The organism is Pedobacter gandavensis (assembly GCF_032677645.1).
GTDB classification, from domain to species: domain Bacteria; phylum Bacteroidota; class Bacteroidia; order Sphingobacteriales; family Sphingobacteriaceae; genus Pedobacter; species Pedobacter gandavensis_A.
Map to the genome: position 1 here is coordinate 1 of NZ_JAVTSB010000017.1, position 57,671 is coordinate 57,671.

Annotated in this window: 50 protein-coding genes and 1 tRNA gene (1 of these 51 running past the window's edge); 22 read left to right on the plus strand and 29 right to left on the minus strand. The window is 40.5% G+C overall.

The annotated features are described in order from the left end of the window. The 3 genes from R2Q66_RS23315 to R2Q66_RS23325 all read right to left on the minus strand — a co-directional run. Positions 1 to 612, minus strand: a 612-nt coding sequence (locus R2Q66_RS23315; RefSeq protein WP_316753764.1) for a phage integrase SAM-like domain and Arm DNA-binding domain-containing protein, incomplete at its 3' end; no start/stop codon positions are given. Between the two features lie 245 nt (positions 613 to 857). Continuing rightward, positions 858 to 947 (minus strand) — tRNA-Ser (locus R2Q66_RS23320). A 112-nt stretch (positions 948 to 1,059) separates the two neighbouring features. Then, the gene (locus R2Q66_RS23325; RefSeq protein ID WP_316753765.1) at positions 1,060 to 1,773 is read right to left on the minus strand and encodes an SOS response-associated peptidase; all 714 of its coding nucleotides are present in this window, start codon (positions 1,771 to 1,773) and stop codon (positions 1,060 to 1,062) included. A gap of 167 nt (positions 1,774 to 1,940) precedes the next feature. Between R2Q66_RS23325 and R2Q66_RS23330 the strand changes: the two genes are divergently transcribed. The 7 genes from R2Q66_RS23330 (at position 1,941) to R2Q66_RS23360 (ending at position 11,606) form a co-directional block, all read left to right on the plus strand. Beyond that, positions 1,941 to 2,507: an RNA polymerase sigma-70 factor gene (locus R2Q66_RS23330; protein WP_316753766.1), complete on the plus strand. Its 567-nt coding sequence runs from the start codon at positions 1,941 to 1,943 to the stop codon at positions 2,505 to 2,507. A 55-nt stretch (positions 2,508 to 2,562) separates the two neighbouring features. Then, entirely contained in the window at positions 2,563 to 3,696 is a 1,134-nt protein-coding gene (locus R2Q66_RS23335; RefSeq protein ID WP_316753767.1) for a FecR family protein, read from the plus strand. Between the two features lie 235 nt (positions 3,697 to 3,931). After that, on the plus strand, positions 3,932 to 7,351 hold the full coding sequence (locus R2Q66_RS23340) for a SusC/RagA family TonB-linked outer membrane protein (RefSeq protein WP_316753769.1): 3,420 nt from the start codon (positions 3,932 to 3,934) through the stop codon (positions 7,349 to 7,351). A gap of 22 nt (positions 7,352 to 7,373) precedes the next feature. Further along, positions 7,374 to 8,909 (plus strand): RagB/SusD family nutrient uptake outer membrane protein, encoded by a 1,536-nt coding sequence (locus tag R2Q66_RS23345; RefSeq protein ID WP_316753771.1) that lies wholly within the window; start codon positions 7,374 to 7,376, stop codon positions 8,907 to 8,909. Further along, positions 8,896 to 9,573, plus strand: coding sequence for a fasciclin domain-containing protein (locus tag R2Q66_RS23350; RefSeq protein WP_316753773.1), 678 nt, complete (start codon positions 8,896 to 8,898; stop codon positions 9,571 to 9,573). The genes R2Q66_RS23345 and R2Q66_RS23350 overlap by 14 nt, the downstream gene beginning before the upstream one ends. Before the next feature lie 18 nt (positions 9,574 to 9,591). Continuing rightward, entirely contained in the window at positions 9,592 to 10,569 is a 978-nt protein-coding gene (locus tag R2Q66_RS23355; RefSeq protein ID WP_316753776.1) for a DUF5007 domain-containing protein, read from the plus strand. 101 nt (positions 10,570 to 10,670) lie between these two features. After that, the gene (locus R2Q66_RS23360) at positions 10,671 to 11,606 is read left to right on the plus strand and encodes a hypothetical protein (RefSeq protein ID WP_316753777.1); all 936 of its coding nucleotides are present in this window, start codon (positions 10,671 to 10,673) and stop codon (positions 11,604 to 11,606) included. On the opposite strand, the gene R2Q66_RS23365 is transcribed toward R2Q66_RS23360, so the two are convergent. The 7 genes from R2Q66_RS23365 to R2Q66_RS23395 all read right to left on the minus strand — a co-directional run bounded on the left by R2Q66_RS23365 (position 11,603) and on the right by R2Q66_RS23395 (position 18,221). Further along, positions 11,603 to 12,676, minus strand: a complete 1,074-nt coding sequence (locus R2Q66_RS23365; RefSeq protein ID WP_316753779.1) for a glycosidase — start codon at positions 12,674 to 12,676, stop codon at positions 11,603 to 11,605. The two genes, R2Q66_RS23360 and R2Q66_RS23365, sit on opposite strands and share 4 nt — an antisense overlap. Further along, positions 12,663 to 13,439, minus strand: coding sequence for an HAD-IIB family hydrolase (locus tag R2Q66_RS23370; protein ID WP_316753781.1), 777 nt, complete (start codon positions 13,437 to 13,439; stop codon positions 12,663 to 12,665). The genes R2Q66_RS23365 and R2Q66_RS23370 overlap by 14 nt, the downstream gene beginning before the upstream one ends. Continuing rightward, a complete protein-coding gene (locus tag R2Q66_RS23375; protein WP_316753784.1) occupies positions 13,436 to 14,452 on the minus strand; it encodes a class I fructose-bisphosphate aldolase in 1,017 nt (338 codons plus the stop codon). The genes R2Q66_RS23370 and R2Q66_RS23375 overlap by 4 nt, the downstream gene beginning before the upstream one ends. 11 nt (positions 14,453 to 14,463) lie before the next feature. Beyond that, entirely contained in the window at positions 14,464 to 15,084 is a 621-nt protein-coding gene (locus tag R2Q66_RS23380; RefSeq protein ID WP_316753786.1) for an HAD-IA family hydrolase, read from the minus strand. A gap of 121 nt (positions 15,085 to 15,205) precedes the next feature. Next, positions 15,206 to 15,553: a hypothetical protein gene (locus R2Q66_RS23385; RefSeq protein ID WP_316753788.1), complete on the minus strand. Its 348-nt coding sequence runs from the start codon at positions 15,551 to 15,553 to the stop codon at positions 15,206 to 15,208. A gap of 91 nt (positions 15,554 to 15,644) precedes the next feature. Further along, positions 15,645 to 17,177 (minus strand): TlpA disulfide reductase family protein, encoded by a 1,533-nt coding sequence (locus R2Q66_RS23390; RefSeq protein WP_316753790.1) that lies wholly within the window; start codon positions 17,175 to 17,177, stop codon positions 15,645 to 15,647. A gap of 108 nt (positions 17,178 to 17,285) precedes the next feature. Then, positions 17,286 to 18,221 carry an NADP-dependent oxidoreductase gene (locus tag R2Q66_RS23395; protein WP_316753792.1) on the minus strand — a complete coding sequence of 312 codons (936 nt, stop codon included), beginning with the start codon at positions 18,219 to 18,221 and terminating at the stop codon, positions 17,286 to 17,288. 85 nt (positions 18,222 to 18,306) lie between these two features. Here R2Q66_RS23395 and R2Q66_RS23400 point away from each other — a divergent pair, with 85 nt between their 5' ends. Further along, positions 18,307 to 19,179 carry an AraC family transcriptional regulator gene (locus tag R2Q66_RS23400; RefSeq protein ID WP_316753795.1) on the plus strand — a complete coding sequence of 291 codons (873 nt, stop codon included), beginning with the start codon at positions 18,307 to 18,309 and terminating at the stop codon, positions 19,177 to 19,179. Between the two features lie 5 nt (positions 19,180 to 19,184). Here R2Q66_RS23400 and R2Q66_RS23405 read toward each other — a convergent pair whose 3' ends face one another. Continuing rightward, the gene (locus R2Q66_RS23405; protein WP_316753796.1) at positions 19,185 to 20,024 is read right to left on the minus strand and encodes a formylglycine-generating enzyme family protein; all 840 of its coding nucleotides are present in this window, start codon (positions 20,022 to 20,024) and stop codon (positions 19,185 to 19,187) included. Further along, positions 20,008 to 20,778 carry a hypothetical protein gene (locus R2Q66_RS23410; protein WP_316753798.1) on the minus strand — a complete coding sequence of 257 codons (771 nt, stop codon included), beginning with the start codon at positions 20,776 to 20,778 and terminating at the stop codon, positions 20,008 to 20,010. Before R2Q66_RS23410 ends, R2Q66_RS23405 begins: the two co-directional genes overlap by 17 nt. Before the next feature lie 212 nt (positions 20,779 to 20,990). Between R2Q66_RS23410 and R2Q66_RS23415 the strand changes: the two genes are divergently transcribed. Next, entirely contained in the window at positions 20,991 to 21,593 is a 603-nt protein-coding gene (locus R2Q66_RS23415) for a DUF5025 domain-containing protein (protein WP_316753800.1), read from the plus strand. 72 nt (positions 21,594 to 21,665) lie between these two features. On the opposite strand, the gene R2Q66_RS23420 is transcribed toward R2Q66_RS23415, so the two are convergent. The 6 genes from R2Q66_RS23420 to R2Q66_RS23445 form a co-directional block, all read right to left on the minus strand. Next, entirely contained in the window at positions 21,666 to 23,213 is a 1,548-nt protein-coding gene (locus R2Q66_RS23420) for a serine/threonine-protein kinase (RefSeq protein WP_316753802.1), read from the minus strand. Further along, positions 23,213 to 24,016 carry an FHA domain-containing protein gene (locus R2Q66_RS23425; protein ID WP_316753804.1) on the minus strand — a complete coding sequence of 268 codons (804 nt, stop codon included), beginning with the start codon at positions 24,014 to 24,016 and terminating at the stop codon, positions 23,213 to 23,215. Before R2Q66_RS23425 ends, R2Q66_RS23420 begins: the two co-directional genes overlap by 1 nt. A 12-nt stretch (positions 24,017 to 24,028) precedes the next feature. Further along, positions 24,029 to 28,006 (minus strand): FtsW/RodA/SpoVE family cell cycle protein, encoded by a 3,978-nt coding sequence (locus R2Q66_RS23430; protein WP_316753806.1) that lies wholly within the window; start codon positions 28,004 to 28,006, stop codon positions 24,029 to 24,031. Between the two features lie 34 nt (positions 28,007 to 28,040). Continuing rightward, on the minus strand, positions 28,041 to 29,444 hold the full coding sequence (locus R2Q66_RS23435) for a PP2C family protein-serine/threonine phosphatase (protein ID WP_316753809.1): 1,404 nt from the start codon (positions 29,442 to 29,444) through the stop codon (positions 28,041 to 28,043). 94 nt (positions 29,445 to 29,538) lie between these two features. Next, positions 29,539 to 30,489, minus strand: coding sequence for a hypothetical protein (locus R2Q66_RS23440; protein ID WP_316753810.1), 951 nt, complete (start codon positions 30,487 to 30,489; stop codon positions 29,539 to 29,541). 108 nt (positions 30,490 to 30,597) lie between these two features. After that, the gene (locus R2Q66_RS23445; RefSeq protein WP_316753814.1) at positions 30,598 to 32,793 is read right to left on the minus strand and encodes an SEL1-like repeat protein; all 2,196 of its coding nucleotides are present in this window, start codon (positions 32,791 to 32,793) and stop codon (positions 30,598 to 30,600) included. Positions 32,794 to 32,970: 177 nt separating this feature from the next. Here R2Q66_RS23445 and R2Q66_RS23450 point away from each other — a divergent pair, with 177 nt between their 5' ends. Together R2Q66_RS23450 and R2Q66_RS23455 are read left to right on the plus strand one after the other, a co-directional pair. Next, the gene (locus tag R2Q66_RS23450) at positions 32,971 to 33,432 is read left to right on the plus strand and encodes a DinB family protein (RefSeq protein ID WP_316753816.1); all 462 of its coding nucleotides are present in this window, start codon (positions 32,971 to 32,973) and stop codon (positions 33,430 to 33,432) included. Positions 33,433 to 33,464: 32 nt separating this feature from the next. Beyond that, positions 33,465 to 34,259 (plus strand): hypothetical protein, encoded by a 795-nt coding sequence (locus R2Q66_RS23455; RefSeq protein WP_316753818.1) that lies wholly within the window; start codon positions 33,465 to 33,467, stop codon positions 34,257 to 34,259. Between the two features lie 86 nt (positions 34,260 to 34,345). On the opposite strand, the gene R2Q66_RS23460 is transcribed toward R2Q66_RS23455, so the two are convergent. The 4 genes from R2Q66_RS23460 to R2Q66_RS23475 form a co-directional block, all read right to left on the minus strand. Then, positions 34,346 to 36,883: a WG repeat-containing protein gene (locus tag R2Q66_RS23460; RefSeq protein ID WP_316753819.1), complete on the minus strand. Its 2,538-nt coding sequence runs from the start codon at positions 36,881 to 36,883 to the stop codon at positions 34,346 to 34,348. 251 nt (positions 36,884 to 37,134) lie between these two features. Then, positions 37,135 to 37,725, minus strand: coding sequence for a bifunctional nicotinamidase/pyrazinamidase (pncA, locus tag R2Q66_RS23465; protein ID WP_316753820.1), 591 nt, complete (start codon positions 37,723 to 37,725; stop codon positions 37,135 to 37,137). A gap of 19 nt (positions 37,726 to 37,744) precedes the next feature. Continuing rightward, positions 37,745 to 38,524, minus strand: a complete 780-nt coding sequence (locus R2Q66_RS23470) for a hypothetical protein (RefSeq protein ID WP_316753821.1) — start codon at positions 38,522 to 38,524, stop codon at positions 37,745 to 37,747. A gap of 473 nt (positions 38,525 to 38,997) precedes the next feature. Continuing rightward, a complete protein-coding gene (locus R2Q66_RS23475; protein ID WP_316753895.1) occupies positions 38,998 to 39,804 on the minus strand; it encodes a Fic family protein in 807 nt (268 codons plus the stop codon). A gap of 137 nt (positions 39,805 to 39,941) precedes the next feature. On the opposite strand from R2Q66_RS23475, the gene R2Q66_RS23480 reads away from it, so the two are divergent. The 4 genes from R2Q66_RS23480 (at position 39,942) to R2Q66_RS23495 (ending at position 45,823) form a co-directional block, all read left to right on the plus strand. Next, a complete protein-coding gene (locus R2Q66_RS23480; RefSeq protein ID WP_316753824.1) occupies positions 39,942 to 41,192 on the plus strand; it encodes a condensation domain-containing protein in 1,251 nt (416 codons plus the stop codon). A gap of 164 nt (positions 41,193 to 41,356) precedes the next feature. After that, positions 41,357 to 41,947 carry a TlpA family protein disulfide reductase gene (locus R2Q66_RS23485; protein WP_316753826.1) on the plus strand — a complete coding sequence of 197 codons (591 nt, stop codon included), beginning with the start codon at positions 41,357 to 41,359 and terminating at the stop codon, positions 41,945 to 41,947. 27 nt (positions 41,948 to 41,974) lie between these two features. Continuing rightward, on the plus strand, positions 41,975 to 44,221 hold the full coding sequence (locus R2Q66_RS23490; protein WP_316753828.1) for a response regulator: 2,247 nt from the start codon (positions 41,975 to 41,977) through the stop codon (positions 44,219 to 44,221). A gap of 78 nt (positions 44,222 to 44,299) precedes the next feature. Next, positions 44,300 to 45,823, plus strand: coding sequence for an arylsulfatase (locus R2Q66_RS23495; RefSeq protein WP_316753830.1), 1,524 nt, complete (start codon positions 44,300 to 44,302; stop codon positions 45,821 to 45,823). A 66-nt stretch (positions 45,824 to 45,889) separates the two neighbouring features. On the opposite strand, the gene R2Q66_RS23500 is transcribed toward R2Q66_RS23495, so the two are convergent. Continuing rightward, entirely contained in the window at positions 45,890 to 46,105 is a 216-nt protein-coding gene (locus R2Q66_RS23500) for a hypothetical protein (RefSeq protein WP_316753832.1), read from the minus strand. A gap of 175 nt (positions 46,106 to 46,280) precedes the next feature. Here R2Q66_RS23500 and R2Q66_RS23505 point away from each other — a divergent pair, with 175 nt between their 5' ends. Then, positions 46,281 to 47,174 (plus strand): TraB/GumN family protein, encoded by an 894-nt coding sequence (locus tag R2Q66_RS23505; RefSeq protein ID WP_316753834.1) that lies wholly within the window; start codon positions 46,281 to 46,283, stop codon positions 47,172 to 47,174. Positions 47,175 to 47,227: 53 nt separating this feature from the next. On the opposite strand, the gene R2Q66_RS23510 is transcribed toward R2Q66_RS23505, so the two are convergent. Next, positions 47,228 to 47,404, minus strand: coding sequence for a DUF6496 domain-containing protein (locus tag R2Q66_RS23510; protein WP_316753837.1), 177 nt, complete (start codon positions 47,402 to 47,404; stop codon positions 47,228 to 47,230). 196 nt (positions 47,405 to 47,600) lie between these two features. On the opposite strand from R2Q66_RS23510, the gene R2Q66_RS23515 reads away from it, so the two are divergent. Continuing rightward, on the plus strand, positions 47,601 to 48,053 hold the full coding sequence (locus R2Q66_RS23515) for a hypothetical protein (protein ID WP_316753839.1): 453 nt from the start codon (positions 47,601 to 47,603) through the stop codon (positions 48,051 to 48,053). A 201-nt stretch (positions 48,054 to 48,254) separates the two neighbouring features. Here R2Q66_RS23515 and R2Q66_RS23520 read toward each other — a convergent pair whose 3' ends face one another. From R2Q66_RS23520 to R2Q66_RS23525, 3 genes are all read right to left on the minus strand, one after another. Beyond that, positions 48,255 to 49,085, minus strand: a complete 831-nt coding sequence (locus R2Q66_RS23520) for a sulfurtransferase (protein ID WP_316753841.1) — start codon at positions 49,083 to 49,085, stop codon at positions 48,255 to 48,257. 35 nt (positions 49,086 to 49,120) lie between these two features. Continuing rightward, entirely contained in the window at positions 49,121 to 49,198 is a 78-nt protein-coding gene (locus R2Q66_RS23940) for a hypothetical protein (RefSeq protein WP_410479448.1), read from the minus strand. A gap of 99 nt (positions 49,199 to 49,297) precedes the next feature. Further along, positions 49,298 to 50,347, minus strand: a complete 1,050-nt coding sequence (locus R2Q66_RS23525; protein ID WP_316753843.1) for a serine hydrolase domain-containing protein — start codon at positions 50,345 to 50,347, stop codon at positions 49,298 to 49,300. A 944-nt stretch (positions 50,348 to 51,291) separates the two neighbouring features. On the opposite strand from R2Q66_RS23525, the gene R2Q66_RS23530 reads away from it, so the two are divergent. The 3 genes from R2Q66_RS23530 to R2Q66_RS23540 all read left to right on the plus strand — a co-directional run bounded on the left by R2Q66_RS23530 (position 51,292) and on the right by R2Q66_RS23540 (position 53,831). Next, the gene (locus R2Q66_RS23530; protein ID WP_316753845.1) at positions 51,292 to 52,314 is read left to right on the plus strand and encodes a hypothetical protein; all 1,023 of its coding nucleotides are present in this window, start codon (positions 51,292 to 51,294) and stop codon (positions 52,312 to 52,314) included. A 133-nt stretch (positions 52,315 to 52,447) separates the two neighbouring features. Further along, on the plus strand, positions 52,448 to 53,230 hold the full coding sequence (locus R2Q66_RS23535; protein ID WP_316753848.1) for a helix-turn-helix domain-containing protein: 783 nt from the start codon (positions 52,448 to 52,450) through the stop codon (positions 53,228 to 53,230). Positions 53,231 to 53,294: 64 nt separating this feature from the next. After that, complete coding sequence (locus R2Q66_RS23540; RefSeq protein ID WP_316753849.1) at positions 53,295 to 53,831, plus strand: dihydrofolate reductase family protein; 537 nt, start codon at positions 53,295 to 53,297, stop codon at positions 53,829 to 53,831. A 346-nt stretch (positions 53,832 to 54,177) separates the two neighbouring features. Here R2Q66_RS23540 and R2Q66_RS23545 read toward each other — a convergent pair whose 3' ends face one another. Together R2Q66_RS23545 and R2Q66_RS23550 are read right to left on the minus strand one after the other, a co-directional pair. Next, positions 54,178 to 55,038: an NAD(P)-dependent oxidoreductase gene (locus R2Q66_RS23545; RefSeq protein WP_316753851.1), complete on the minus strand. Its 861-nt coding sequence runs from the start codon at positions 55,036 to 55,038 to the stop codon at positions 54,178 to 54,180. 85 nt (positions 55,039 to 55,123) lie between these two features. After that, positions 55,124 to 55,987, minus strand: coding sequence for a helix-turn-helix domain-containing protein (locus R2Q66_RS23550; protein ID WP_316753853.1), 864 nt, complete (start codon positions 55,985 to 55,987; stop codon positions 55,124 to 55,126). Between the two features lie 370 nt (positions 55,988 to 56,357). Here R2Q66_RS23550 and R2Q66_RS23555 point away from each other — a divergent pair, with 370 nt between their 5' ends. Both R2Q66_RS23555 and R2Q66_RS23560 read left to right on the plus strand, forming a co-directional pair. After that, positions 56,358 to 57,170: an oxidoreductase gene (locus tag R2Q66_RS23555; protein WP_316753855.1), complete on the plus strand. Its 813-nt coding sequence runs from the start codon at positions 56,358 to 56,360 to the stop codon at positions 57,168 to 57,170. A 94-nt stretch (positions 57,171 to 57,264) separates the two neighbouring features. Beyond that, positions 57,265 to 57,671, plus strand: partial view of an AraC family transcriptional regulator gene (locus R2Q66_RS23560; RefSeq protein WP_316753857.1) — the beginning only. 469 nt of this gene lie beyond the right edge of the window; only the first 407 of its 876 coding nucleotides appear in the window; the start codon lies at positions 57,265 to 57,267; the stop codon falls past the right edge of the window.

A 57,671-nucleotide genomic window follows, 5' to 3' on the forward strand; every position in this document is an offset into this window, starting at 1 on the left:
CAGCAACCCGTTGGTGAGGCAAATACGAATAATCTTGCCGAAGTTCTTCAAGTATTTTACCGCAGAATTATTGGCGCATTTTCGTACAGATCGTAAGTAAAAATCGTATTCAGTTAAAAAAGCATGGTTTACTTTTCTAATGTCTATATCACTGATGTTGTATTTCCATTGTAAAAACTCCACGGTATGCTTTAAAGAGGTTCTGTAACGCTCCGAAGTGCCTTTAGAGAACTCAGAGCCCACCAATGTTTCCATTTTGTAGTTATGGTCTTTAAATACGCCAATTAAGGTGCATTGCTTTTCTATCTTTCCCTGAAACTGATCTCGTAATCGCTCGGCAGTGATGGGATCATCTTTTTCTGTTAATTGCCGATGTGCCTCGAATACCTTGTTTTGCAAGTCATCCAGATAAGCGTTAAAGGATTTTACTTCTTCTTTTTTGCCATTACTACGACCTGATATCGTATTCCATTGTGAAGGTTCACAACTACGACCAGTGGTAACTTCCGCACGGTTGCCATTCACGGTAATGCGAAGATAGATAGGGGCGACGCCATTTTGATAGTTTTTTGGTTTCTTCATGTAGAAGAGCAAGCTGAAATTGGTTTTCATAATGTTTAACATTAATGGTGAACAAATTTAGCTTTGCAGTAATTAGAAATCAAGATATGTAAATTTTCAACCTGTTTAATGTCAGGGTTTTACACGCTATTCGGTGAGTCTTTTCTATTTTTTATTTTACTCACCGAATCACTCACCTATAGGATCGGAATTCGTGCGAAAATTGTAACCCTTTAAAATGCAAAAAGCCTGCTATCGTATGATTTGCAGGCTTTTTGTTGGTTTTGATACCATTTTGGCGGAGAGTGGGGGATTCGAACCCGCGGACCCTTTAACAAGTCAACAGTTTTCAAGACTGCCGCAATCGACCACTCTGCCAACTCTCCGAGACAAAAGTACGAACTCAAGCCGGTTCTGCAAACTCTGATTATCATTATTTAATGAAATATTTATAACGGACTAAAAATGAGTAGTTTTATTTTTCATCCTTTCTCAATTTTAGTCGAAAAGAGTGGGTATTACCAACTCATTGTACGGTTTAATCAGTTCTATACCCTTATTCGGGTTCTTTTTTGTAGAGACTTTGTTCACTTTTTTGCTCACCTGAGTCCTGTTCATCATGTGATCGGGGTAAGGTTTGCACATTTCCAGCAATTGTTCTACGGTCAGCTTTTTATTTAGCCACCTTAACTCTTCATTTCGGTGTAGGATGACCGGCATTCTTTGTTTATCATGTATTTCGCCTACGGTTTGGTTGGCTACGGTGGTCATGATTCCAAAAGTCCGGTGTTTTTCGCCTGTTTCCGGGTTAATCCATTGGCTCCATAATCCTGCGAAGCAGAAAGTTTTCCGTTCATTGGTAAAGCGGTATGGTCTTTTATCAGTATCTGTAATCTTTTGCCATTCATAGAAGCTATCAGCAATAATCAAACAAGTTTTACGATGTTTCATTAAAGGGGCATAAGTTTTCTTTTCCATGACCTCCTCCGAACGAATATTCCAGGTATCAAAAGTAAGTACATTGCTACTGGCAGTATGGGGGACAATGCCGAACGACATTTGCTGTATGATATCGGGCTCATCAGAAGTAATCACCAGACCGCCATCAGTGATGGCAATATTAGCGTCCGGTTCATAAGCACCAATCAATTGATACGGGTTATTCTTTAAAATCTCTTTTTCTTCGGCTGTTAGGGTATATCTTGCGCACATAATTTAGGAAAGCAAAGCTATCTTATTTCTGTTTATTCTCAAAAATTGATAAAAAGAGCTGGTTGGTAATAAGAAAAGGCCAATATGAACGTTTTTTATCGTTTTTTGTTTGGATAAACAATAAATAGTATGAAAAATGTTACATTAGGGCAGGGGGATAGATTAACATGTTAGTGTATAGTAAGCATTCAGATTCTGAACTGGTCGCTTTATTGCGTTCGGGAAACAGGGCCGCCTATACGGAAATTTATAAAAGATATACAGCTATTTTATACAGCCATGCTTATGCAAAACTTCAGGACCGCGAGGAAGCCAGAGATGTGATTCAGGAGTTGTTTACGGTGCTATGGCAGAAAAGAGAAGAGATTGCCATTGAGACTAATTTGTCGGGGTATCTTTATTCTGCGATTAGAAACAGGGTTTTAAATGCCATTTCACATAGACGAGTGGAGTTCAGTTACTTTGCTCAACTCCAGGTTAGCCTTCATAACTGTGAATCAGTAACCGATCATCGTGTCCGGGAAAAGGAACTTACCCAACTCATAGAAAAGGAAATTGCAGGTTTGCCGGTAAAAATGCGGGAAGTATTTGAATTGAGTCGCAAAAATAACCTGTCCCGTAAAGAAATAGCTACCCAGCTTAATCTCTCTGAAAAAACAGTAAAGAATCAAATTAACAATGCCCTAAAAGTTCTAAGGGTAAAAATGAATGATTTTTTTTTCATTTTCATCTAGGCCCCCCTAGCCAGGTTAAATGTCTTGTTTCTAATTAAGCGATAATCCGATCTTTATGGAAAGTGGTAAACTAAAAGAATTATTAAACCGGTATCTCTCCAATGACTGTACTGAAGCCGAAAAAGCTTTTGTAGAAACCTGGTATAATAAACATATTCCACTGAACCCTGTGAAATTATCGGAGGCCGAGATGGAGGCTGATGTGGATGCAATTCAGCAAGTTTTGGATCGTGTAGGAGGGCAATCACACCGTTTAATTCTTTGGACCCGAATTTCCGCAGCAGCCTTAGTGGTATTGAGCCTGTCGGCCTACCTATATTTTAATTTCCCAGGAAAGCAAAGCCCCGATTATGCCAATAAAACGGCTATAACGCCTGGTGGAGATAAAGCGATGCTGACCCTTTCTGATGGTTCCAAAATTAGCTTAACAGATATTAAAAGCGGAGAGATCGCCATTCAATCCGGACTAAAGATTTCTAAATCTGAAAATGGGCAAATTAGCTATAGCTCCGTAACAAAATCAAAAACAGAACATGGTGGGCAACAGGCTCCGGAATACAATACGATAGAAACCCCTAGAGGTGGAAAGTTTCAGATTTTATTACCTGATGGCAGCCTCGTATGGTTAGACGCCGCATCTTCCTTAAAATATCCGGTCGTATTTGCCGGTAAGGAACGCAAAGTCGAATTAACCGGACAAGCGTATTTTGAAGTCGCAAAAAGTAAAGGGAAATCTTTTAAAGTACTTAGTGCAAATCAGGAAGTTGAGGTATTGGGTACACATTTTAATGTGAATGCTTATGCCAATCAGCCTTCCATCATCACCACACTATTAGAAGGAAGTGTGAATGTTAATTTAAAAAACACAAAAAGCGGACAACGTTTAAAACCTGGACAACAGGCTGCATTAACCGGGCAGCTGATTCGGGTGGAGGAAGTGGACGTGGAGCAGGCAATAGCCTGGAAGAATGGTTATTTTGCATTTGAGCGGGATGATTTACGCACGGTCTTCAATAAACTGGAACGCTGGTATGACGTAGAAATCACGACAGAAGGAACATTTGATCACTTCACAATAGGAGGAAATATCTCCCGTACCAAAAGTCTTGCAGAAGTACTCAGGGTACTTCAACTAACCAGGAAAATTAAATTTAAGACAGAAGGAAGGAGGATTATAGCTATGCCTTAATTCTACTATGAATGGTTCATAAAAGAACCAGGAGCGTTGACGCGCCCCCGGTATCTGATATATGGGCCGTTGTCTGTAAATACATTGTATTAAACAAAGTTATCAACCTAACACGATAAGGAGGGAACCTAGAAATTGTTCTCTTTATCATGAACCCAAACTTACCAAATGTATGAAATTGTACGACTTTAACTCGTATAGGGATTCCTATGTGAAAAATAAAATTCTTCTAACCATGAAGCTTTCTCTAGCCTTTGTGCTATTGTTCATGTTTCAGCTGAATGCTTCTACTCTGGCACAAAAAAAAGTAACCCTGTCGGAGAAAAATGTCACCTTAGAAAAGGTGCTGAAAGCAATCACCAAACAAACAGGCTATGACCTGGTGTTTATCGCAACCGATATATCTGCCGCAAAACCAGTGACCATCAATGTGCGCAATGCCGGCATGGAAGATGCCCTGAATTTGTGTTTTCTGAACCAGCCTTTTGAATATTCGCTGGATACGAAAACTTTAGTGGTGCAGGAAAAAGTTAAAACCAAACCACAAGCTAAAACGCAAATGTTCATCGCCGAGCCTATCTCCGGAAAGGTGCTTGATGAAACCGGACAACCCTTGCCTGGTGCTTCGATTAAGGAAATCGGGACCAGCAATTCAGTTCAAACCAATAATAAAGGGGAATTTAAAATCAATGTAGCTGGTCCGGAAGCTTCTATTTCGGTAACCTTTGTTGGCTATGTGAGCAAAACCTTAAAAGTAGGTACACAGAAAGTGTTCAGCATTAAACTGGAACCTAATCCAAATATGTTGAAAGATGCGGTCGTGATCGGTTACCAAACCGTTTCCCGCCGGACTTCCACTGCTGCTGTATCTACGGTTACCGCTAAAGACATCGAAAACCTGCCTTCGCCAAGTTTTGATCAGCTGTTACAAGGAAAAGTGGCGGGTGTAAATATCCAGAACTATTCAGGCGAGCCGGGTTCAAGACCTACGTTTACCGTCCGTGGAAATACCGCAATGAGCAGAAGCGTAAGTTCTGTGAATGCCTTGAGTAGTCCGCTTTTTATCATCGATGGTGTTCCCGTTTCTTATGATGACATCTCCAGCTTTTCTGATGTAACACAAACCAACTTTATCGCAGGGATCAATCCCAATGACATTGAAAGTATTGATGTATTAAAGGATGCAGCTTCTGCCTCTATCTATGGATCAAGAGGTGCAAATGGGGTAGTGGTAGTGAAAACGAAAAGAGGTAAAGTTGGAGAGAAACCGAAAATTAATGCGAATTTCTACACCGGTCTTTCTATGCGTGCGAATTCTGAAGTTTACTATGTAGGCGCAGAAGAACGCAGATATAAAATGAATTACCTGAATTCTCTGGGTAATTACGAGCAATTACAAACGCTTCCTTTATTGTTAACGGATAGTTTGAATCCGGCCTTCAATAACAAAACCGATTGGCAGGGGCTTTTCTTTCAAACGGCAAAGATTTACAATGCGGATGCTTCCGTGTACGGAGGAAGTGAAAATGTGAGTTACCGTTTAAGTGGTAACTATTACAATGAAGAGGGAATTGTGAAGTCGACAGGCTTTAAACGTTACAACATGGCCGCGAGTATGGGCTATAAAATGACGCCAAAATTGAATGTTGATCTTTCCTTTCGTATTTCAAGAACCGACAGGTCAAGGGGTAGAGGGGTAATTCCTAATCCGGATGCCGATTATACCAATCCCTTACCCATCAACAGTGGTGCCTTCCCATCTTCTTTATTCCAGTTGAGCCATGCCGATAGTCTAAATTTTATTGGTCAGTATGACCTGGCAAAAGATAAAAACATCAATGATGACATCGCTACCAGTATCGCATTAAACTATGAATTTACACCTGCTCTAAAGTTTGTGAGTCAGAGTTCGATCTTGCTTTCCAGCTCTACACGTGATCTTTTCAGACCAAGTGCGTTGGATGCAAATGATACTTTCTATAGCTACTCGATGAATTCTAAATTTCAGAATTTTAACATCGACAATACCTTAAATTATAACCTGAACGTAGCGGATAACCATCATTTCAACTTCCTTGTTGGTAATACCATCAATTACATCAATGTAGGTTATACTGGTGTAGGCGGATTCGGAATTGGAAACAATGCGATATCCACTGTGAATGCCATTAAACCTGGCGATTATGATAAGGATTATACGCGTTCCAGCAATAAACAAGCTGGTTTATTGTCATTCTTCGGACGTGTAAATTATGATTATAAATCCAGATATCTATTCTCTGCTTCCATGAGAACGGATGCTTCTTCGCGCTTTGGTAAAAACAACCGCTGGGCCTATTTCCCTGCAGTTTCTGCCGGCTGGATCATTTCTGATGAAGCCTTTATGTCGAAAACAAAATCATGGATCAGCATGCTGAAAATCAGAGGTAGTTTCGGTGTCAGCGGAAACTTACCAGATGATTTCTATGCACCTTATAATTCTTACCTGGTTGGAGAAGGAAAACTACAACCTGGCGGCAATACCTATACTTATAACAATACCACGATTATCAATCATAACCCTAAATCAGTTACTCAAGACAACCTGACCTGGGAAAGAGCGTTACAAGGCAACATTGGTATTGATGCCGATTTCTTCAATAACAGGATTAATGTAGTGGCTGATGTCTATAACAGAAACACAAAGGACATCTTTTTTAACCTTAAACTGCCAACTACAAGTGGTTACGAAGAGGTGTTTACCAACTCTGTTGGGGTAAGAAACGTTGGTCTGGAGTTTAATATTTCGGGTAAAGTGTTTTCTCCGGAAAAGAGTTTCCAATGGACGCCACGTTTGATCATGTCAATGAACAAGAATCAGATCACCAAACTTCCGGATGGCAACAGAGATATCGTGATCGATTATAATGGAACTACTTATATTTTATCTAAAGGTCGCCCGATTAATGAGTTTTACCAGGTGAAATCTAATGGAGTTTACGCTTCAGCAGGTGATGTTCCTTTTGATCCGAGAACGGGTAACCTGATTACTTATTGGGATGGTTCTGTTGTTGCCGGACCAGGTACTTACCGTTGGAAGGATCAGAATGGTGATTATGATGTCTGGGACAGAAATGACCTGGTTAGAACCGGAGATCCAAATCCGAAAATAACAGGTGGTTTTAGTAATACCATCAGCTATAAAAACTTCTCGCTGGAAGTATTTACTTCTTTTGCTTTGGGTAGAGATGTGTACAATACTTACGTAGCCTCTTTATTGACCAATTACAAGCAAATCGGGAATTTCTATGGTCAGGGATTAATTGACCTGAGCAAGCTTTCTATCTGGCGTAACCCGGGCGATAATGCCGCTTATGCAGACATCAATCCTTATAAAAGCTATTACTATCAGTTCAATACCTTCTCTTCTGCTTATATGGAAGACGGAAGTTATGCCCGCATCAAGTACATCAATCTTGGTTATAGATTTTCTCCTGAATTCCTGAAAAGAGCTAAAATCAGTGCTTTACAGCTATATGGAATCATTGATAATGTGTACACCTTTCAGAAATCAAATTTACCTGATGTAGAGGCTGTAGACGCCTTAGGGATTTATAACGGTAATGGATATCCTTTGCCCCGCAAATTCACTTTAGGATTTAGAGCCACATTTTAATCACCATTAGAATCAATCAAAGATGAATACTAAAAAATCATACGCAGCCATAGCCCTTGTGTTCCTGATGGCTTCTACACTGCTTTTTTCTTCCTGCAAAAAGCTATTGAATTTTGCGCCTGAAGATGCGCCTTATGAAGGTTCCTTCTGGAAAACACAGAGCGATGCGGTTTCAGCCTTAGCGGGTGTTTATTCCTTAAACAGACAGTCTATGGTTAGGGGAGCAGAAAGCGAGAGAATGTCGCACTTTACTTACGGTGATCTTTCTACCAATGAGTATAGTAAAACGAATGCCAGTTTTACATTAAGCTTTTTAGTAGATGGCGATAAGTTTTATGGTACAGGAATCAATATCGGTGATTTCATTGGCCCATACCTGGAAGACCTGGGTGAATGGCAGTCTTACTACACCACCATTAATATGGCCAATACCGTACTGGATAAAGTAGGTAAAATGCCAAATAATGTGTTTACCGGCGATAGGAAAAACAGAATCCTTGGCGAAGCTTATTTCCTAAGAGCCTATAACTATTTTTATATGGTGAGGATTTGGGGTGATGTACCATTGGTGCTAAAAAATAATCCTGATCCCGTAAATTCACAGAATTTGCCACGAGTTTCAGAGAAGATTGTATTGGATTCTGCCCTCGCAGATCTTGACAAAGCACAAAAGCTGCTTCAGTTTTCTATAGGCCCTAACCGTGCCATTGATGCGGATAAAGGAGCTGTGTTCGCTTTGAAAGCCAACATCCTTCGCTGGCAGTATTTCCTGGGTAAAAACACAGAAAACGGCTTGCTTACCAAAGCGGTAGCCGCCATAGATTCTATTACCAATTCAAATAACTACACCTTGGTTCCTGCAACAGACTATAAAGGTTTGTATAAAGGAAGATCTACAGAAGCTATTTTTGAAGTGGCTACCAGCTTGAGCCAGAGTGAGTATCAATTGGGAACAGGCTTCTTCTATACCACCACCATGATGCCGCATATTGCAGGTAAGGGAAGTATGCCGGTAGTGATCAATAATGACTTACTAAGCCAGATCTATTATGATGACAATGACGCCCGGTTGGCGTATAATTTTGATAGAACTACAGTAGATAACTGGATTCTTACCAAATACACCGGTCGTAATGCGGAGAACGTAAAATATAGAAATGCCGGAAACAATACCGACCCTATGGTGGATTGTAATACCCCGATTTTTAGATTGGGCGAGCAATTGTTACTTCGTGCAGAATGCAATGATCTTTTAGGGAATTATGGACCTGCAATTACCGATTTAAATGCAGTGAAACAGCGCGCCGGAATGGAGCCATATACTGGAACCAATGCGGATCTCAGAACAGAAATCTTTGAAGAAACCTACAGAGAAATCGCATTTGAAGGACAACTATGGTACGTCATGATCCGTAATAAACGATTGTCGGAATATACAGACGGACGTTTTCCTCAAGGTCGTTTCGATCTGGACGGATGGAAATGGCCAATCGCAAGAACTACCCTTCAAAAGAATCAGTTGTTGATTCAAAATAAATATTGGAATGGAAGAAATTAAGCACATCAAGATGAAAACTAAGCACTTACTCTTACTGGTTTTTGTGGTAGTCGCCATGGCCAGCGCCTGTAAAAAGGATAAGTATATCATTGGTGGGAGTATTCACGATGCACACGTGAACATGACCACTTATGATTACCTGAAAACGAACCGTTTGTTTGATACTTTACTGGTTTTAGTGGATAAGGCCGGAATGAAAGAAGAAATCAATGGGGATGTTACCTTCTTTGCACCAACAGATTATTCCATTAAAGCTTTACTGTTCAGAAGACAAGAGAAATTGCGTCTGGATAATAACGATGAAAGTTTAACCTATTCCCTGAACGACCTTCCGGTTCCTGAGCTTAGAGACTCTTTACGTTCTCATCTTTTTGCCGGTAAAATTACCAGAGAAAGCCTGAGCTTGTCGAACAAACTATTTACCAGTAAGTCTAATGAGGCTTTTTCGGTGAGGTTGTTAGAACAAGAAAGTCCAGGTCTGGTGAGTAGTAAACCTCAGATTTTATTCCTGATAAAATTAAGAAATGGCCTGGATCCTGAACCGCTTCCTCCTGGATTCCCGGTTTTAGATGTTGATCTGTATACGTTTGCACAAACATCAAATATTCAGACCACCACTGGCGTACTACATGTTTTGACGAATACACATAGGTTTTACTGGTAACTAATAGAAATAAATCTGATGAAAAAATATATAATGATTACGGGGGCTTTGTTGCTCTCAGTTGCCATCTGGACCGGTTGTAAAAAGATCACTGTTGGTTTTTTAAGTGATGATGTCTACTTTGTAGGTAGTCCCTTCCAGGTAGAGAAAGGTAAGAATGGCTTCCTGACTTCCGAGTTAAAAGGAGATGGTTCTACCGTGCCTTTGAAAATCAAGTTGTTGAAAATCAAACGCAAAGGAACAGACCAGAATGCGGATGAACTGTATAAGGAAGTACCGGTTTATATTTATAAAACGGCATTCGATCCGGAAGTACATACCACACTGGAGAAACTAAACGCAATCAGAGAACTGAAGTCGAAACCAATATTTGAGTTTCTACCAAGCGGTCAGTTTTTGTTCACTGCCGGAACAGCAGTGATTCCTACAGGTTCACAATATACTTTTGACCTGGAATTGAGCAATGAAAGCGGTACAAAAACCTATGTGAACATTGGTGAACTGGACTTTGTAGAAGCGCAGGCTTTTTCTATCAACAGGAATTCTGCAACTTACCTTCAAGATGGTGGCGCGACTTTCGAAACGCTGCCTCCGGTAGAAATTACCGTTACCAAAACAGCGCCTACGGGAACAAATGTAGTAGTAAAATACGTGGATGAAGATGGGGTTCCTTTCAATCCTAAAGCTGGTGAACTTATTGTTCGTGGCGACAGGCCTACCCTGGATTCTTATGCGAAGTTCAATCCGGTAATCAAAACCGATACTGAAATGAGCCTTAATTTTGAGATTATTCCATTCCCTTATAAAACGATTACAGGATATGGCTCCTTTGATATCTTTTACAGAATTCCAAGTGAGTTTGTGAAAGTAACCAATCCAAAGTCAACTTATCCGGCCAATACCAGGTTTAACATTAATCCTGCAATAGGTTTCCAACTGAAACAAGAAGGAAATTATTTGGTACAGGTGAAGATTGTAGGTGTAAAAAGGAAGTAGAAATATCTCCGCTTTAAATAGCCTGCATCATTTTTATGATGCAGGCTATTTTGTTTCTTACACTTTTATTGTGTAATTTTCAGGTTTAAATTAACGCTCCCATGGAATTAAAACGTAGATCCTTTTTAAGGAATGCCTCAATTATTGCAAGTACTGCCTTTATAGGTAAACCATTATCGGCAATTGCTGGTGTAAGTAAAACGGTAAATAGCCTGGCAAACGGAAATACAGTGACCGTTTTCCATTCCGGAAACCTCAATGGTCAGATCAATACCAATCCCCAACAGCTGGGTGGATTAGAAGAAATCAATCTCCTGATCAAACGACAAGAGACTGCCGGTTTAATCCTGGATGCAGGTAGCTTTTTGGGCGATTCTGACGAGAGAGGTATGGTTTCTATGATGAATAGCACCGGATACCATGCGGTCAATATCGGCGCTGCCGAATTAAAGAATGGAGAAGAAGCTTTAGCCGCTTTGTTGCCTTTTATGGCCTTCCCACTGGTTAATTGTAATTACAATTTCAGTAACGCCGCGCTCTCTTCAAAAGTGAAAGCTCATGTCATCATTAAATCGGGCAACTTAAAAGTAGGGATCACCGGACTAGGGAAAGAAATTGCAGGTATTCGTTTTCAGAACCCTTATCAGGCATTAAATAAAACTGCTGAATATTTAAAAGTTACAGCAGGCTGCGACCTTGTTATCTGCCTTTCTAATCTGGACGCCGAAGGTAAAAAGTATAACAATACCTTGCTGGCAGAAAAATCTGAATATGTGGATATGATCATTGGTAAAAATGGTCAGAAAGTGAAAACCGGAGTGCAGATCAGTCGAAATTCAAAACAAGCAGAAGTGGTCATCAGTCAGGTAGGCTATGATGGAATGATTATAGGTAAAACCAGTTTTTCATGGGATGCCCTTTCAAAAAAACGAAATGATTTCCAGCACCAGTTCCTGGTAGCGGGACTACCTATAAATAAGAATGCAAGTCAGGCTCATCAGATTTTATACAAGATGAGAACTGCGCAACTGGCTTAAACCAGGTCTTCCGGTAAATCCAGGCGGGCTACCCCAATACGGTCGTCCGCCATACCATAATAGATATCAAATCGGTTAGGCATTCCCAGGTCATCCCTGCGGTCAATACCAGTTGGGAAGACCACATTGGCAATCGTGCCAACTTGTTCTTCAGGAAGGTCAGGGGAGAGCACCGGTTCGGGAGACCGGTATAAAATCTGATGGGGCTGATCTTTATCCAATAGCATAATCCCTGCTGAATAACTCAATTGCTGCCGACCGGTAGTCGCTAAACCCGTTTCTTTTACGCCATGGTACAAAATCAACCAACCTTGTTTGGTTAGGATAGGAGGAGTGCCTGCGCCTATTTTTATGTTTTCCCAATCTGCCTGAGGAATAGCCAGTGGCTGATTGGATGCGAACTTTGGCAAGTGTCCGGATGGATGGTGTTCCTTCCGGATGTGACAATAAGAAATCCAGATACATTCATGATGTAACCTGATTTCATGGTCATGTGGACGCTTCATCAGGTCTTCCGGACTGGTTCCCGGGAAAAGCGGACGGTGAAGCATCGCAAAAGAAGGGTGGCCATGCGGACTAATAATTGGCGCTGGAAAAAGACAGGCATCCTTATTGTTGATGTCGTTAAATTCAATATGCTCGTAAGGTTCAAAAGTAGCGAGACCCAATCTTTCCCAATGCATCAGGTCTTTGGATCTTGCAATGGCTATCCGAGGGCCATTTGGCGAGAATGCGGTGTAGGTCATCACATAAATCTGTAAAGACTCGATAAAAGTTACCCTTGGATCTTCACATCCACCACCACCATCAGGACGTTTTTCATAATCAACTTCCGGTTCCAGTGCCACACCCAGTCGCTCTACACCAACAGGATCACCATCCTGATTAAAAAGGACCTTCGCAATCCCGATAATCGAATAATTGTTTTTACCCACTAAACGTGGAAACAAGTACAATTCCCCATCTGGTCCCCGTACTGCGGCAGGATTTAAAACCCCCTCAATTTCTAGCTCATTACCTTCCTGAGGCGCCATAATGACCCCCATTCTTTTTAATTTAATGGTTTTCATCGGACTTGCTTTTGTCTGGAATTGTTAAACAGGCAATAATGGTTTCTATCACTTTTTTAGTCTCCTGTGGATCTTTTACGGAGATACAAACTACACCGGTTTTTCGGGCAGGATGGTCATTTCCTCCTTCAAAAAGCGCATCACCAATAAAGATCATTTCAGTAATCGAAATTTTAAGGGTTTCTTCCAGCTTATGGATGCCGTAAGCCTTATCAATTCCAGGTTTGGTAATGTCGATAGAAGTGGCACCACCCATCTGAATGGAAAACTCTGGCAAGGAAAGGTCAAGTTTTGCTTTGATCACTTTTCGCTTACTAAAGTCGGGATCCCAACCTTTTTTTGCCTCCAGGGGAGCCTGTTGGCCCAATGCAGAAAAGGTGATCTGGCTGCCGCGATCTTCAATCTGCTCCCCCCATACCTTTGCAGGAGTAAACCCGGAAAGTACTACCGCCTGCTCCAAATTTAGCAGTATCTTTTGCTTTTCATCCGCAGTAAAATTTTCAGCATACAATAGCTTCCAATCGGGAGCGTATTGGTAATATTTAGTACCGCAGGTTGGTAAAATCGATAAATGGGATAGATTGGCTGTTGCCGGTAGGTTAGAAAGCACTTGTTTTTGAAACTGGGGCCAGTCGCCGCCAGAAATAATGGCAACTTTTGCAACCTGGAGTAAATCTCCTAAAAGTACTGCCATTTCGGGATCAATAGCAGCCTTACTTTCGGCTAAAGTGCCGTCGAGATCAAAGATGATGAGCTTTTTCATAAGGTAGGATTATATTCCGCCATGCGTGCTGCACGGTTACAAGCCGCACGGTAGGCCAATGCTTTTTGTGCAGCGGCAATGTTGTTATCCTCACCTTTCCAGATTTCCAATGCAGGCTGTTGGATTGCCCTCGAAAATGAAAAGGTCAATGGCCAGGGCATAATCGCCCCATACCTGAGGTGCATCATGTTTAAGCGCTCGGAAGCCAGGGTTGGAGATTGCCCTCCAGATAAAAAAGCGATGCCACCAATGGCTGCCGGAACAACTTTCAGAAAACAGGAAATGGTTTCATGAGCAACCACTTCAGCATTAACCTGGTCCAGGCAATGTAAGCCCGGTAAGACCATATTGGGTTTTAAAATCATCCCCTCCAGGTACACCTTTTGCTCATATAAAGCATTAAAAACCTCTTTTAAAACATCTTGAGTTACTACTGCGCACCTTTGCAGGGTATGCGTCCCATCCATTAATACTTCGGGCTCTACGATAGGTACTATTCCAGCCTCCTGACAAATAGCTGCGTACCGGGCAAGGGTAAAGGCATTGGCCGCAATACAAGTTTTTGTAGGGAGCACTGCATCAATATGGATCACCGCACGCCATTTGGCAAAACGTAATCCCATTTGATAATAGGTAGCCATGCGTTTACTTAAACCATCCAGTCCCTCAGTAATGGTCTCTTCCGGAAAAAAGGAGAGTGGAACCGTGCCCTGGTCTACTTTAATCCCCGGAATAATGTCCTTTTGTTGCAGGATATCAAGGAAAGACCGGCCATCATCTGTAAGCTGATGAAGGCTTTCTTCAAAAAGGATAGCACCGCTAATACTTTCTTCCAAATCAGGGGTTGTGACGATCAATTGACGGTATTTACGACGGTATTCTTCTGTCTGAGGGATGCCAAGCGCTCCGAATCGTTTGTCGCAGGTACCTGTACTTTCGTCCATGGCCAATAATCCTTTGTTATTGCTCATTAGCCTTTCGGCGAGGTGCTTAAGTTCTTGATAGTTTGTCATGTGAGGTTGTTTTAGCCGGTTTGAGCTTGATGTGCTTCCAGGATTTTTTTAGTGCTTAGAAAGTCCTGATGATGAAAGCTGTGGATACCGAGTTTTTGGGCGGCTTGCATCAGCATCAGCCGGTCATCAAAATACAGACATTCCTCCGGACTAACCTGTGCGATACCCATGGCCAGGTGAAAAATCCCCGGATCCGGTTTACGCATACCCACTTCACAGGAAGAAATAAAAGCATCAAAACAATCATGCAAACCAAACTTCTGAATGCGGTAATTGTTGATTTCCCGACCTTCATTATTAATCGAGATCACCCTGAATCCGCAGGTTCTTTTCCACTCTTTTAACCAGGGTAGGAAATCTGGTAATGCCACAGATTGGGCAAATAGGAAATCCTTGAAATCTTGTTTGGTAAATGATCTTGGATGATTGAATATGACCGTGTTCAGGTAGTCATCCAGCGTGATTTTACCAATCTCATACACATTGAAAATGAAATTGTGGAGCACATCCATTTCCTCGTAATTAAGATCAAAAAGTTTGGCAGCTTCCTGTCTGGATTGATGTCCCCAGCCATTATTCAGCAAGACACCTCCGATGTCAAAAAAGAGTACTTTAATTCTGGAATCTTTCATACCTAAATTTTGAGTATAACAAAATTCAGCGGTATTAGTTTGCAGTAGCCAAACACAAGGAGGGAATGCTTTTACTGGCAGAAGCCACCGGGTTTTATAGAGAATACAAGTTAGAACAGCACTAATTCTCTGGCTTTGGCGCTAAAAAGAGCATTAAAATAGCCGTGATTTTTAAGAAACCTGAAAACAGTTGCAGGGAGAAAGGAAGATTCAGGGCTTGATTTGGGACTAATACCAAAGGGACCGTACTAATCACAGTCACAAATAAAACAACCCATTTAACCCAGTGCTTCCCAATAAAGGCGAAGTATCCTAAGGTCATGAACATCAGCGAGGTTTCAATCCCGGTAGACATGTCAAAATCAGAATTTGTCCGACTTTGAAGCACGCCAACAACTAAATCAACGATGATAGCTGCGAAAATTAAGTATGATGCTAGTTTGAAACTCCCGTGAATCTTGTCTTCCATTGTTTTTAAAAAGCCGAAAGGTACAATTAAATCAGCGTAGCCCAAACCAATTCTCTTGCTTTCCCGTCTTCTAACTGCGATATGATAAGATTTAGGGCTGTTTTACAAGCGCCAAAATATCCTTTTTTAGCACAGGGTCGCTTGGTCTTGGCGCATCAGTATTCACCATTTGTCCCTCCTTGTCTATAATCACATAATGAGGGATCCCGGAAATACCAAGCCCTTTGGCAAGCGTAGATTTAAACGCCTGCTCCACCCGGAAGCTGTTTTCCTCAATTCCCAGCGCTTTCACAGATTTTAACCATGCCGCCGGAGATTCGTCTAGGGAAAGATACACCATCATCACATTTTCGTTTTTCAGGTCCTCATGTAACCGCTTAGAATAAGGAATCTCAGCTTTACAAGGGACACACCAGCTGGCCCAAAAATCAAGCACAATCACTTTACCTTTATTTGCCGCAACCAGCTTTTCAAAGGTTCTTTGCTTTCCATTGATATCCTGGATTACCGTTTCTTTAGCATTGCCAGATTTACCCGGACTAATATAGAAGGCCAGGTTTTTCTTGATCTGTGATTTGTAAGCTTCATTCCCGTTTTGCGAAACGAATTGTTGTAACATTTTCTGGTTTTCCGGACTGAGGGCCGGATTCACAGTTTTCAATGCGAGGAATAGGCAAAAATCTCTGGTTTCTCCTTTAAACTCCTGGTTGATGAAATCTACCTTAGCCTTTAGTGTAGGATACTTTTCTGTTGAAAAAGCATAAGTCAGGTAGTTTTTTAAAGCATACCGATAGGTCGGGATATTTAAGCAGCTGTCACAATTTAACGTGGTTAGCATCGAAGCCACAGCGTTTTTCAGCGAGTCATTCACAAGGATCTTCTTTGCCCTGGCATTGTTGATGATCTTCAGCAAATCTGCTGAAAACTCATATTTAAAGAAGTTATCCATCAGCTTTTTATAGTCTGATGTAACCGGTTTAGTTTTGGTATAACTTTCTAAAAAGTCTAATCTTTGCTGATATCTGGACTTAATGAATTGGTAAGAAACTACCGGATCTTTTAATTTTTTGTTCTTGATGAGGTCCATAAGCACCAACATTCTCGTAGCAGAAGGACCAGAACTATCACCATGTTTGGAAATCTTGGATAAGGTGTTTTTTAACTTAGCAGATTTCTCCGTTATTTCCTGCTGACCAAGGGCTTCAAAAAAACCGAGTTCATTTTTTCTGGTGTCGTCTTCAACAGAACTGCTAACAGCTAAGGCTTCTAGACCAGGCGTGATACTGATTTTCTCAGCAGGGTAAAAAACATAATAGGTCTGATTGGGTGTCCAGTCCATCACAAAAACAGGTGTTTTCCCCCAGATCTTAAAGGCCTGGCCCTGTTTGTTATCCGGCGTTATTTCAAAGGTTTGCCTGTCGTTGAGCTGATCCAGATAGGCGAGATATACCACCTGATCTTTTGCCTTCCCTGCATCAGGTTGGAAATTTACGCTCACTGTGATCTCAGTAGCAGGGATTTTTGCAAGGTTTGTGGCATTTTCTTTCGGCTTTTGCTGACAAGCAGAAATTAGAAATACAAAGATAAAAGATAGGAAAGCGGGTGTCTCGTAAGCTTTTGCCATGATTTTATGGTCTCCAATAGGGTTAGTTAAATGGATTATCAATATATGAAAATACGTTTTTTTGACGAAGAAATGCGCTTGTTTATTTCCATCAATTTGAGATCCTTTTTAAAAAACGATTACAATCTTACCTTGCGTTCTACCCGTTTCCAAAGATTTGTGTGCCTCTGCCATTTGATCAAAATTGAAAACCTGGGAAACATGAGATTTCAGGGCTCCGCTTTCCAGCAAATCAGCAATTTTCTTCATGTTCTGACCATCGGATTGCACCATCGTGAAATAGCCGGTAATCCCCATCGCTTTTGCCTTTTCTGTCACTTCTTCTCTTAGTCCGGAAGGAATACTGATGATGGTTCCTCCTTTTTTGATCACTTTTAAAGAGCGGTCTATATTGTCGCCACCAATAGTATCCAGTACAAAATCTATATCCTTCGTAAATTGTTCCAAGGGACCAGCTGTATAGTCTATAAATTCATCAGCACCCAGGCTCATGACAAAATCTTTCTTTGCTGCGGAAGAAGTTCCGATCACATAAGCGCCCAGTTGTTTAGCAATCTGAACCGCATAATGACCAACGCCACCCGCTGCTGCATGGATTAAAACACGTTCGCCAGCCTTGATTTTGGCATGATCTACGAGTACCTGCCATGCCGTTAAAGCGGCTAACGTAGCTGCTGCGGCATCGGTATGACTGATCTGTGCTGGTTTTAAAGCCAGCTGGTTTGCCGGAACCGCTACATATTCAGCATAGGCTTTTCCATGTCCGGGGAAGTTCACCATCCCAAAGACCTCATCGCCAATTTTAAAGGCTGAATCACTAGATTCCTTTACAATTCCAGAGATATCCCAACCAAGAATCATCGGTTGCTCTTCCTTGATTTTTCCGGCAACACCTTTTCCTTCACGGGTTTTAATATCCACAGGATTGATGCTGATTGCTTTTACGGCTACCAGTACTTCTTGTTCTTTGATGACAGGAATAGGTAGTTCTTCTATTTGTAACTGATCTGCGGTTCCAAAATCTTTTAATAGGATTGCTTTCATGATTGTCTTAATTTGTAATATAAAATTAGGGATGTTTTTATCAGATTCTCTGTACATCTATTCGTTAAATCAGTAAATTCGTACCATGCACAAGGAAAGTTTGTACGAGCCATTTGAGATAGTTTTTAAAGAATTGAACGAATGTCCTAAAAAGGCACACGAACATAATTTCTTTGAACTAGTGTACATCGTCTCCGGTACCGGACAACAATGTATCAATAAAAACAGGTTTGCTTACCGAAAAGGGCATATGTTTCTCATTACCCCGGACGACTGCCATTCTTTTGACATCGAGGAAACCACGCAGTTTTTATTTATCAGATTTAACAACATCTATATAAAGAACAGTGCCTTACAGCAAGAAAGTGTCCAGAAACTGGAGTTTATTTTACAACATGCCAATCACCAACCGGGTTGCATCTTAAAAAACCAGGTAGATAAAACACTGGTAGAACCGATGATCAATGCCATTATCCGGGAATATGTAAATCGCGATCTTTACAATAAGGAACTAATCCGCCAGCTGGTCAATACCCTGATTATTATAGTCGCCCGGAATATCGCCAAATCCCTGCCCGAGCAAATCAATGAACGATCAGAAGAAAAGGCGCTCGATATTCTGGAATATATCCATAGTAACATCTACACGCCTGAAAAACTAACCGCCGAACACCTCGGGGCAACTTTTGGAATTTCAGAATCTTATATGGGTCGTTATTTTAAGAAACACGCCAATGAAACCTTGCAGGACTACTTGATGCAATATAAAATCAAGCTGATTGAAAACAGGTTACTGCATAGCGAATTGCGAATCGGAGAAATTGCAAGGGAGTTTAGCTTTACCGACGAAAGTCACATGAACCGTATCTTTAAAAAGTATAAAGGAGATAGCCCCTCAGCTTATCGAAAAGCCAGAAAAGTAAATACAGTTTCCAACAAAGGCACCACCGTTTTATAATAATTTCAATTAGCCTGAATTTTCAGTACTCTAAAACCCTGGTTACTAAAAGAGGCGTGTGGATTGACTCTGCCAATATCCAGGGAGTTAAAAAAGGCACAGGCATAATTGCTGCACCACCACGAGCCACCTCTGGCATGTGCTACCTTCCTGTTTTTGGGGTCAGATGTTAAAGTCCCTTCACAAAACTCAAAAACATTGCCATACATATCATACAAACCAAGGCCATTGGGTTTAAAGCTGGCTACGGGTGCAGTATAGATATACCCATCAGTTAAATCGGCACTGAGGTGATCTCGTAAATGCCAGATGTTCGCATATTGGCCAACCTCCTTAAGATCCTCGCCCCAAAAGTAAGTAGTTTTAGCACCGGATCTGGAGGCAATTTCCCATTCATCCAAGGTTGGAAGCCTCACTTTTGCCCATTTGCAGTAGGCTTCCGCGTCCGCATAGCTGATGCTGGTGACCGGATGATTCATTTTATTTTCAATACCACCTCTACTGGTTCCGTTTGGAAACCTCCAGTAGGCTGTACTATCGTTCAGCCATTTGAACTCTGCAAGCCCCGGCTCAAAAACCATCGCGTTTTTCAAGCGTTCTGCGTCAGTCCGGTAATTGGTGGCCAAAACAAACTGCTCAAACAAGCGGTTGGTTAGCTCCGTTGCAGCCAGATCAAAACCAGCGGTACTGACTTTCCTCAAGCGGTTAAGCTGGTGTTCGCGACCACCCAGCCAGTATTCCCCTTTGGGGATGTGGATAAAACTGGTGTCCGACTGTGCAGCTACTTTCTGGCTTAAAATAGCCGCTAAACACAGCAAAAACAGGAACTTATTTTTTACGCCCATTGTAGAAAGCTTCAGCCCTGCTGATAATCAAATCTTCATTGGCTTTGTTAAAATTCAGGAAACTCCGGTAGGTACTATTGTTGCCATAAAGCTTTAGGTAAGTGGCAGAAGTCATGAATGGCTGATAATCATTTTTCTTCATGAGCTGAATCAAAACCGTAAGGATGTCATGGTCCTTATGGTCAAGGTTATACGTTTTGATCAGTACAGGGATTATTTCCCAGCCATTCACATATTCAATGGTTGTTTTATAATTTAGTCCTACTTTTTTGCTTCTGTTTACCGATTCGGAAATCAGGGAAAGCACAGAATCCCGGTTACTGACCAGAAAATTAAGCTGCCTTTCACTCCAGTTTTCTTCATCAAAGACATCCGGTAAATTGCCGAAAATCTTTAGATCCTCTTCTAAAATCGGTGTAGGGATATCGCAATTCTGACTGGATACTTCCGCATGAATCATATGATAGGTGAATTTTTCCGGGAGCGAAAGACTCTGGTAGCTTTTGGGACCTAATACGCGAAAATACACATCACCATCTCCACCAGTAGCATTTATACCGGCAATTAATGCCTTTACTTTAGTCAGCCCGTAGGGAGGGACGGTACTTTTTAAGCGGTTATTGTGATAGGCCTGACTGGCAGGACTAGCTTCTTTAAATTCCGGGTTATCTTCCTGCGCAAAAACAAGGGTCGAACTGAGTATCGCAACGGCTAAAAAGAGAAAACGTAGGTAATATTTTAATGAAATTATCATGGGGTTAAGCATAGGTTAATCAAAGCTAAGGATTAATTTCCTCAGAATTTAGCCTAAGGATTAAACAAGTACTCAGTCCGAAGTACGTAAAACAGCTTTTTTATAGAAATATTGATTTTTATTTTAGATTATTAATTTCCTTAACAGGGTGTTTGGTATCTTGCGGAAAGCATTTGGTCTTTTTTTAGGTCTGATGTTAAATAAAAATTAATATGAATAGCAATAAAAGAAACAGATGTTTAAGTGTGATCCTGTGTTTAACGATCGGATTCAGCCTTTCTTCCTGTACAAAGGAAGAGGTACAGCAGGAAGAAAAGAAAGCCTTTATTCAGTATTTTAAGGCCAACCTTGGTAGTCAGACGATGAATGTTAGTAATGCTTTGAAGGACGACGACAGATCTCAACTTCAGGCATCCTGGACGGGAGTGGACATCGCTATTGGAAAGCAGCTTGAGGTTTATGTGGTAAACGTTAAATTACCTAAAGCATTATTAAATACAACTAAGGAATCGCATTTGAAATTTCAGATTTATGATATTAAAAAGAAACAATACCAAATTAATGTTGATGATCCATACGAAACAGACTTCGGTACGTTTATTTATCTGGTGAAAAATCCAGGCATGGATAATGAAGTGGAGTACACAACCAGCAGTTTTAGGAAGCCATTCGTCCTGGAAATCACAAAGTATGAACGGCCAAATGGGGACATCGTTCCAGTTGTTGGCGGAAAATTGAATGGTGTTTTATACAATCCAAAAAACCTGATGGACTCTGTTGTTATTCAGAATGGAGATTTTGAACTATGGCGTTAATCGACAAGGGGTTAAATCGTATGAACCAAACATACGACTTAACCCTTTGCCTATCCGCTGCGATTTCCTATTTTATTCTTTAACTTCTTTTAGGTCATTTTTATTTAACCAGCCTTTGGTAACCTGCCCGTCTTTAGCCGTATGCGTTACATAAATAAAGCCTTTATCTTCCTCAATGACGTTAAACTTTGCATTGTTCCATAAACCCAGTACGCCATTTTTTTGCGACGTGGCACTTGCTGCTTCATAAAAATAAATCGTCCCTTTAGGCAGTTGGTATTTTTTACCCTCGCTCACAATCACAGGAACATTGTCTTTTGCCTTAGCTTCCGCTTCTGCGCGTTTTGCTGCGGCAGCCATCTGTGCTTCATATTCTTTTTTCAGGCTATCAATTTCAACCTGCTGTGCAGCCGTATCAATGGCCACCGGTTGAATTGTTACCGTGGTATCTGGCTCATCATGCATTACAGTACTAGTCGTGTCAACTGTCGCCACCTTTGTCGTGTCAATTGGAAGCTCTTGCTTCGCAGAACCATCATTCTTCATGAAAAGACCGTAGGTGGAAAGCATCGCTAACAACACGATAGATAAAATCATTAAAGTGTAAACAGACTTCGACAAGACGACCTGATCTGGTTTCGGTGTTACTTCTGGCACTGCGGTCTGATAGAAAGAAGCTGGTTTTTCCGGCGTTGCTGCAACAGGAACTACAGTATCACTGCCTCTATGCATAATGGCTTCTTGTAAAACAGCCCCATTGGCATACCTGTTTTCAGGACGTTTTTCTAAACATTTTCCAATGATCTGCAACAACCATTGCGGAACATTCGTTTCTTTTTTTCTTTTCTCCTCATCCCAACTTTCAGGTAACCGGTTTTTACGTAAAGTCAGCAGATCCGGAACCTCAGCCTCCATATGCGAAATCATAACCTGGTTGCGCGAACTTTCGTTCTTATTGATCAGTGGGAAAGGTACCGTTCCGGCAAGGAGTTCATAAAGGATAATGCCATAACTATATACATCCGTCTGAAAAAACATCTCGCCATCATGCTGTTCCGGAGCCATAAATTCAACCGCACCGGCATGGCGCAGACTCGTACGACGTTGCTCGTCAGACATAATTGCCAAACCAAAATCCAGCAATACATAATTACCGGTTTCCGTATTGAATTTTACGTTGTTACTCTTTACATCACCATGTTTAATGCCCACACGGTGGCAATGTGCCAAAGCATTGGCCAGTTGTTCGGCCAGTTTAATGACCTCATGGATGGTAAATATCGGAGGGTGGGGAGACATTAAAAGTTTCTCCAGGTCTGGCCCTTCAATGTATTCCATCTCTATAAAAGGGAAGGAGCCGCTTTCGGTAAGGCCAGATCCCAGTATTTTTACCACATTAGGATTTGGAATCTCATTGACCTTTTTGAGCTTTTCAACCTCATTTTTAAACCTGATGAAGTTCTTATCATCCTCACTTTCTGTATGTATGGGCGTAGGCATAATCTTCACTGCCGTGATGATCGTTCCCACTCGTTTACCCTTATATACAGAACCCTGGCCACCTGTACTTAAGGCACCCAGATTTTCTAATCCTTCTGTTATCGTAAAAACTTTACTCATTATACAATATTATCAATTACTGAATCAATATAGCTAAATTCTAAAACTGCAAGCTCCCCTAAAATTATCTGATCGCCTTCCTGTAGCGTATGGCCGAGCTCGGCAACATTTAATTTTACTGGTGTATGGTCGCCTACGGACCTCATTCTTACCTTATTCCGGGGAGGTATGCCGCCTTCATCGGCAAATAAAAGAAAAGACCCGGTATTGTTATCCCATTCTATATGTGCATGTTGCCTGCTGATAAATTTATTCGCCTCATTGCTGCTCACATCATGAAAAGCAATGTGGTTGATCCTGAAAAAACCATCACTGGCCTGAACTTTAGGCGCTCTGCCGATATTGATCTTTCCATCAGCTGCGCTGATCTTATATTGAACGTGCTCCGAATCCCCATTTAAGGTACGGATATAGGCGGTTTTGGATTTCTTAACCACCACATGTTCCGGCGTTCTGATGTAAAGCGCTGCATTGATGTTGTTTAGTTTTATGGCATCTGCCGGCAATTCTTCTACAAAATTAACCTGCAAAGTCCAGTCGCCGGGTAAATCTATGGCAAAATCGTCAACAATACGTTGGATCTCATTTTTAAACCGCGCTTCATCTTCCGCAAAAACAGCAGATTCGTACATATACCTTTCGGCTGGCAAGCAGGCTATCATTAGCGAAAGGCCTTTAATGTGTTTCCCTTCACCACCTTCAAGCTTTTGAAGTTCTTGCTTAATAGCCGTAAGAAAGGCCTCTCTGATGGCTTTTACGTCTTGCAATGGCTCTGGTTTTCGCTTGTTAAATAGATTAAACATACAATCTCTTTTTTAGTTAATTTCTTTACTCAGGTATCCTAATTTCAACAGGGCAGGTATCACATGCTGACCGGCAAGTCTCACAGCCCTGCTAGAGCCACGGGTAGATTCAATTCTGATACACACCACAATATTTCCCTTCCCGTTTGCTTTAGGTGCATAAAAAGTGTACCAGCCATCGTTTATTTTTCCATTTTTCCAAACCCTTTCCGGAGTACCTGTTTTACCGGCTACTTTTAAACCTAGTAAACTGGTTTTATTTGCACTTTGCTTGAGCATATAGCCGCCTATAGTATCTGCGTAGGCAGGGTCATTGGCAATTTTAACCGCAGGATTAACGGAAGTAGCCGAATCGCTTATTTTTAACACATAGCGGTTGGCTACCATCTTTCCATGATTGGATACACCGGAAATCATCCTGGCCATGGCCGCAGGCGTTGCAATCAGCTCACCTTGTCCCCAGGCCATTCCTGAAATACCTTTTGCTCTGGTCCGGCGTATGCGGGCAGGATCATACTTAGGTTTGGTATTAAATTCTGTTTTCTCCCAAAAGGTTCTCCATTTGCCTTCCTGTTTGGTGTTCAAAGTATCTCTGCCATAATAATATCCACCAACGCCATGTAAGAACATACCTGTTTTTAAATATAAGGTGGCCATTTCGTCCTGCAAATGTTCCTCATTGGCAATTTTAATGAAGTACACGTTGTTCGATTTTACTACCGCTTTTTCCATGTCAATCCGGCCTGTTTCATCCGGCTCAATACCTTTAGTCCGGATCCGTTCCGCCATGCTTACGGTATATGTTTTTTTAGCCGCCTCAGGTCCCAGTTTGTTGAAAGCCGCCATCGCAGTCAGCACTTTGGCCGTCGATCCTGGTGGGGTAGCCGTAGTGAAACCCAAATCTGTGGTGGTGTACCATCCGGCTAATTTATTCTGTTCTGTAGTCGTTGTATTCAGTAAATCCCAGTTTTTAAGAGGAGGGAGGGGGTAAACTGCTGAAGTCAGCACGTCGCCCGTAGCATCTTCCATAATGACAACCGACACCCTGCTGTTTCTGATCGCCGTATCCTGTGCCATGGTGTTTTGAATGGAAGTCTGTAAACCTGCATCTATCGTCAGTTTCACATTCCGGTTACGCTTTTTAAACGCTTCTACCTCGTTGCTGTTGATGCCTGATAACAAAAGCGGCGCTAAGGCAGCATAATCTCTTTTGCTCACCGTCATTTCCTTTACGCCCCTTGGCAGGAACCGGTTTTCCCGGTATTTATGCGCATTGGTATTAAAGGAAACCGTTGGTGTTTTAAATCCCCGTAGTTCTGCAGCATGTTCATATTCGGCAAAATAACCATTGGTGCTGCCATTAAATACATTGGTATTGTTATCGCCAACCCAGAAAAATAACTGCTCCTCAAAAGGGTAGTACCGGTCCATCCGCTTGTGTGCGGCCGAATCCAGGTTATAGCTGATCCCCGCATTGCGGAGTTCCTGCTGTTGTTTTTTAATATGCTCGGGATTACTGGTCGCCAGAATACGGCCATTCCTGTCGTACAGATCGCCTGCCGCCAGCTTGTTCATCAGAATGGCAATCCTCGGATTGTAACTGAACATCCTGGAGCCACTTCTATCGGCTACTAATGCCGGTTGAACCACCCATTTTTTATTGTGGATGATGTAGCTACCTACCGTAACGGTTAGTGAAATGATGGCCACACTTGCCGCAAGCAAGGCTGGAACCAGATTTTTATCCTGCTGTTTGCTGAGGTAGGTCATTTGTACGTTTGTACCTTTGACCAACGATGCGGAAAGTAAAAATCCTGCGGCCAGCATATTGGCTACCAAAGAGGAGCCACCATAACTGATAAAGGGGAGGGCTACGCCCGATAAAGGCAATGCACCAGTAGAACCGCCTGCGATGAGTAAAAATTGCACGAACAAACTGATCCCCACCCCCGCACATAAATAGAACAGGAAGGGCATGCCGGTTTGCCGGCCAATCAGGATCGCCCGGTGTAAAAATATCAGAAAGACAATGAATATACCTGCAATTCCCGCCAGGCCAAATTCTTCCCCGATAGCCGGTAAAATCATGTCGGTATGCGCCTCAGGGATCGTTTTGGCGAAACCCTGTCCAACGCCCTGACCGCTAAGACCACCACTGGAAATTGCCCAGATGCCATTAGCTACCTGATCACCGCCATATACCTCGTTGTTCCATGGATCCTGCCAGATCGATTTACGTTCTGTAAGCCTGCTTACAGGGCCTGGAATTAATTTATCCAGATAAGGAACCTGATCAATCAATAAGAACGCAGCCATCACCACCACAATCATAATGGCCGATTCGCTGGTCTTTTTATTGATCACCATAATCAGGGAAACCAATGCGGCGGTCACTAAAGTCGCAATCCAGACATTGAGTAACCATGCACTAAAAACATAGATGATAATGGCCGCAAGCATCATCATAAAATCACCACGTGAAAAAGAGAATAGAATGATAAAGGTGAAACAAACCACCATCGCCGGACCCAGATCGCCCAATAATAAATACAGGAATATGGCAACAAGTATAGAGACTAAAGCAAAAGAAAAGAAGAACCAGCGCTTTTTCCAACTGCTATATTCGGTGATAAATCGTTCGTTGGAAGCAAAGAAGCCGGCAAGAAACAGGATGATGGCATATTTTACCAGCTCGCTGGGTTGCACACCAAATAAATTCACCTTTACGCCACTACCTTCCGGACCAGTACCAAATACGATGGTAAAAGCCAGTAAACATAAAGCCAAAATCGCCCATTGCCAGCCTTTAGCCTTGCTGAAAGCGTTTTTCACCAATAGCATGCGGTACAAACGGGAATCTACATTGAACTTGCGTAGGTTTAGCGAGAGCATAATGCCAATGCTTAAAATTCCTAAGCCATAAAAAATAAGGCTATCGCGGGCCAGGAAGCGGTCACGTAGCGGATCCTGTAAACTTAATAACGTTAAGAAAGAAAGCCCCGTCATCAGCATGATGATGGGCAGGATCAATTGATCTGCCTGCGGATACCTGGCTTGTAGCAGAAAATGAAGCAAAAAGAAGCCTGTAAAGAAACAAGCTACAATAATCCAGTACCATTGGTTATAGTTTTCCGGCGTACGTACAATCAATGACTTTTCTTTTTTAAGGATTTTGAAGTCACGCGTTGAAAACAGCCTGATACTATGAGGAGATTCCCGGAAATTAAGGGTAACATCATGGTCTAACTCCTGCAAGCCCTGCGACTTTCCAAACTGTGCACCTGGCTTTAGAGGTAAGACTCCATAGGCTTCATGGTCAGGTAGATGTTGGAAATGATATTCCCCCTTCGCATCCGTTCTTAAATAAGCAATGAAATCATCAACCACCTCATCTTCGGTATAGGCCGTGTCTTGAGGCAGGATCATTTGTAGCCGTACTAAAACTCCTGCAACTGGCCGGTCTGCAGTGTCGGTAATTTTCCCACTTAATCCATACCTGCCTTTGGCAAAATCTTTTTGAGCAGGCAATTGCTGCGGATGTTTTTTCTCCTGTCTATATTTTAAAGAATCATTGCCGGTAAAGCCCAATAATAAGCGCGAGGCAATCACCCGTTCCTTAAAGTTCTTTCCACCATTCGAAAAGGCAATATCCGCAGGAACAAAGAACTTGCGTTTATTCAGCTCGCCAATATTATCAATCGCCTCCTTATGGCGTAAAAACTGTGCAGTAACCATGGATTCAATCAGGTTAATGTCCTGCTTGTCCTCAAAGTAATATCCTTTAATCAGGAGTTTTTTGATTCGTTTACCGGGCTCAGAATCGTTTAAATTCACAATTGTACCCTCCGCCAAACGCGGATGTACCTCAGTGAATGTTTGTTGCTGGGTAAAATAAAGCGTAACAAATAATGCACCCAATACGATGGCAAAGAGCAATAAAAAGATACGCTCAACCTTTCTGTTTTGGGTGATTACGGCTTGTTTGCCCATATTAATGAATAGTTCTATTGGTTTAATTATTTTGTTATTTCTTCTTTAACACAGAGCCATCAGTCCGTATGAATTTCACATTTTTCAGTAAAACTCCTTTTTTCTGTAAAGCACTCACATCATCAAAATTCTCGAAAGTAAAGTTCTCCAGTAAAGTGCTTTTATTGGTAGGAGCAATCAGAAACGCCTGCCCTTTATAACTCGTATCACTTTTAATAACCAGATTGCTTTCGGCCTTTAGGTACAAACTATCTCTGTTAATCCGGATGGCTTCCGTAATCAAAATGGGCGACTTAAAAACAGCCGTATCTAAAATCAATATATTTCCTTTTAGTTTGTTTAAAGTGTCCTGTAGTTTAAAAGCCTGTGAGGTTTCCACAGCAATGGAATCAGGAACCGGCTTTAAATTGATCTCTGTGCTTTCTTGTTTCCAGAAAAACCAGGCGATTGCAGCAAGTACCAGGGCAATGATAACAAACAGGATAGGATTTAATTTACTGCCTTGTTTTTTATCTTGTTCCTGATTGGAAACGACCTTGTTTTCGGGAACTAAGCTGTCCCCCTGAATTACCGTGTCGCCAGGCTCTACATTTTCCTTGACCTCATATTTTGCTGCCGAAACAACTGTTGCTAGCTTCTTTTTCTTAGCTGGAGAAACTGGTTTTGTTGCCTCATGTACAAATGAAGCTTTATCATTTTTAACCAATACTACGGTGATGTTGTCCCGACCGCCATTGGCATTCGCCAGGTCGGTTAAAGCCTGACCCTTTTGCCCCAGACTCAGGTCTTTTAAAAGGATATTGGTGATGCCTTCTTTATTCACCATGTCTGATAAGCCATCACTGCAAAGCAGCATCAGATCACCAGGCAGGAAAGGGGACTGGCCCGTTTCGATATAATCTTCCTGCTCCGCTATATTTCCGGCAAAACCTAATGCTTTGTTGATCTCGTTGCGTTTAGGGTGCTGCATGGCCTGTTCCTCGGTTAAACGCCCCGAATCCTCCATAAAACCAACGAAAGACTGATCCTTAGATATTTTTATCAAAGAATTATCGCGCAACAAATACAATCGGGTATCTCCAACATGCGCATAATAAAACTGGTTGTTTTTTAAATCGGCTATGGCAATGCTGAGTACACAAGCCATATCTTCATACGTTTTATTCAGCTGTTTGGCTGCCAGAATCTGATCATTGGCTTCGGTAATCGCGTTTTTCATTAACTGTGCGAGATCACCTGAAGGATGAACCATCAGCTTTAACAGCGTTTCTCTGGCAATCGCAGCAGCAACTTCGCCGCCGGTATAGCCACCAACACCATCTATTACGCAGGCCAGCACAAAGTCTGTCCCTGCTATTTTTTCAGCAATAAAGGTATCCTCGTTATTGCTGCGTACTTTTCCAGTGTCAGTTATTCCAAAATAGTTGCTATCCATCATTCTTGCGGGTCGAATTTTTAATGGACACAAAATGTGCAATGAGTAAAAACAAACAGATGAGCAATAATGCTATGGAGCCAATTTGCGACATATACTAGGCTTTAAATATATTGATGCCAATAATTCCATTCAGGATGATTCTTGAATTTACGGGAAGTTCTACCCATTTCGGGTCATCCGGATTACTTCGTTCAACCAGATTTTCATTCAAGATGGTCTTCTCCCCAAAAGAAGAAAGAAAGAATTTATCTTCCGTTTTACGGTATCTGATTTGCAGGTGTGGGGAGTTCACCCATTCCGATGGAATCTTGAAAACATGAGCATCTGCTCTGCTTTCCTCGTTTCCTGAAACAATGATGTCATTAGACTTCATCAGGTATTCCAGTTTTTGTCCGGAATAAGCCTTATCAGGTAGGGTAGTTTCAAATCTTGCCAATACTACATTTTCCTGGACCACCTCATTTTTAGGAGCAAGTGTTAGATTGGCCAGATAAGGGATTTCATAATAGCCCTCGCTGTAAAATATAAAATCCTTTAGAATATCGTTGCTCACATCAAATGTCTGAGCCATTCCAGTTTGTCTCGGTATAAAAGTAACCCTTAGATTTTCTTGCTTCTGACCGCCATCAGGCATTAATTTACCAATAAAACCTTTGTCGCCAGATTTGTAATCCGGGTGCGAAACAAAGCGAAATACCCATTTATTACTGGATGGTTCCACTCTTTTGCCGGTAGCGGCATAGTCGTTCAATATTTCATAAAACTTCTTGACAGATTCTTGCGCAATTAATCCGAAAAGACCGTTTTTGTTGTCCATAAATGCGCGGTAATCATCGGTGTTTAAGCAAATGATATACTCATGGTAGAATACTACGCGTTCCGCAAAAGACAGTTCCGCAATGGATTCTTTGAATTTTTCAATGATATAGGTATAAACGGTATCGGGCGTAAGTGGCTGTGCTTTAGCTACCGGATCAGTGTTGTTATTGCTTAAAAACCAATCTTGTATCCCTATTCGCTGCCAAAAAGAAGGTTTTTCTTCCATTTATAAACGTTTAATAATCTTGTAAATTTTATATAACGCTAAAGCTAGGTATTTCAGTGTGAAAAATAACGATTCTCTTCCATTGTAGTGCCCTGAAGCGTAAATGAACTAAAAATCAAACCAGCCTTTCTTTTTTGTCAGCAGGTCTTCCGGAATCTCCAGTTCTGCGGCTCTGGCTTCTTTTAGATGTGTTTCTACCTTGTTCTCATCCTTAAAACCTTCCTCATTCCTGTGAATTCTAGCGAGTTCTATATGTGCAGGCTCGTATCCACGCGTTACTGCAAGTTTAAAATACGCGATCGCTACTTCTATATTTTTGTCAGTTCCCAGTCCATGACTGTGTAGCACAGCAAGATTGTAAGTCGCAATTTCATGCCCCTTGTTTGCGCCCGACTGATAATATTCCAGCGCCTTTTCGTATTCCTCTTTTAAATCGTACAGATAACCCAGCCAGTTGTATTTGGGTTCGCCCAGGTTTGCAGCTGCCAGAAAGTGTTCCAGCGCCTTATCCAGGTTAAAGTGGAGAAACCCCTCGTCAGCATAAATATCTCCAAGGTTGTTATTGGCCAAAGCCAGTTGCGCTTCAGCAGCTTTATGTAACCAGTAAAGTGTCTTTTCGAGATCCACCTGACAGCCAATGCCATATTTATAACACATGCCCAGTCCGTTCATCGAATCCTTATTACCTGTTAAAGCTCCCTTCCGATACCAAAAGTAGGCTTTATCCTCATCTTCAAATCCTTTATTGATATAGTATATATGGGCCAGATTATTCATGGAAGGAAGATGGCCTTTTTCCGATCCGATGGTATAGAAATATATGGCTGTGGCATAGTCTTCCTTCATAAAAGCTTGTTCGGCAAGTTCAAATGTGGTATACACATGACTCAGTTGATCATCTATCTGTTGATCAGTCATTATTTGCCCTTTTCCATAGGTTAAGAGCTTTTTTCTGGTTTTATAGTCAAAATGGTAAGCATAATCATCACCGGTATGCTCCAGTGTAATTGCTTTGTCGCTGAGGCTGATATTGGTCTCGCTAACGGTGTAAATTTTGTCCTCTTTGAAAGCATAGGCAAAGCCTTCTCCAGCAGGTTTACGGACAACCAGGTCAAATCCATTATCTAGTAGCATCCCATCCTTTTTATAGATGGAATAGCCTTTGACTCCTTTAAAAGGTTTAATGAACAGGAAGCCATCTTCCAGGTTTTCTATAGCAGAAATAGGAAATTCCCCCAGGTACTTAAAAAATTCATTAAAGATCTTTTGATTTTTCTGACCGCTTACCGCTATGTGGTAAAAAGCATAGCCCGCCTGTATTTCATTTTCATGTTCAAAAGCAATACAGATTTTTCCTGAAGCATTGATCATACCCCAGCGTTCCCCTATTTTTGCATTAAAATACTCTCCATATTCAATAGATTTAAGGTCATCATAGATTAACTCAGTAACCAGGCTGCCCTTTGTATTAATCAGCCCTGTTTTTCCTTGTAAGATCACCACCGCGACCCCCGATTCTTCGAAATCAAAAGCATCATCCCAGGTTAATGGAATCGCAACATTTCCAGTAATATTCAGGTAACCATATTTGCCGGTTTTTGAGACTACCGCCAGGTCTTGCGGACCAAAATTAAAGAATTCATCATAGTAAGGATTTAGTAATACGGCGCCATCTTTTCCTTTAAGCCCCCAGAGCTCATTTTCTTCGAATATTTCAAATGTGGGTTCTTCCTCATCAGGCTGAGAAATACAGGTCCAGCCATAATCATAGTCTTCATAATTTAGAAGTTTGGAGAAGGTATTAAAAGCGGAAGTAACATCTTTAAGTACTTTATAGTTAAGCAGACTGGCGTCTTCTGCGTCCATCGCCATCGTAATTACCTGATTGTTATGCGCGATGGTTGCCAGCCAATCCTTTGCCTGTTTGGCATGAGACCTATCCTCCATGTTTAACACATCCCACATATCAAGGTGGAAATAACGGCCATCAAGTTCATCTAAGTAACTGAACAATTTGTCCCTGGCCGCTTTAAATTTCTCTATATTTTCGATGAGTTCAGGCTGATTCTCCAGGAAATTATAAAAGCGCTTTAGGTTTTCAACACCAGGTTTGGCATCGTAATATAAACCGGAATTACTACCTGCTATGAAATTGTTGTAGTTATTACCGGAAATGAAACCGCCTTCAATTAATAAGGGTTGTAGCATGAGCGGCATTTCATAACCCCATTCCATCATCATCGTATCGGCATTTTCTGCAACTGAGGGGGTATTGATATTGTATAAATAGGTGCGGTGTGACAATTCAGCTTAAGTTAAAAGGTTCTATAAAAAAGGTTAAAAGCCTAGAGCCAATTTTATGCCATTTCTCAGCTGAAATTTTCAATCTAAGCTACCAAAGCATAATTGATCGGGAAACTTTAGTTATATTGGTAATACTAAGGTTGGTTTTTAAATTAAAAGAATGTTTAAATGGATAAAATGGAACCCTTAATTGAAGAACTTGAAAAGCTATTAAACGGCGGTGGCGCCCATGTAGGGTTAAAAGATGCGACAAAAGACATTCCTTTTGAGCTACTTGGTGAAAGGCCTCATGGTTTGCCTTATACTATCTGGCAGCTGGTGGAGCACATTAGAATTGCCCAATGGGATATGTTGGAGTTTAGTAAAGATGGTAATCATAAATCACCGGAATGGCCTGATGGATATTGGCCTGAAGAACTAGCTCCGGCAGACAAAATTAGCTGGAATAAAACACTGACGCAGATTGATGATGATTTAAAAATATTTATTGAATTGATTCATAAACAGGATCTGTTTGAACCTATTGCGTATGGAACCGGGCAAAATATATTGCGGGAAGCATTTCAGATTGCTGACCATAACGCTTACCATATTGCTGAAATTGTGGTCATCCGACGGTTGTTGGGTGTCTGGAAATGATCGTGTGAAATTTTTTAACCGATGAAAAACTCATGAGTCTAATTGCAACCAACAAAATATCGGAATATATTGAGCAATATCCGGAAGCGCGCATTCCATTACTGGTTTGGCTTAAAGAATATCCATACCATCTGGAAAAAGCAGCGTTTCTTGGTCAATCTTTAGAACCTCATCAAAGCTGTACTATTGGGCAATTTGGAGTTGGTACTGGCGATTATGTTATTCAGAACCGGATAAACCATGAAGCGAAAATTTCCTGTATCACATGGGTAGGAACTAAGGAGGAGTTTCAATTAGAAATAGATCGCAAATTAAAGGAAATCTTACAAAGGTATCCGGATACTGTACAGAAAGAGCTGTCGATAACAAAGATAATTCAGGCTCCTGTTCCGGATATGACGGAGGCCTTAGCTGCTCCTGAAATAAAGGACGACCCGATAGACGTCAATTCAGAAGTTAATATATCTGAGGATGAAGGTTTTCAGACCGTATCAGCATATGAACAAGGATTACTCAGCGCAGCTTTAATCTTTGAAGCTGAACCTGATACTCCGGAATTTGATGAATTATTAGCCTTGGCTCCCTTGATAAAGCATTTCGAGAATAACAAGCTGAAATTTCCATTACTTGGTAATTTTGAAGCGGTTAAACGGAAAATGGAGATCTTAAGTATGACTCCTTTAAACTTTGCCCACATGGTAGAGACTGAAGAGCAATTCAACTTGTTTCTTTCCGGTAAGCTAGCGCTCTCAGATGAAATTGTGAATAGGTTATTTAAATTTCTTTTTATACGTTTTCCGATTAACGACCCGAGGTTTACTACATAAGATTGCCGGACTGGAACTTGAAAATAAGAAAGCCTGAAATCTTGCGATTCCAGGCTTTCCTTATAGTTTTGATGAGGGAAACATTTTTAATCGTGTTCAAAATCTCTGGTCATGAAATAGGTGCTAATCCAATAACCATTAATTTTCATGGCATTGCGCAAGAACCTTGACATGAGCCTGTCACCGAAGTCATGCTCCTCGCTTCGCATGTTGCCAACATAACCTCCTTCCTGAAGCGCAGTGTAATCTGTAACTGCAGTAAGAATTAAATGATTATATGCGTTTGGACGTTGCCATTGGTCTTGTTTGAATTCCAAAAGATCCTGATAATATTTCTCCTTGATGAGTTCGATAGATCCGGAATCTGCCCCCATGGGCTCGCGGCTAAAGTGGTTGTAATTCAGGAAATGAAGTATATGCTCAGAGGGGGCTATCTGATCAGCGAAACGCTTTAATCCTCCCTCGTCCGGGCTGTCCAGGGCTTTGATAAGCGCAAGCTTGAGTTCCTCAAATGTATGGTAACCCTGATGTGGCTTCATTGGCTTCGGCTTGCCGATAAACTTACCGTTCTGGTCGATGAGCCTCATTTGGCCGTTGTAAAAAGAAAGAGCGGATTCACGACCTTCAGGGCCTGTCATTTCGAAATTGCTAATCTCGTCAAAAGGGCCTGGATTCAGCACCTGGTTCTTTTTGTTAAGGAGCTGGTAGTGCTTGCCGGATTTGGCTTTATAAAGTTCCAGGCCGGAAATCCGTTTCAAGTCGCTATAGACAAAAGGGATAAGGGGCTGGTTTTTCAGGTTCACTGTGCCCATCTTACCATTCTTGCTCACTACGATGTTATAGCCTCCACCATTAGCCTGGTCGATTCCCGACTTAACCAGGTTCAAACTGATTCCGTCGTACTGGATAGGAATGATAATTTCATTTCTGTTGTTAACCAGTCCATATTTCTTGCCTATTCTTACGCTGTAATTAGTACGTCCTGGACCTTCAAAACGCTGGATGATGGCATCATAAATCATCGGAATCGCTAATTTTCCGGTCATTTCGTTGATTGCGCCGACCTTACCGGCTTTGTTTTTCACATAAAGCAGGTAGTTTCCGGTCGGACTTTCGGGATTCAGCAGTTGCTCGTCGTTTGGAATATGGCCGTAGCTAGTCAAGGCCTCAGGAACGATTAACTTCATATTGGCATCAAGGAAATGGTAAGTTGCTCCCTTTTTGGCGATGAGAATCTTACTGCCTTCGGTAGCACTACTGCCAATCCAATCATATTCTGCTGCAATGATTACCTTTCCGTTGGTGTCATACAAGCCAACCTTAGGGTTAGGTTCTTTAGTGGTGACACGGAAAAAGTTCTTTTCAGCACTGATATAATCAAAGGCTACGGGAATGATGACCTGATTTTTGTAGTTAACCACGCCCGATTTATTGTCGCTTCTTACCTCGAGATAATCTTTCAGGCTGCTTTCATCAAAGCGTTGGAAGCTACTATAGAGTAGGGAGACAATGATTTTGCCCTTTTGATCTACTAAACCTCTTTTACCTTCCTTAGCCACTTCGAAATATTTGTCACCAAAGGCCAGGATGGTTTCATATTCTTCAGGAAATAGCTGTGCTCCCTGAGGGTTGAAAGCACTTCGGTTTTTCCCTTTTTTAGCCAGAATTAATTCGCTGCCATCCCTGTAGATGTCGTCGTAAATGAGGTCTGTTTTTTTGCCAGTCGAAGGGAAATACATCCCCTTCAATTGATCTTTTTGGATGATGTAGTGGCTGGCAGGAGAGTAGGCGTTCTTCTCTGTGCTGATCAGGTTATAATCCGGCGCATAAATAATTTTTCCTGTAGAATCTACCAGACCAAATTTGCCGTTCTGCTTAACAATAAACTGACTAATCGATGTTTTATACGTTAGCGGGTTTAATCTCAGGTTATTACTACCAACCTGATTTGAGGGTAAGTTATTGTCTTTCGTTTCATGATAGATGCTGTCATATTGAAAGGGCACAATTTGCTCGCCCCCTTTAACCACGCCGAACTTACCATTTACCTTTAGGATGGCTAAATTGGCATAAAGCGATACAAATTCGATCTTTTGAGCATAGGTTTTTTCTCCCGCATTGGTGATCATCTGCGCTTGTCCATCCTTTGCCAGCACAAAGGATTGCAGGTTGCCCGGGTCGCTATACAGAATTTTAGGGTATTTAGTACTCAGTATCGACTTTCCGGAGGTACTGATCGAGCCATAACTATCCTTTTTCCTGACGATATAGGCATTGCCACTTTTATAGATGCTATAGTCGATTGCGTCGAATTCGATCTTGATAATCAATACACCGTTTTTGTCGGCGATACCATATAAACCATCTTTTTTAACCATGAACCCATGCTCATTAGGAATGATCTGCTCATATATTGCTTCTTGTTTAATGTTGTCCGGGGATATAAAACCATACTTGCCATTGATCTTATAGCTCGCGCTCGATTTTTTTGAGGAACCTGCTTTAGGCATAACGCTCTCAGGTATAACCATAGAATCATCTATATCTCCTCTGATTGGTGGAGGAACCTGGGCATAGACATTACTGAAAAATAAAAGGAGAATGAGGTATAAGAGCTGTCGCATATAATTTTATTTGTACACCAAAATGTTTTAAAGTTTAATCGGCGGAGTGAAAATACAAAAATAAGGCAACTATTAATAACTCATGATAAACAAATGGCGAATTTTGGAAACATGAAATTAACTGCTTTGAAATTTCACACCTCAGTAATTTATAGGAATGTCAAGGTGTTTCTAGTATCTGTGTAAAACAAAAACCCCTGAAATCAGCTGATTTCAGGGGTTTTTTAGATGGTTTTATGAACCATGATGCGCTAAATAATAGTCCCGCCTTTTTGCTGAAAGTCTTTCTTAACACGTTCATATCTTTCTAAATCTATTGGCTTAGAAGCATGCTCAATAATACTGGATTTAAAACCTAAGTCTAACCCATCATTAGCGGTATAATACACGCAATAATCCGCAGCTACTCCGCAAACGGCTATTTCTGTAATGCCTCTTCCTTTAAGATAATCTCCCATGCCAGTAGATTTTTTCCTGCCATTATCAAAAAAGCCGCTGTAACTATCGATTTCTTTGTCCATCCCTTTTCTAAAGATAGCCTCAATAGCATTCGTTGAAAGTTCCGGAACAAATTCTGCTCCTTTTGTCCCTTGTATGCAATGCTCAGGCCATAGCACCTGATTTAATCCGTTTAACGATATCTCTTCAAACGGTTTTTTACCCGGGTGAGACGTAACGAAACTTTTATGTCCGGTTGGGTGCCAATCCTGTGTGGCTACTACCAGATCATATTCTGATTGTAAGTCGTTAATAGTTTGTACGATTTCATCACCTTGCTTAACGGCTAAAGCGCCTCCTGGTAAAAAGTCATACTGGATGTCGATAATAATTAAAGCTTTCATATGTAAGGTTTATAGGTTGTTATATTTTAAAATAGTTACCCACTTTGGATACTTTTTCCACCAAAGCGGTTGAATTTGGCTGTAAAACGTATTCACTCAGGCCCACCTCTTTTGCTTTAGGTGCCCAATCAAAGGTATATCCCAGACGTGTCCATGGGTAGTGGAAATCTGCTGTAGTGGATAAGGTTCGGTAATAGGCGAAAACAATATAATTATTATACCATGAGCTGAAACCTTCGGGATTATTAGTGCCTAATGTTGCAGTAGCTGTTTTAGTGCTGATTGTCCGGCTGCCTGCTGGCCTATACAAATTTTCCGGGTTTACCCAGATCTCGGCGATATGTGTATTGCTTTTTTCATTAGCAGGGGGTAGGCCCAATAACTGGCAGATACGCATGGTGGTGTCACTTGCTGCCGTGAAAGAAGAACCTATACGTGCTTTCATTTGTTGTGGGATGAATAACCAGGATTCGCCCCATGAGTTGTTAATTGATTCACCAACCGGGTAGCTGGATGGAAAACGCATGTAACTAGCCATTAAAACATGTGGCTTACCATCAATTGTTTTCCATTTCAAAGCCGTATTTTCAGGAGTTAATGCCCATAACGTATCAATTATTTCTGAATTATCAGCAACCATCGCATCTATGATGGCACTCTGGTATAAGTCGTTCATAGAAAGTACAGGTGGTTCTATCTCTGCCGGGATAACATGATCTTTTTTACAACCAACGAGCGTACCAAGCATAAGTAAAGCACCTAATAATAGGGGAGAGTAATTAATTGTTTTTTCTTGCATTAGATTTAAATTATGTTTAAAAATTAAAGTCTGAAGATAAAACAAAAAACTTGTTATAGTATAATGGGTGTATTTTAGCTTATAGCTATAAATGGGTATTTATCAACGATAAAACAGGGCTTGTATTTAGTATATACCTTGATGTTAGCCAATCTCACCCATGGAGGTGGTATATATTCAATTTGTTCATTGTTTATACAGGAAGAAGGTTGCTTAGAATGGAAGAATCTGAGCCGGTCAGGAAACAAGACAGCTAAAAAGAAAAGGGAAATAATCCTAAGATTACCTCCCTTTATCTAAATTAACGCTCTCAGTTATAAAGACGCTTATAGCGGTTTTATATTGTGTCTTGCTTAAAAAAAATATCCGGCATGCGTGTTCTATCTTTTGGAGGGTGAATAAACACACACCTGTACGAGGAATCGGAACCTTCTTTGAAATGGATCGAAGGGGTATAGCCGATTTAGTTAAATTTAGAATAAGAAAGTAAAACCAGAGCCTTTTTTAGGACGTTTCATTTCTTCAAATTTGTTGATTTCAGTAGACAAATGATTTTTGTACTCCTCATCCATGAATTTTCTGAAAATGTTAATGTCTTCGTGTTTACGAGTATCGATGAGTGCCTGATAATAATCAGTTTTTGTTTCACTGTGCACGATTGCAAGAGGTAGTTTATACACAGCCTGGATATAGTTCATTAATAATCTGGAAGTTCTGCCATTCCCATCATAAAAGGGGTGGATACTAACCAGGTTAAAATGCGCATCATAGGAAAGATTTAATTTTTCCCGTACAGTTAGATTCTCCTGCATTCGTCTGGCAAGATCCAAAGCGAGATTTTTTGTTAGGAGCTCCACCTTATCAAAATTAGGAAAATAGGTGTCACCAGCGACTACGTTACCTTTGCGAAAAGCTCCGGTAGCTGCGTCAATCGTTCCAAACACCGTATTATAAATACTTGCTGTGTTTTTTACAATAAGTGAATTTAGCTTTTGAATTAACTGGCTGGTAATAGGATTTCTCGCTGTAGCTTCAGCTAAGGCGTATTGAAGTGCAGCATAGTGATCGGTTACCATCAAACTCTCGTGCAGCGGCTTTCCTTTTGGTGTCAGGCCCTCAGTAAGTAAAACCTGAGTTTCAACTTCCGTAAGGGTTGAGCCTTCAATTCTGGTAGAATGGTGAACGATAGAGATCAGATTAAATTTTTCATGATCTATCACCTGGTCTATGCCGAGATGCTGATACTGTGCTATGAGTTTGATGATGTCCATTGTCTTCATCACAAATGTAATCAATTTGATGTTTTAATTCATTAAACTTAGCCTATCCAAACCGAAGATCATATTATACAAAATGATGTAACTTGTCGATTAATTGAGTATCATTATTTATTACTAATAATTGAGAAGCTTTTAGCATGAAAAGAAAACTATCGTTAATTGAAGGAACGATGTATGCAGGCGGTCAAACGGCCGTAAATGTTGTTTCTTCGGTGACCATTAAAGGGGGAATCCGGGAATCCGATTTACACGCTTCACTAGTAAAAGTTCAGGCCAGACATCCGTTGTTAAGTAGCAATGTTTGGGAAGATGAAGCAGGTATTTCTTACTTTGTGGAACAACATCCAATTCAAAGAATTCGGGTACGTACAGTTAACCGGCTAACAGACCAGGATTGGGAAAGAGAATCGATCACCGAATGTCTTACTCCATTTGACACAAAGAAAGGCCCCTTGGTTCGCTTAGTCTGGCTAAAATCTGAAAACATTTCAAATCTAATCTTTGTGGGACACCATTGCCTATGCGATGGCAGATCGATCCTAAACATTATGGATGAAACACTCTCCCTGTTAGGGCAGCCGGAAATGGAAATAGGTACCTACAAATCTTTTTCTTCTATCCAGAACTTTATCCCTGCCGAAATACGAGATAGTAAGGTCAACAAATTAAAAATTCAGTTATTCTCTAAAGTTGTAAAACTCGTCTTACTTGCTGTTACTTTTAAAAAAGAGATTAAAAGAGAAAAACCTTTTTTTTTACATTGGAAACTTAGTCAGGAGGAATCTTCAGTAATCATTGAAAAATGCAAATCTGAAGGATCATCTATTCATTATGCACTAAGCGTGGCTTTCTTAAGAGGGTTTAAAGAGCTAGAAACTGTAAAGTCGCATTCCAGACTTTATTGCGCGGTAGATATGCGGAAATTTCTTCCTGAGATTGAAGACAATATGCTCTTTGCTTTTCCGGTTATGCTAGGACTAAATCTACCCAATAAAAAAACAGCTGGTTTCTGGAATGAGGTCCGCGAATTCAAAAAGGACCTGACTAAAAAAATAGAAGAGATGAATGTTAATGCCCTATTGTTATACAGCGAATGTCTCTTACCTTCCTTACCCGGAATGACAAGATATGCTAAAGCCGATAAAGGAGCACATGATTTTACACTTTCAAATATGGGAAAGGTAAGTCTAAGCGAAAAATACGGAGCTCTTGAAATTGAATCTTTGCAATCTCCTACAACATTTTTTCCTTTTGGTAATCCCACAACTTTATCCAGCACTTATTTTAAGGGCCAGATTGATTTCATGTTGGCATCTGATGAGTATTTCATAAAGCAGGAAGACGCATTGGCCTTAAAAAACAATGCAATGAACATGATCATTCAATAGCTGCATCAGCCAGCGCTTCGGGCCCGGCGGTTAATCAGGGTATACCAGTAGCACACTTATCTAAATGCTTTTTTAGTGTAAAAACCCAATAATCCTTCCATTTAATATAATAAATGACGTTGTTTGTCTTACAAACACAACCTACCATTATTTTGTAGTTCCATATGAAAAAAGCGCTCGTTTTTTTTTGGCTCATATTTTTGTTTTCTGCTATTGGGTATCTATTTTGGTACAACGATATCATTTACCAATTGCCAACTCCGGTTCCTAAAGACTATAAATCAATTGAGAGCGGACGTTTGATCGTTCATGAAGCTTTGAACAATAACCATGGTAAACCTGTTTTCCTCCATTTTTTTAATCCAGACTGCCCCTGTTCACGATTTAACATGAAGCATTTTAAGTCATTGGTTAAAGAATATGGCGATCGTATTGATTTTAGAGTAGTGGTATTGAGTCCAAAAACTTTTACTCCGGAAAGCATCCAGGATAAGTTTGGTCTCCAGATCCCTATTCTATTTGATAAAACCCTTGCCGAAACTTGTGGGGTGTATTCTACTCCTCAGGCAGTTTTATTAGATCAGGATCAACATTTATATTATAGAGGGAACTATAACACCACCCGTTATTGTACAGATGAAAAAACGAGCTTTGCAAAAATAGCACTGAATGGTTTGTTGAAAAAACAAACTGATTTGGTTTTTACTGAGGCCGCACTAAAATCCTATGGCTGTACTTTGCCGGATTGTAAATAATAATTAACTTTTGAACTGATCTAAGCAATGATTTCGAACAATCATATTACTAATTCTGATTGCCAAAACCGCTTACTTTTCCTGGGCGTTAAGGAAAGAGCGGATCGTTTAATGAATTACTTTTTGTGGGGGTACTTCATTATGGGGCTAATCTTTGCGCAATTTTATGATACCTGGTTCATTGCATTTGGAGTAGGTGGTCTTTCTTTGCTGGCTTATTATTCCGTGAAATATTTTTTGCCATCATCCGATCTTTATCAATACGTTTTAAGCGTAGTACTGGGCGTTTTTATGGCACAGTATATTTACCAGATGCATGGACTATTCGAAATGCATTTCTTTGCCTTTATTGGCAGTACGCTGTTAATCAGCTATGAGAAATGGAAATTACAGATACCTATGCTCATTGTGGTGATGCTTCATCATGCGTTATTTGGCTATTTGCAAAATAGTGGGGTAAGCGGAATCTATTTTACTCAGTTGGATTATTTTGATTTGCAGACTTTTGTCATTCATATCTTGTTGTCCGGCATGATCTTTTTTGTCTGTGGATTATGGGCCTACTTATTAAGAAAATCTAATGAAAGGCAGGTTGCTCAGACCTTTGCAATAGCCGAACTACAAAAAGAAGCTCAACTCTTATCAGTTCAGAAGCAGAATGAAGAAGTATTGGAAAAAGCCAACGAGAAGCTTAAAGTATCTAATTTAGAATTAGAAAAAGCCAGAGCTGAAGCCGATCGGGCCAATCAGGCCAAAAGCATCTTTCTGGCGAATATGAGCCATGAGATTCGTACCCCTATGAATGGGGTAATGGGGATGGCGATGCTTTTAAAGGAAACTGACTTGAATAAAGAGCAGTATCTGTTTGCGGATGTGATTGCTAATTGTGGCGAAGCATTGATTAATGTCATCAACGATATATTGGACGTTTCTAAAATAGAATCTGGCAATATGGAGTTGGAGTCTGAAGATTTTATTTTGCGTAAGTGTATTGAAGATGTCCTTGATGTATTTGCCGTCAAATCTGCCGAACATCAGTTGGAACTAGTCTATCATATTGAAGAAGATGTTCCTTCGCAAATTGTTGGTGATCAGCTGCGTCTGAGGCAGGTGTTGATTAATTTGGTCGGAAATGCTATGAAATTTACTGAGCAGGGAGAGGTTTTCTTAACGGTTTCTTTGGGGAATGTTATAGATAATGGACAGTTCGAGCTGAAATTTGCAGTGCGTGATACCGGTATTGGAATAGCAGCTGATAAATTGGGTAATTTGTTTAACTCTTTTTCCCAGGTTGATTCTTCTACCACCCGTAAGTATGGCGGTACTGGCCTGGGTCTCGCCATCTCTGAAAAGCTGGTCAACCTGATGGGTGGCAAAATTAAGGTGAAGAGTGAGCTGGATCAGGGATCGACCTTCTCGTTTATGATGCGTACACAAATTGGAACTAAGTTACTATTGCCATACGCCAATACCAGCATGATTCAACATGGAGGTAAAAAGGTAATGATTGTTGATGATAATGCGACGAACCTGACCATTTTAAATAATCAGCTTGGACATTGGAACTTACAGCCTATATCCGCCAGTTCGGCTAAACAGGCATTATCAATACTATCGGTTGATCCGGAAATTGACTTAGTGATTACAGATATGCATATGCCGGGAATGGATGGTGTCATGCTGGCCAAGTTGATGAAGCTACGCTATCCATCTGTCCCGATGCTATTGCTCAGTTCTATTGGCGAAGAATTTGAAGAGAGTCAACGTGGTCTGTTTTATTCGGTAGTGACAAAGCCTATCCATCAACATGCCCTTAGTAAACAAGTCTCCAATGCATTGCAAATAAGTAGGGATGCCGCAATAGAAAAACAGGTGTTTCATAATAAATTGTCTGCTGATTTTTCAACACATTACCCTTGTGAATTGCTGGTAGCAGAGGATAAATTAACAAACCAATTGGTCATCGTTAATATTCTTAATCGATTGGGTTATAAACCCGACCTGGTGAAGAATGGGGAAGAGGCTATTGAGGCTGTTGATAAAAAAGAATATGACATGATCTTAATGGACATGCAGATGCCGGTAATGGACGGTTTAGAAGCAACCCGATTGATCAGAAAAAAGCAATTGAAACAACCGGTTATTATTGCATTAACAGCCAACACACTAAAAGGTGATGAACAAGAATGTTTAGATGCCGGAATGGACGATTATATTGGTAAACCTATTCGCCTGGAAGACTTGATGGATAAATTGGAGAAATGGTGTAAATAGAAGAAATTAACCTAATAGATTGATGTTTCACTCTGTGTACAATGAAGTGTTGTTTAAATTTTATATTAATATATTGTAATGATTAGATTTTTAGATGCTAAGATTATCTGTCTTCTTATCGTACTAACACCAGGCTTGGTGTTGGCGCAAAAACAGGTATCCAAACCTAATGTTATTTTTATTTACGCCGATGATCTGGGTTATGGAGATCTGGGGGCATATGGTGCAACAAAAATTAAAACGCCTAATTTGGATCGTTTGTCCGGGAGTGGCATTCGCTTTACAAATGCACATTCCTCTTCGGCGACATGTACACCTTCTCGTTACGCTTTGATGACGGGTAATTATCCCTGGCGGGTTAAGGGGACTGATATCTTATCTGGTGATGCGGCTCTGATTATCCCTTTGGATAGAATTACCTTGCCTAAGTTGTTCAAGAATGCAGGCTATAATACTGCTATTGTAGGGAAATGGCATTTGGGTTTAGGGGGAGGAGTGAAAAAGGACTGGAGCAGTAGGGTTTCGCCTGGACCTAATGAAACAGGTTTTGATTATTCCTTCATTTTTCCGGCAACAGCAGATAGGGTGCCTACCGTTTTTATGGAAAATCAGCGTGTGGTGGCTTTGGATCTTAACGATCCTATTGAGGTCGATTATAGAAACAAGGTGGGCAATGATCCAACAGGAAAAGACAATCCTGAATTGTTAAAGATGAAGGCTTCTCCGGATCATGGTCATAATAATACGATTGTGAATGGAATCGGCAGGATTGGTTTTATGAGTGGTGGTCAGAGTGCAAGGTGGGTGGATGAGGAGATTTCTACTACTTTTTTAACCATGGCTAAAAACTATATGAAACAAAATGCTGATCGAGCATTTTTCCTATATTATCCATTAACAGAGCCTCATGTTCCAAGAATGCCGGCTACAATGTTTAAGGGCAAGAGTGGGCTTGGTTACCGTGGTGATGCAATTTTACAACTAGATTGGACCGTTGGGCAAATTCTGGATGAGGTGGAGGCTCTGGGGATTAAAGAGAATACGATTATTGTTTTTAGTAGTGATAATGGTCCGGTATTGAATGATGGGTATCAGGATGGAGCTATAACGCAACAAAATGGTCATCTGCCTGCCGGGGTTTTACGTGGGACTAAAGGCAGTATTTTTGAAGCAGGAACCCGGGTTCCTTTTATGATATCAGGGCCTAACATTGCAAAAGGCAAGGTGTCTGACGCACTTATTGGGCAAATCGATCTTCTGGCCTCGTTTTCTAAGCTGTTGAACCAAAATATGCCTGTGGCTGAGGCGAAGGATAGCCAGGATTTATGGAGTACGCTGACTGGAGCTACTAAAACAGGCCGCAAAATCTACGTGGAGCATTCGGAAGGTTTGGCTCTTGTTAAAGGGGACTGGAAATACATTGAACCTAATGCTGGTGTTCCTTATAGAAAGTCAACGGATACTGAAACTGGTAATTCTCCAGAACCGCAATTGTACAATTTAGCAGAGGATATTGGGGAGAAGAATAATCTTGCTAAAAAGTTTCCTGATAAATTGAAAGAGCTGCAGAAATTATTGCAATTAGAAAAGGATAAGAAATAGATTGATGGTCTTTATTCAGGGTTAAAATCCCGCTTTGGCTGTGCAGAAAATAGCATTTCCATTTTTTTAGCTTTTGACCTCTGAGGTTTCTAGTTTCTTTTTGACCAGCATCATTATTAATGCAGCTCCGGCGAAACAGAACATCACCAATGGTGTACTTTGAATTCCATAACTGGCTATGAAAAAACCAGATACGGCGGTTCCAATAGAAATCCCCAGATTGCCGAAAGAAATGGAAATGCTATTTGCAAATTCCGGGGCTTCCGGGGCAGTTTCAATCATATAAGCCTGAGCGGTCAGGAAACATGGGGTTTGAAGAAATCCCCAATGGCGGTGGTTCGGGTTACTTGCTTGATCAGTACGTTGCGAAGAATTTAATAGGAGAGGCCTTGGTGCTATTTTTTGTTGATAAGAATTGTACTATATTGTTATCATTAAGATCTATAACTGTTAGTTTATGAGTTTCAAGTCCTTTCTACTGTTTGCCGCTATGTTTAGCGTAACGAGTCTTTTTGCCCAAAAGCATAGTACCACTTTGTGGGAAATATCTAAAAAAGGGACAAAGCATAAGTCCTATGTTTTCGGCACCAATCATGGAGTGAAAGGAGATTATTTAGATAAACTGACTGCGGTGAAGGAGGCTTTAAAAAACTCCGATCTCTTGATGACGGAGGCCGATTATCTGCAGAAAAAGGTGGTAGATACCAATAAGGTTAAAGCCTCCAGGTACATTAATTACCGGGAGTTTCTGGATAGTGCCTCGTTTCAGTTTTTAGATTCTGCGATGCTGAGTGTAGACAATCCATCTTTAGAGAAACTGAACTCAGAGGAGCTGCCCTTTACAAATGTCTTCGTAGGACTCTTCAACGGCAACGTGCTGGGTTTTGACAATCAGTCTGACCTTAGCCTCGATGCGGAGATTTATGAGGCGTCTGTGGCCTTAAATAAAAAGTTTCAATCTCTTGATTTAATAAGTAAATCTATGTCCAAGGAAAAGGAGATGTTAGACATCTACAAGCTCCTTAGCAGAGAATTAATCCTTTCCTTGAAAAACCCTGAGGAGATTAAAAAGTTAAAAAAGGAAATTGATAACTTTTACCTTTCGAATAAGGAATATGCCTTTAAGGAGCGTGTAAAAGTAAGGAAGACGGATATGGCTAAGTATGTTGATGAAAAGATTCTGCTGGAAAGGAATAGCCTTTGGTTACCTCATATCCTAAAGGCGGTTAATAATGGGCCAACATTTATAGCCGTTGGATTCGCTCATCTGAAATATAAGGAAGGGATTCTGATGCGCTTGGAGGAAAATGGTTATCAGGTAAAACCAAAGGACTTAATGATTGCTAATTAGCCAGATTCATAGGAATACTTAAAAACAAGGATAGATTTTTCGTAGCACAATTGTTAAGTCTTCTTCTTGGGAACTTTGGCACCTGCTTTTCTTGCTTCTGAAAGACCAATAGCAATGGCCTGTTTTTTAGAAGTCACCTTTTTCCCGCTACCTGATTTAAGTTTTCCTGCTTTCATTTCATGCATAACTTTCTCGACCTTCTCTGAGGCTTTTTCTGAATACTTTGCCATAATTAAAATTTAGGTTAGGATCATTGTTTTATGCGTATTGGTTGTTTTTAAATTCTCATGTTGTATATAAAAACAAGCGTGTGAAAAATTGGTTTTTACTATATTGGTTTAGGTGTGGTTTTTGTTGGAGTGCCTAAAAATATTTAGTTATATTTCATTATCATTGGACAGCAATGAGTCACTTTAGTTAATCCTTATGAAAACTCTCCTCTTTTTATTTTCTTTTTTTATTTTTTCGGGTACTGTTTATTCTCAAACAATTAAGCTTGACCTTTCTGGCAACGAAAAAAAACATATTTTTATCGTTCAAAAAAATGGCTTGAATTTACGATTAGATTCAAAAGGTAGGCTGCAAAATAAAGATGTTTCTACTTTTGACGGCATGGGTGATAAACCATTAAAACATGATGTGAACGGCCGATTGAGTGATATTGATGGTTTAGTAATAGATTATGATATTCATAACCGGGTTCGCCAAATAGGAGATGATCGAGTTGATTATGATATCAATGGCCGGATTCGCCAAATAGGAGATAAACGAATTGATTATGACATCAGTGGTCAGATTCGCAAAGTAGACGATTTAGGTGATAACCTCTTACTCCTTTACAAAACAATTCAAAGTTTTAACAATAAAAATGCTCATTAGTTTTAATATTTGAGCACTGACTTGCAATGCCACATGCTTCGCCTAGATGATCTAAGCCTATTTAATTAAATGACTGATTAAACCTAAATCAGACGAGAAACGGTTCGAGAAGCACCCAGTTGGCTCCACTTTTTTCGTATACACCTAAATCCCGGCATATACCCCTGTGGGGACTGAAATATAATTATCGTAACAGCAAATCTAAGCCAAAATCATTTTCTTGTTATTCCTGCTCCACTCGCTCCAACTACCCACATACAATTTTGGTATCTCTAAACCCGCATAGTCTATCGCTAAGAGTGTATGACAAGCGGTTACACCAGAACCACAATGTACAATCACATTTTCAATTTTATAATCAGTTAACACTTTTGAATATTTTTCTTTTAGAATTTCAGGAGCTAAAAAAGCCCCATTAGTATCCAGATTTTCAGTAAAAGGAATATTTATAGCGTTAGGTATGTGACCAGCAATTAAATCTATTGGTTCGGTTAAACCTGCAAAGCGATTTGCATCACGAACATCAATGATTGCATGATTATCACTGTTGGCAGCAACCTCCACTTCATCTATTTCTGCCAATGGCAACTGCCATTCAGTGAATTGATCTGACTCTGAGGGTTTCGCTGACGGAACCTCAGCATTTACAGCAAAGCCGGCTTTAATTGCAGCAGTATAGCCACCATTCAAAACCTGAACTTTTTTGTGCCCTATTGACTTTAACATCCACCAGAATCTTGCTGCAGCATTAGCTCCGTTTTTATCATCATAAACAATTATATGCATATCTTTTGTAACTCCATATTTCCCTAAAAGCTGTGCAAAATGCTCAAAAGGTGGTAGCGGATGCCTACCACCAATAGCGAAATCTTTAATAGCAGCCAGATCATTATTTAAATCCAAATAAAAGGCGCCATTTAAGTGTTGTTCATCATACCTTGATTTCGATCCTGCACTTACATCAAATAGGATGAAATCGTTTTTACCCAGTATAACCAATTCCTCAGGTTGTATAATTGATGATAGTTTCATAGCCTTTTTTTAATTGTGAATATATAAAAATATGATTACTTGTTAATTGTTATCCTGAGGTAGATAGGGGTAAGACCATTGGAATTGACCTTTGATTTTTTCGGATAGAACATTTTGTGTATTTTGAATGAATACTAGCGGAGAGTGGGGGATCGGTGTAAACTGATTTAAAGCACTTCTTAGCCCGTTATCTCGGCCAAAAAACATTTATGCTATTTTATCTCGGGTAGTTTTATCTCCTGGTTGTAGATAATACTTACCAAATTCTCTACAAAGAGATTGGTGGGGATTCTTTCTCCATTGGTGGAATAGGAGATGGATATTTTATCCTTTGGATTATATATAAGCCGCGAATGGGAACCAAGAACATCACCGCTGTGCCCGAAAAATAGGTTTTCTCCATAAGAATATAGTGCGAGTCCTCTTCCCCAATCTTCTCTTCCTATAATTGGCCTCATCAGTTCCAAGGTTTCTTTCTTTATGACTTTGTACTGGAACAGGCCATTGATAAGTTTGTTCATATCCTTGGTCGTACTTGCGATATCTCCAACACCGATCACGTTGTGGTATTCTATTTCTTTGATCTCATTCCAGTTTCCATTGAATTTATAAGATTTGAAGGTATTAAGAGGATTTGATCTTATCGAAGCAAAATTTCTAAGGCCAAGTGGTTTTGCTATTTCTTCACTAACTATTTGATGGTAGTCTTTTCCGTATTTTTTTTCAATAATGATCCTTAGCAATATGTACGCCGAGTTTGAATAGGCAACCTTTTCATTGGGCTCAAAGCCCACGCCCTGTTTTTTTATTTCATCGAGAATCTCTTTCTCGCTTACCTTTTCGATCACCCAAATGGCGCCCTCCTTTATGGCAAAATTCCCAAGCCCACTTGTGTGGCCCAGCAGGTTTTTAATGGTTATCTTTTCTGAATTTGGTATTTCTGGGTAAAAGTCTGATAACTTGCTTTCCAATCCTAATTTGCCATTTTCAACCAATTTTAAGATCAAAGCTGCGGTAACCATCTTCGTCACGGAGGCAATCTGGTATTTGGTTTCTTTGTTGTAGTTTACGTTTTCCAATTTTCCCTGTCCGAAACTTCTATTGTAAACTTCGCGACCATTCTTGTAAATTGACAAACTGCCAATTCCGCCATTATTGTCTTCGATATAGGTTAGGTAGTCATTTATTTTTCCTTTATCGACTCCTTGTGAAAATAGGTTCCCTGAAATAAGTAATAAACAAGTCAGTAATTTTAGTTTCATTTCTCATTTTTTTATGGCATGCATTTGTGCCATGGTGATGACATAGTTATGCGAAGATATCGTTTTCTGGACTAAAATTTGCCTTTGTTTATTGGTAATAAATATTCGCATTTTACCTAAACTGATGCGGATTCAACAGGTCGATGTACAAGCCCAGAACCTGATGTGATTGGATTTAAAAAATAACGGGCCTATTAGGTATGACAGTTAAGGTAGACGAAGAATCAATTTGCCATATTGTTCATAATCATTGATTAGGGCTGATTCAGTCAGGAAATAGCTGAAGAAGCAACCAGTATGGATTACAAAGTAAATGATAGTTTTACTAGCCCACAGTTTATGAAATGTCCAGTGCATTTAGCGAAGAGTGGGGGATCGGAATAAACCGGTTTTAAGTACTATTTATCCCGTATTTATATCTTTTTTGCTCTTAGGGCACTTGATTGGGGTACCGCCAAAACAACACAAAATTGCTATTCCTTGTATGCTTACGATTTACGCAAATAATTGGAATGAAGAAAATAAAACATAAGAGGGTTTTGTGTTTTTAGCAGAAAATTTATTGGCCTTAATAGTAGTGTAAAGGCTGTTTTTTGATTCGAGCCCACTCAGATTTTTTGTTCCGATAAACTTGTGAATTCCGATTCAGTATTAAAGATTGGAATAGGAGTATAAGAGAACGATGTTATATAAACTTTATGGTCTGAAGTAGTAATCATTTGAGAAAATACAAAAGTGTACATCAGAAAACGACCGTTTTTTGATAATGTGAATTTGATAAACAGTTCCTTTAGCTAATTTTACAGGATTATTTTTAGATTTGATTTATAGAAAGAATCTACTTTATTAGGCCTATAAGCCCATTTTTGGGTGGATAGGCCTGAACGCGTCAGACCTATATATAAGTTAGTGGTAATTTTAAAACGACCTACAGAAAATTGACATTGGCAACTAAAAATAAAAAGGCAAAAAGAAAATCGGCTGGAATTAGCCTGACACCATTTTTAATTATTGCAGGTATAATAGGTCTTGCCTTGACAGTTTACATTGGCTATCGAGCATCAATAAGTGACAGAAAATTGCTTTCTATTAGCTTAATTGCTTTATTCGCTGGGCTCCTTTTTGAAAGTATTAGAGTTTCGGGCAGTTGGAAAACAGTAATTGCAATTTTTGTTGGAACATACCTGTTTAGTTTATTTGCTTTTTTACCAGGTAAACATGAACACGCCTACAATTTTGAAAATCACATTGAGATGTGGCCATATTTCTTCATTTTCATTTTTGCTCTGTTTTTTGGAATTGTGTACAAAGATAAAGTAACTGCCAAACTTACTGAGGGAATTACTTTACTGCTCTCAATTTCGCTAATCTATTGGGCAGTCGACTATGGATTTATGAACTACCAAAATTGGTTTTCAATTTCATTAATAACAATTGGTTTACTGCTTTCAATCTTCTCAATAATTAATGCATTAACACACATACACCTTTCAAGGATAAACAGACTAATACTAAGTATTTGGAGTACTGTTGTAATGTTCGCATTTGCAGTTGACAACATTATTCATGTATTCAGCAACCCCGATATTGAAAGTTCATATATATCAGACGGACTTTACATAAGCCTTCAATATTTTTTGTTGGGAGTTTCAGTGGTGTATATAATGCAGAACTATATGTTGCTAGCGGCATTTTTACCAAGCAAAAATAGTAATTACAGACGTGACCTTAAAGAAAACAAGAAAGACCACATTGACCGTTACTCAGATGAGCAGGTAAATATTGGACAATCTTTATTTTGTATCGTATTTACTGGGACAGTTTACTTGTTAAATCATAAATTTCAATTATTACCTAGACATACAATGATTTGGCTTGTATTCCTGACTTTTCCACTTATATTACATCTGACAACATTAATCAATGGAAAAAAAACTACCGCTAACATAGTTCAAATCGGTGATTAAACATAAATCCGACAGGAAATCGTTCGAGAAGCGCCCACTTGGGTCCACTGTTTAAAAAGCCGTTTTTCGATAAGATGAACGGCTTTTTGATTTTACTGTTTTGCCGATTTACTATTATCTATATTTGCAAGGTATGCGTATAAAATCATATGATATTATCCCTGACTTACAGCTATATATAAAACTGATATGCACGATGGAGTGTGAAAATGATGTAGACACAAGTTGTATTCGTGTGTTGCCCGATGCTTGCGTAGAACTGTTTTTAAACTACACAAGTACACCTGTGGCTATCATTGGTGATGAATTGCATGAACGCAGTATTGTTACTTTTCGGATGAGCCGTCCTACAGATATTCAAATGCGGAAAGGGACTGGGGTAATTGCGATTTGTTTCTACCCGGGTATGGCATATAAGTTCATTCAAGCCCCAATGCATGTATTATCCGACACGACTACCTCTCTTACTAATATTTGGGGTTGTATAGCAGCGGAGATAGAAGATGAAATGGCAGGATCCAGCAATAATGAAGTACGTGTAAGTCTAGTACAAAAGCACTTGTTTAAGGAACTGGCTAATGGTAAAGATGATTTGCAGATAGCACATTGTATAAAGCAGGTAGGAGTGTCAAGGGGGGGGATTTCTGTGGGAAAGCTTGTCTGTGATACCGGGCTCAGCCAGCGTCATCTTTCAAGAAAGTTTCAGGAGTATGTAGGTTTGTCACCAAAAGAATACCTGCGTGTTTCCAGATTTATACTTTCACTTGGTCATCTGAAAAGATATCCTGTATTTTCTCTTACTGAAGTTGCCTACAAAAGTGGATATTACGACCAAGCTCACTTTATCCGCGATTACAAGGATTACACAGGCTACACACCGGGGCAACTGGTGCGGGCCAGGCATATCCTATATTGATGTCCGTTTTGTACAATTAATCGAATTTGAGTCTACGCATTTTTGCAAAATAAATATTAACATTATGCGAAAAGTAATATTGGGATTGGCTATAACATTGGATGGATATATTGAAGGACCTAATGGCGAGTATGACTGGTGCTTTACAGACCAGGACTACGGATTAAAAGAGTTTTTTAAGCGCATTGATGCGATCTTCATTGGCCGTAAGAGTTATGAAATTATGCAGCAGCAGAGCGATAGCAGTAATGGAGAGGCTATACCATGGATGCCTGTGTTGACTGAATACGTATTTTCCAAAAAGTTGACATCCGTAAAAGAAGGTGCAGTACTGATATCGGGAGATAGTATTGCTGAAGCGCGAAGAATAAAAAGTCAGCCGGGCAAAGATATCTGGCTATTTGGAGGTGCTTCGCTATATGATGCTTTCATGAAGGAAGGGTTGGTGGATGAATTGTGGGTGTCTGTGCACCCCATATTGCTTGGTAATGGTAAGCTACTGTTCCGTGAACAGTCTGGTAGAACCAGACTCAGGCTACTGGAAAGTATAACATATGAGACTGGGCTGGTATCAATCCGTTATAGCGTCGAAAATAACTAAGTATCACCTTACTTTTTGTCCTTTAATTCTCTGTTTCTGTAATGGCTGTTAATAATTAACAATTCAAGTTGACTGACATTGATTGATTAAAACGCAAATCATGGTTCGAGAAGCACCCATTTGGGGCCACGAGAGGCGCACTTAATGTGCGCCTTTTCTGTTTAAAATGCATCTTAACCTGCTCCTTTTGTATTATTGTTCATCTTCGTATGGCCTAACGCCTCAACAAAAATCATTGCCATGCCTTCATTTTCCAATACTTATTCCTAATCCCTGAAAATGTATGACCGGCAGGACAGATTACCGTTATACCAGTTCCGTTCGCCAGCATTAACAATAAGGCGCATTACAATATATCCAGATCACGTGCCACATAGTAGCTGGGGACCAACGGCCGGAAGCCCGTCCAATTCCTTAGTTTGGAAATGTCCTGGATGCCTTCAAAGGGGTCAGTCAACGGTACCTCTTCAGCATCAAAAGCTTCAGCTGCCTTTCCGACAGAATCGGCCATTTCATAAAGAGTTATAGGAGCGTCATCGGCAACATTGAATATTTGCCCATCCAGTCCATGGGTATTTAGTAACAGCGACAATGCCTGTGCAACATCCAGATGGTGTACCATATGCATCCTTGATCCCGAATGACGTTTTAATTGTTTCAATAATGGAATGATCTCAGCAATATGAGGATCTTTATCTCCATATACGAAGGCCAGGCGCAATATGCGTACATCAAGGCCCTTGTCTTGGTGCAACTTCAATAATTGCTGCTCCGCGGCAATTTTGCTGGATGAATAAGCTCTGGGATCATTGATATCTACATTTTCATCTTCCCTTGCAGGGCGACGATATCCTGAACCATAAACGTTGCTGGTACTGGTAAAGATGAATCGTTTCACACCTGCCGCCAGCGCCGCCTCTGCCAATGCGATGGTACCCTCGCGGTTTGTTTTAACGATACCTTCATTATCCGTAAAAGTTCGAAAAAGGGCCGCAAGATGTATTACTGCGTCCATGCCTGTTACAGCGTTAGGTAAAGTGGCTGGATTATATAGATCTCCTATAATTACTTTCGCACCAAGATCAGCCAATTCCGATGCTTTTATTGCATCTCTTGCCAGGATTGAGACGTTGTATCCCTTAGCCAAAAGGCGTGGAACAAGTCTGCTGCCCACTTTGCCTGTTGCACCTGTCACTAAAATCTTCATATGTTTTTCTGATTAGTTTTACAAGACAAAGTTGCAACCAAAATGTGAACGCGACGATTCACAATCAAACCAATACTTATGATTTTCAAACTTTCCGGAAAGAGTTTGGTGTAGTACCCGTAATCCTTTTAAAATAGTTATTGAAATAGGCCGGGTATTCAAAACCCAAGGCGTAGCCAATGTCGGCTACGCTCCAGTCAGTATGCTGTAAAAGGGCTTTAGCTTCGGCAATGATCCGTGATGCGATGTAAACGGAAGTTGGTTTACCTGTTACTTGTTTTACGGTGCGGTTCAGATAGTTCACATGAACGGAAAGATCCGCTGCAAAATCTTGAGCAGTCCTCAACTTAAGTGGCTCACTCCTATGTTCAATGGGGAATTGCCTTTCAAGCTGGTCAACAAATAAATGGAAAATCCTGGTGGACGCATTTCTTATCGGCAAGGCATTTTGTGATGGTTGTATCCTTAATGCTTCATGGATAATAAGTTCAATACAATTTCTGATAAGATCCGCCTTGTAAGGATATTCACCTGTATATATTGACACCATTTTTTTGTAGATGCCCGTCATAAACAGCACTTGTTCCTCGTTGAGCAAGACTACCGGATTATCTCCGACGCTAAAAATGGGGGAGTCCTGCAGTGCTCTGTTATTGATAAAATGTTCTGTAAAAATGCACGCATAGCCACTTGTTCTGTTGACGTAGCGAACAATAGAATGTGTCACTTTTGGGTTGACAAAAAATAGCACAGTTCCTTTTATTTCCAGCAACCGTCCTCCATAGTCAATTGTCATATCGCCCTTAACTAGTCCCATTTTATAAAAATCCCTTCTGCCCGTCTTTACAGGCACATCTGCCGTAGCTGATAGCTCGTGTACTTTAAAACCTGTTAGACGTAAGTCCTCCATATTTAAGCTGGGAATATAAGGTGATTCTTGAAGTGCCATACATCAAAGTTAAAAAAATCAGTCGTCAGGCTAACAACTTAAAAGAACAACACGTTAAGCCGGATTAAAAAATCGACTATTATTTTAGTACTAACAAGGTTACCATGGAGCTTCGCAGTCCCTGCAAATCCTCTCCTTTGTTCATACTGCTAAGATCCTCTCCCACACTTCTCTAGCTGATAATCCGATTTGAGAGGCTACAAATAAACAGTGAACAATGCTCAGGAATTTACAAGGAACACAAGGTTTACTAAAAGAAATCTTCCTTCAGCTTATGTCAAGATTGGACTTTTCAACAAACAAACTTGGACTTTTGAACAAACCACACCTTGTAGGACTACATTAACTTTGCAGTATAAACCTTATAAAAATGAAAAAAACAGTTTTAGTAACGGGCGCCTCGGCCGGGATTGGTAGGGCAACCGCAATTTATCTGGCTCAGAACGGTTACCTTGTTTATGGCGCGGCACGCAGGATGGATAAAATGCAGGACCTGAAACCCTATGGGATCAGACCAATCGCACTTGACCTTGCCAATGATGAAAGCATTACCGTATGTGTCGGTGAGATTTTCAATGAAGTGGGAAGCATTGACATATTGGTAAATAACGCAGGTTTCGGCTGTGAAGGTGCAATTGAAGACGTAACGATGGAAAAGGCCAGGTACCAAATGGAGGTCAACGTTTTTGGCGCCATGCGCCTGAGCCAATTGGCGCTACCGGAAATGCGGAAAAAAAACTATGGCAAAATCATCAACATTTCCTCGGTTGGGGGAAAAATCGCCTTGCCCTTGGGCGGCTGGTACCACGCTAGCAAATTTGCAATCGAGGCACTAAGCGATTCGATGCGAATGGAAGTCAGGCCCTTCGGAATAGATGTCATCGTTATCGAACCGGGTGGAATAAAATCGGAATGGGGTAACATCGCTTTAGAAAGTCTGGTGAATGTTTCAGGAAACTCTGCCTACAAAGAGATGGTCAAGGGAGCGGAAAAAGGTTTTAGGCAAACGGAAAAAAATAACTCCGAACCCATCGTGATTGCAAGGCTGATCAAAAAAGTGATAGAAGCAGTAAGACCCAGCACACGATATGCCGGTGGTTCCATGGCAAAGCCGATGTTGTTCCTTCGAAGTATACTTCCCGATAGGATACTGGATAGATTGATCTTGAGTCAGACCAAATAATGGCCCTACAATAAGACTCTGACGTTAGGTCATTTCAATGATATTTGGAACAATGTAAGCTAATCGTTAAATTAATATGAATTACACCAGACACATGGAAAACACCATCATCCTTGAACACAATATTCTTTATTCCCATAGCGAGCAAAAAATAAAAAATACCGAACATTACTTTCCAGAACACGCTCTAGGAATCATGTTATCCGGTGAATCGGAGTATTTTACAAACGAGGGAGCATTTGTAATGAAACAGGGTGCCATTTGTTTGATGCGCAGGAACCAATTGTTCAAAAAACGGAAGAACCTTGGTCCGAACGGAGAGCCGATTGCGCTGGTTAGCATATTCCTTGACCAGCAATTCCTGCAAGGGTACGCGTCAGAAAACGACATTCCAAAACAGAACGCTTATAAAGGTCCGCCCATGATCGAGCTGACGGGAAATGAATTCCTCAAAGCTTTTTTCAACTCACTTTTGCCCTATATTGATAATCCGAAAAAGCT

Bases quoted from the DNA above. Each gene is read 5' to 3' on its own strand.
- R2Q66_RS23440 (WP_316753810.1), bottom strand. From the start codon at position 30,489: ATGGAAGAAAAACCTTCTTTTTGGCAGCGAATAGGGATACAAGATTGG.
- R2Q66_RS23455 (WP_316753818.1), top strand. From the start codon at position 33,465: ATGAGTCTAATTGCAACCAACAAAATATCGGAATATATTGAGCAATAT.
- R2Q66_RS23550 (WP_316753853.1), bottom strand. From the start codon at position 55,987: ATGGCACTTCAAGAATCACCTTATATTCCCAGCTTAAATATGGAGGAC.
- R2Q66_RS23460 (WP_316753819.1), bottom strand. From the start codon at position 36,883: ATGCGACAGCTCTTATACCTCATTCTCCTTTTATTTTTCAGTAATGTC.
- R2Q66_RS23430 (WP_316753806.1), bottom strand. From the start codon at position 28,006: ATGGGCAAACAAGCCGTAATCACCCAAAACAGAAAGGTTGAGCGTATC.
- R2Q66_RS23345 (WP_316753771.1), top strand. From the start codon at position 7,374: ATGAATACTAAAAAATCATACGCAGCCATAGCCCTTGTGTTCCTGATG.
- R2Q66_RS23420 (WP_316753802.1), bottom strand. From the start codon at position 23,213: ATGAGTAAAGTTTTTACGATAACAGAAGGATTAGAAAATCTGGGTGCC.
- R2Q66_RS23450 (WP_316753816.1), top strand. From the start codon at position 32,971: ATGGAACCCTTAATTGAAGAACTTGAAAAGCTATTAAACGGCGGTGGC.
- R2Q66_RS23390 (WP_316753790.1), bottom strand. From the start codon at position 17,177: ATGGCAAAAGCTTACGAGACACCCGCTTTCCTATCTTTTATCTTTGTA.
- R2Q66_RS23335 (WP_316753767.1), top strand. From the start codon at position 2,563: ATGGAAAGTGGTAAACTAAAAGAATTATTAAACCGGTATCTCTCCAAT.
- R2Q66_RS23395 (WP_316753792.1), bottom strand. From the start codon at position 18,221: ATGAAAGCAATCCTATTAAAAGATTTTGGAACCGCAGATCAGTTACAA.
- R2Q66_RS23520 (WP_316753841.1), bottom strand. From the start codon at position 49,085: ATGAAACTATCATCAATTATACAACCTGAGGAATTGGTTATACTGGGT.
- R2Q66_RS23515 (WP_316753839.1), top strand. From the start codon at position 47,601: ATGAAAACTCTCCTCTTTTTATTTTCTTTTTTTATTTTTTCGGGTACT.
- R2Q66_RS23375 (WP_316753784.1), bottom strand. From the start codon at position 14,452: ATGACAAACTATCAAGAACTTAAGCACCTCGCCGAAAGGCTAATGAGC.
- R2Q66_RS23495 (WP_316753830.1), top strand. From the start codon at position 44,300: ATGATTAGATTTTTAGATGCTAAGATTATCTGTCTTCTTATCGTACTA.
- R2Q66_RS23480 (WP_316753824.1), top strand. From the start codon at position 39,942: ATGAAAAGAAAACTATCGTTAATTGAAGGAACGATGTATGCAGGCGGT.
- R2Q66_RS23330 (WP_316753766.1), top strand. From the start codon at position 1,941: ATGTTAGTGTATAGTAAGCATTCAGATTCTGAACTGGTCGCTTTATTG.
- R2Q66_RS23340 (WP_316753769.1), top strand. From the start codon at position 3,932: ATGAAGCTTTCTCTAGCCTTTGTGCTATTGTTCATGTTTCAGCTGAAT.
- R2Q66_RS23410 (WP_316753798.1), bottom strand. From the start codon at position 20,778: ATGATAATTTCATTAAAATATTACCTACGTTTTCTCTTTTTAGCCGTT.
- R2Q66_RS23545 (WP_316753851.1), bottom strand. From the start codon at position 55,038: ATGAAGATTTTAGTGACAGGTGCAACAGGCAAAGTGGGCAGCAGACTT.
- R2Q66_RS23485 (WP_316753826.1), top strand. From the start codon at position 41,357: ATGAAAAAAGCGCTCGTTTTTTTTTGGCTCATATTTTTGTTTTCTGCT.
- R2Q66_RS23385 (WP_316753788.1), bottom strand. From the start codon at position 15,553: ATGGAAGACAAGATTCACGGGAGTTTCAAACTAGCATCATACTTAATT.
- R2Q66_RS23490 (WP_316753828.1), top strand. From the start codon at position 41,975: ATGATTTCGAACAATCATATTACTAATTCTGATTGCCAAAACCGCTTA.
- R2Q66_RS23370 (WP_316753781.1), bottom strand. From the start codon at position 13,439: ATGAAAAAGCTCATCATCTTTGATCTCGACGGCACTTTAGCCGAAAGT.
- R2Q66_RS23500 (WP_316753832.1), bottom strand. From the start codon at position 46,105: ATGATTGAAACTGCCCCGGAAGCCCCGGAATTTGCAAATAGCATTTCC.
- R2Q66_RS23940 (WP_410479448.1), bottom strand. From the start codon at position 49,198: ATGTTCTATCCGAAAAAATCAAAGGTCAATTCCAATGGTCTTACCCCT.
- R2Q66_RS23355 (WP_316753776.1), top strand. From the start codon at position 9,592: ATGAAAAAATATATAATGATTACGGGGGCTTTGTTGCTCTCAGTTGCC.
- R2Q66_RS23540 (WP_316753849.1), top strand. From the start codon at position 53,295: ATGCGAAAAGTAATATTGGGATTGGCTATAACATTGGATGGATATATT.
- R2Q66_RS23535 (WP_316753848.1), top strand. From the start codon at position 52,448: ATGCGTATAAAATCATATGATATTATCCCTGACTTACAGCTATATATA.
- R2Q66_RS23415 (WP_316753800.1), top strand. From the start codon at position 20,991: ATGAATAGCAATAAAAGAAACAGATGTTTAAGTGTGATCCTGTGTTTA.
- R2Q66_RS23380 (WP_316753786.1), bottom strand. From the start codon at position 15,084: ATGAAAGATTCCAGAATTAAAGTACTCTTTTTTGACATCGGAGGTGTC.
- R2Q66_RS23405 (WP_316753796.1), bottom strand. From the start codon at position 20,024: ATGGGCGTAAAAAATAAGTTCCTGTTTTTGCTGTGTTTAGCGGCTATT.
- R2Q66_RS23475 (WP_316753895.1), bottom strand. From the start codon at position 39,804: ATGAAGACAATGGACATCATCAAACTCATAGCACAGTATCAGCATCTC.
- R2Q66_RS23470 (WP_316753821.1), bottom strand. From the start codon at position 38,524: ATGCAAGAAAAAACAATTAATTACTCTCCCCTATTATTAGGTGCTTTA.
- R2Q66_RS23425 (WP_316753804.1), bottom strand. From the start codon at position 24,016: ATGTTTAATCTATTTAACAAGCGAAAACCAGAGCCATTGCAAGACGTA.
- R2Q66_RS23555 (WP_316753855.1), top strand. From the start codon at position 56,358: ATGAAAAAAACAGTTTTAGTAACGGGCGCCTCGGCCGGGATTGGTAGG.
- R2Q66_RS23435 (WP_316753809.1), bottom strand. From the start codon at position 29,444: ATGATGGATAGCAACTATTTTGGAATAACTGACACTGGAAAAGTACGC.
- R2Q66_RS23510 (WP_316753837.1), bottom strand. From the start codon at position 47,404: ATGGCAAAGTATTCAGAAAAAGCCTCAGAGAAGGTCGAGAAAGTTATG.
- R2Q66_RS23505 (WP_316753834.1), top strand. From the start codon at position 46,281: ATGAGTTTCAAGTCCTTTCTACTGTTTGCCGCTATGTTTAGCGTAACG.
- R2Q66_RS23350 (WP_316753773.1), top strand. From the start codon at position 8,896: ATGGAAGAAATTAAGCACATCAAGATGAAAACTAAGCACTTACTCTTA.
- pncA (WP_316753820.1), bottom strand. From the start codon at position 37,725: ATGAAAGCTTTAATTATTATCGACATCCAGTATGACTTTTTACCAGGA.
- R2Q66_RS23365 (WP_316753779.1), bottom strand. From the start codon at position 12,676: ATGAAAACCATTAAATTAAAAAGAATGGGGGTCATTATGGCGCCTCAG.
- R2Q66_RS23400 (WP_316753795.1), top strand. From the start codon at position 18,307: ATGCACAAGGAAAGTTTGTACGAGCCATTTGAGATAGTTTTTAAAGAA.
- R2Q66_RS23525 (WP_316753843.1), bottom strand. From the start codon at position 50,347: ATGAAACTAAAATTACTGACTTGTTTATTACTTATTTCAGGGAACCTA.
- R2Q66_RS23360 (WP_316753777.1), top strand. From the start codon at position 10,671: ATGGAATTAAAACGTAGATCCTTTTTAAGGAATGCCTCAATTATTGCA.
- R2Q66_RS23325 (WP_316753765.1), bottom strand. From the start codon at position 1,773: ATGTGCGCAAGATATACCCTAACAGCCGAAGAAAAAGAGATTTTAAAG.